The sequence below is a fragment of the Corynebacterium sp. HMSC073D01 genome (assembly GCF_001815555.1).
Taxonomy (GTDB): domain Bacteria; phylum Actinomycetota; class Actinomycetes; order Mycobacteriales; family Mycobacteriaceae; genus Corynebacterium; species Corynebacterium glucuronolyticum.
In genome coordinates this window covers 1-49012 of sequence record NZ_KV821010.1, presented here as the reverse complement: position 1 = coordinate 49012, position 49012 = coordinate 1, and the positions used below count along the sequence as shown (strand labels likewise).

Annotated in this window: 51 protein-coding genes, 2 tRNA genes, 2 pseudogenes and 1 riboswitch; of the genes and pseudogenes, 20 read left to right on the top strand and 35 right to left on the bottom strand. The window is 61.2% G+C overall.

Annotated features, from left to right (window positions below; all coding sequences use genetic code 11):
- Positions 1-111: 111 nt before the first annotated feature.
- Positions 112-196 (bottom strand) — tRNA-Leu (locus HMPREF3044_RS00285).
- 81 nt (positions 197-277) lie between these two features.
- Between HMPREF3044_RS00285 and HMPREF3044_RS00280 the strand changes: the two genes are divergently transcribed.
- Complete coding sequence (locus HMPREF3044_RS00280; protein WP_070738900.1) at positions 278-682, top strand: hypothetical protein; 405 nt, start codon at positions 278-280, stop codon at positions 680-682.
- Positions 666-1025 (top strand): DUF3817 domain-containing protein, encoded by a 360-nt coding sequence (locus tag HMPREF3044_RS00275; RefSeq protein ID WP_070738899.1) that lies wholly within the window; start codon positions 666-668, stop codon positions 1023-1025. Before HMPREF3044_RS00280 ends, HMPREF3044_RS00275 begins: the two co-directional genes overlap by 17 nt.
- Here the strand turns inward: HMPREF3044_RS00275 and rdgB are convergent.
- The 10 genes from rdgB to clpS form a co-directional block, all read right to left on the bottom strand.
- A complete protein-coding gene (gene rdgB, locus HMPREF3044_RS00270; protein ID WP_070738898.1) occupies positions 997-1560 on the bottom strand; it encodes an RdgB/HAM1 family non-canonical purine NTP pyrophosphatase in 564 nt (187 codons plus the stop codon). The genes HMPREF3044_RS00275 and rdgB overlap by 29 nt on opposite strands.
- Positions 1557-2270, bottom strand: coding sequence for a ribonuclease PH (gene rph / locus HMPREF3044_RS00265; protein WP_005388982.1), 714 nt, complete (start codon positions 2268-2270; stop codon positions 1557-1559). Before rph ends, rdgB begins: the two co-directional genes overlap by 4 nt.
- Positions 2267-3034 (bottom strand): MBL fold metallo-hydrolase, encoded by a 768-nt coding sequence (locus HMPREF3044_RS00260; protein ID WP_070738897.1) that lies wholly within the window; start codon positions 3032-3034, stop codon positions 2267-2269. The genes rph and HMPREF3044_RS00260 overlap by 4 nt, the downstream gene beginning before the upstream one ends.
- Positions 3035-3051: 17 nt before the next feature.
- Positions 3052-3837: a glutamate racemase gene (gene murI, locus HMPREF3044_RS00255; RefSeq protein ID WP_005388980.1), complete on the bottom strand. Its 786-nt coding sequence runs from the start codon at positions 3835-3837 to the stop codon at positions 3052-3054.
- Positions 3837-4757, bottom strand: a complete 921-nt coding sequence (locus HMPREF3044_RS00250; RefSeq protein ID WP_070738896.1) for a serine hydrolase — start codon at positions 4755-4757, stop codon at positions 3837-3839. Before HMPREF3044_RS00250 ends, murI begins: the two co-directional genes overlap by 1 nt.
- 26 nt (positions 4758-4783) lie before the next feature.
- Complete coding sequence (locus HMPREF3044_RS00245; protein WP_070738895.1) at positions 4784-5647, bottom strand: hypothetical protein; 864 nt, start codon at positions 5645-5647, stop codon at positions 4784-4786.
- A complete protein-coding gene (locus HMPREF3044_RS00240; RefSeq protein WP_034989124.1) occupies positions 5644-6363 on the bottom strand; it encodes a rhomboid family intramembrane serine protease in 720 nt (239 codons plus the stop codon). The genes HMPREF3044_RS00245 and HMPREF3044_RS00240 overlap by 4 nt, the downstream gene beginning before the upstream one ends.
- 270 nt (positions 6364-6633) lie before the next feature.
- Positions 6634-7572, bottom strand: a complete 939-nt coding sequence (locus tag HMPREF3044_RS00235; protein WP_070738894.1) for a P1 family peptidase — start codon at positions 7570-7572, stop codon at positions 6634-6636.
- Positions 7569-8102 (bottom strand): DUF2017 domain-containing protein, encoded by a 534-nt coding sequence (locus HMPREF3044_RS00230; RefSeq protein WP_070738893.1) that lies wholly within the window; start codon positions 8100-8102, stop codon positions 7569-7571. The genes HMPREF3044_RS00235 and HMPREF3044_RS00230 overlap by 4 nt, the downstream gene beginning before the upstream one ends.
- Entirely contained in the window at positions 8103-8405 is a 303-nt protein-coding gene (gene clpS / locus HMPREF3044_RS00225; RefSeq protein ID WP_005394293.1) for an ATP-dependent Clp protease adapter ClpS, read from the bottom strand.
- Between the two features lie 580 nt (positions 8406-8985).
- On the opposite strand from clpS, the gene HMPREF3044_RS00220 reads away from it, so the two are divergent.
- From HMPREF3044_RS00220 to HMPREF3044_RS00210, 3 genes are all read left to right on the top strand, one after another.
- Positions 8986-10290, top strand: coding sequence for a nicotinate phosphoribosyltransferase (locus tag HMPREF3044_RS00220; RefSeq protein WP_005388965.1), 1305 nt, complete (start codon positions 8986-8988; stop codon positions 10288-10290).
- Positions 10291-10294: 4 nt separating this feature from the next.
- Positions 10295-12214: an ATP-dependent DNA helicase gene (locus HMPREF3044_RS00215; RefSeq protein ID WP_070738892.1), complete on the top strand. Its 1920-nt coding sequence runs from the start codon at positions 10295-10297 to the stop codon at positions 12212-12214.
- A gap of 164 nt (positions 12215-12378) precedes the next feature.
- Positions 12379-13788, top strand: a complete 1410-nt coding sequence (locus HMPREF3044_RS00210; protein ID WP_070738891.1) for a class I adenylate-forming enzyme family protein — start codon at positions 12379-12381, stop codon at positions 13786-13788.
- Positions 13789-13957: 169 nt separating this feature from the next.
- Here the strand turns inward: HMPREF3044_RS00210 and HMPREF3044_RS00205 are convergent, their stop codons facing one another.
- From HMPREF3044_RS00205 to nrdF, 5 genes are all read right to left on the bottom strand, one after another.
- Complete coding sequence (locus HMPREF3044_RS00205) at positions 13958-14581, bottom strand: hypothetical protein (RefSeq protein ID WP_005394281.1); 624 nt, start codon at positions 14579-14581, stop codon at positions 13958-13960.
- A gap of 60 nt (positions 14582-14641) precedes the next feature.
- On the bottom strand, positions 14642-15343 hold the full coding sequence (locus HMPREF3044_RS00200; protein ID WP_070738890.1) for an aminoacyl-tRNA hydrolase: 702 nt from the start codon (positions 15341-15343) through the stop codon (positions 14642-14644).
- Complete coding sequence (gene serB / locus HMPREF3044_RS00195) at positions 15344-16456, bottom strand: phosphoserine phosphatase SerB (RefSeq protein WP_070738889.1); 1113 nt, start codon at positions 16454-16456, stop codon at positions 15344-15346.
- Between the two features lie 82 nt (positions 16457-16538).
- Positions 16539-18233 (bottom strand): aa3-type cytochrome oxidase subunit I, encoded by a 1695-nt coding sequence (locus HMPREF3044_RS00190; protein WP_005388955.1) that lies wholly within the window; start codon positions 18231-18233, stop codon positions 16539-16541.
- Positions 18234-18898: 665 nt separating this feature from the next.
- Positions 18899-19906: a class 1b ribonucleoside-diphosphate reductase subunit beta gene (gene nrdF / locus HMPREF3044_RS00185; RefSeq protein ID WP_005394278.1), complete on the bottom strand. Its 1008-nt coding sequence runs from the start codon at positions 19904-19906 to the stop codon at positions 18899-18901.
- 490 nt (positions 19907-20396) lie between these two features.
- Between nrdF and HMPREF3044_RS00180 the strand changes: the two genes are divergently transcribed.
- Positions 20397-21122, top strand: a complete 726-nt coding sequence (locus tag HMPREF3044_RS00180) for a FadR/GntR family transcriptional regulator (RefSeq protein ID WP_005388951.1) — start codon at positions 20397-20399, stop codon at positions 21120-21122.
- A gap of 325 nt (positions 21123-21447) precedes the next feature.
- Here HMPREF3044_RS00180 and nrdE read toward each other — a convergent pair whose 3' ends face one another.
- The 5 genes from nrdE to HMPREF3044_RS00155 form a co-directional block, all read right to left on the bottom strand.
- Positions 21448-23604, bottom strand: a complete 2157-nt coding sequence (gene nrdE, locus HMPREF3044_RS00175; protein WP_005388949.1) for a class 1b ribonucleoside-diphosphate reductase subunit alpha — start codon at positions 23602-23604, stop codon at positions 21448-21450.
- Positions 23601-24026 (bottom strand): class Ib ribonucleoside-diphosphate reductase assembly flavoprotein NrdI, encoded by a 426-nt coding sequence (gene nrdI / locus HMPREF3044_RS00170; RefSeq protein WP_201841023.1) that lies wholly within the window; start codon positions 24024-24026, stop codon positions 23601-23603. The genes nrdE and nrdI overlap by 4 nt, the downstream gene beginning before the upstream one ends.
- A gap of 180 nt (positions 24027-24206) precedes the next feature.
- A complete protein-coding gene (gene nrdH, locus HMPREF3044_RS00165) occupies positions 24207-24440 on the bottom strand; it encodes a glutaredoxin-like protein NrdH (RefSeq protein WP_005388942.1) in 234 nt (77 codons plus the stop codon).
- Between the two features lie 916 nt (positions 24441-25356).
- The gene (ykgO, locus tag HMPREF3044_RS00160; RefSeq protein ID WP_005388940.1) at positions 25357-25479 is read right to left on the bottom strand and encodes a type B 50S ribosomal protein L36; all 123 of its coding nucleotides are present in this window, start codon (positions 25477-25479) and stop codon (positions 25357-25359) included.
- 108 nt (positions 25480-25587) lie between these two features.
- On the bottom strand, positions 25588-26943 hold the full coding sequence (locus HMPREF3044_RS00155) for a sugar porter family MFS transporter (protein ID WP_070738888.1): 1356 nt from the start codon (positions 26941-26943) through the stop codon (positions 25588-25590).
- Positions 26944-26954: 11 nt separating this feature from the next.
- Here HMPREF3044_RS00155 and nadE point away from each other — a divergent pair, with 11 nt between their 5' ends.
- Complete coding sequence (gene nadE, locus HMPREF3044_RS00150) at positions 26955-27815, top strand: ammonia-dependent NAD(+) synthetase (protein WP_070738887.1); 861 nt, start codon at positions 26955-26957, stop codon at positions 27813-27815.
- Between the two features lie 45 nt (positions 27816-27860).
- Here nadE and HMPREF3044_RS00145 read toward each other — a convergent pair whose 3' ends face one another.
- The 3 genes from HMPREF3044_RS00145 to HMPREF3044_RS00135 are packed head-to-tail and all read right to left on the bottom strand — an operon-like array spanning position 27861 to position 30091.
- Complete coding sequence (locus tag HMPREF3044_RS00145) at positions 27861-28631, bottom strand: fructosamine kinase family protein (RefSeq protein WP_070738886.1); 771 nt, start codon at positions 28629-28631, stop codon at positions 27861-27863.
- A complete protein-coding gene (locus tag HMPREF3044_RS00140; protein ID WP_070738885.1) occupies positions 28631-29047 on the bottom strand; it encodes a pyridoxamine 5'-phosphate oxidase family protein in 417 nt (138 codons plus the stop codon). The genes HMPREF3044_RS00145 and HMPREF3044_RS00140 overlap by 1 nt, the downstream gene beginning before the upstream one ends.
- Positions 29048-29092: 45 nt before the next feature.
- Positions 29093-30091: an MDR family oxidoreductase gene (locus HMPREF3044_RS00135; protein WP_070738884.1), complete on the bottom strand. Its 999-nt coding sequence runs from the start codon at positions 30089-30091 to the stop codon at positions 29093-29095.
- A gap of 313 nt (positions 30092-30404) precedes the next feature.
- Here HMPREF3044_RS00135 and HMPREF3044_RS00130 point away from each other — a divergent pair, with 313 nt between their 5' ends.
- From HMPREF3044_RS00130 to HMPREF3044_RS00110, 5 genes are read left to right on the top strand one after another with little or no spacing between them, the layout of a single operon-like run.
- Positions 30405-30911 carry a hypothetical protein gene (locus tag HMPREF3044_RS00130; protein ID WP_141759609.1) on the top strand — a complete coding sequence of 169 codons (507 nt, stop codon included), beginning with the start codon at positions 30405-30407 and terminating at the stop codon, positions 30909-30911.
- A gap of 39 nt (positions 30912-30950) precedes the next feature.
- Positions 30951-31436 carry a hypothetical protein gene (locus tag HMPREF3044_RS00125; protein WP_005394256.1) on the top strand — a complete coding sequence of 162 codons (486 nt, stop codon included), beginning with the start codon at positions 30951-30953 and terminating at the stop codon, positions 31434-31436.
- A gap of 12 nt (positions 31437-31448) precedes the next feature.
- Positions 31449-32102 carry a hypothetical protein gene (locus HMPREF3044_RS00120; RefSeq protein ID WP_005394254.1) on the top strand — a complete coding sequence of 218 codons (654 nt, stop codon included), beginning with the start codon at positions 31449-31451 and terminating at the stop codon, positions 32100-32102.
- A complete protein-coding gene (locus HMPREF3044_RS00115; protein ID WP_070738883.1) occupies positions 32102-32884 on the top strand; it encodes a hypothetical protein in 783 nt (260 codons plus the stop codon). Before HMPREF3044_RS00120 ends, HMPREF3044_RS00115 begins: the two co-directional genes overlap by 1 nt.
- A gap of 15 nt (positions 32885-32899) precedes the next feature.
- Positions 32900-33520 (top strand): LppP/LprE family lipoprotein, encoded by a 621-nt coding sequence (locus tag HMPREF3044_RS00110; RefSeq protein WP_005394250.1) that lies wholly within the window; start codon positions 32900-32902, stop codon positions 33518-33520.
- 220 nt (positions 33521-33740) lie between these two features.
- On the opposite strand, the gene HMPREF3044_RS00105 is transcribed toward HMPREF3044_RS00110, so the two are convergent.
- From HMPREF3044_RS00105 to pgm, 4 genes are all read right to left on the bottom strand, one after another.
- Positions 33741-33813 (bottom strand) — tRNA-Ala (locus HMPREF3044_RS00105).
- 129 nt (positions 33814-33942) lie between these two features.
- The gene (locus HMPREF3044_RS00100; RefSeq protein ID WP_231286012.1) at positions 33943-34671 is read right to left on the bottom strand and encodes a DsbA family protein; all 729 of its coding nucleotides are present in this window, start codon (positions 34669-34671) and stop codon (positions 33943-33945) included.
- 90 nt (positions 34672-34761) lie between these two features.
- Entirely contained in the window at positions 34762-35217 is a 456-nt protein-coding gene (locus HMPREF3044_RS00095; protein ID WP_005388926.1) for a MauE/DoxX family redox-associated membrane protein, read from the bottom strand.
- Between the two features lie 76 nt (positions 35218-35293).
- Complete coding sequence (gene pgm, locus HMPREF3044_RS00090; RefSeq protein ID WP_070738882.1) at positions 35294-36955, bottom strand: phosphoglucomutase (alpha-D-glucose-1,6-bisphosphate-dependent); 1662 nt, start codon at positions 36953-36955, stop codon at positions 35294-35296.
- A 469-nt stretch (positions 36956-37424) separates the two neighbouring features.
- Between pgm and HMPREF3044_RS00085 the strand changes: the two genes are divergently transcribed.
- The 6 genes and pseudogenes from HMPREF3044_RS00085 to HMPREF3044_RS00060 all read left to right on the top strand — a co-directional run bounded on the left by HMPREF3044_RS00085 (position 37425) and on the right by HMPREF3044_RS00060 (position 41707).
- The gene (locus HMPREF3044_RS00085) at positions 37425-38843 is read left to right on the top strand and encodes an alanine/glycine:cation symporter family protein (protein WP_005394240.1); all 1419 of its coding nucleotides are present in this window, start codon (positions 37425-37427) and stop codon (positions 38841-38843) included.
- Positions 38844-38856: 13 nt separating this feature from the next.
- Complete coding sequence (locus HMPREF3044_RS00080; protein WP_005388921.1) at positions 38857-39192, top strand: CrcB family protein; 336 nt, start codon at positions 38857-38859, stop codon at positions 39190-39192.
- Positions 39193-39194: 2 nt separating this feature from the next.
- On the top strand, positions 39195-39533 hold the full coding sequence (locus HMPREF3044_RS00075) for a FluC/FEX family fluoride channel (RefSeq protein ID WP_231286011.1): 339 nt from the start codon (positions 39195-39197) through the stop codon (positions 39531-39533).
- Positions 39534-39543: 10 nt separating this feature from the next.
- Positions 39544-39846: a CrcB family protein gene (locus HMPREF3044_RS00070; RefSeq protein ID WP_005388919.1), complete on the top strand. Its 303-nt coding sequence runs from the start codon at positions 39544-39546 to the stop codon at positions 39844-39846.
- Positions 39840-40172, top strand: a complete 333-nt coding sequence (locus HMPREF3044_RS00065) for a fluoride efflux transporter FluC (RefSeq protein WP_005394239.1) — start codon at positions 39840-39842, stop codon at positions 40170-40172. The genes HMPREF3044_RS00070 and HMPREF3044_RS00065 overlap by 7 nt, the downstream gene beginning before the upstream one ends.
- Positions 40173-40360: 188 nt before the next feature.
- Positions 40361-41707: pseudogene (locus HMPREF3044_RS00060) on the top strand (MFS transporter).
- 115 nt (positions 41708-41822) lie between these two features.
- Here HMPREF3044_RS00060 and HMPREF3044_RS00055 read toward each other — a convergent pair.
- Genes HMPREF3044_RS00055 through HMPREF3044_RS00040 form a run of 4 tightly spaced genes read right to left on the bottom strand, consistent with a single transcriptional unit; the run spans position 41823 to position 44308 of the window.
- Positions 41823-42557 (bottom strand): energy-coupling factor ABC transporter ATP-binding protein, encoded by a 735-nt coding sequence (locus HMPREF3044_RS00055; RefSeq protein ID WP_005388914.1) that lies wholly within the window; start codon positions 42555-42557, stop codon positions 41823-41825.
- Entirely contained in the window at positions 42554-43267 is a 714-nt protein-coding gene (locus tag HMPREF3044_RS00050; protein WP_005388913.1) for an energy-coupling factor transporter transmembrane component T family protein, read from the bottom strand. The genes HMPREF3044_RS00055 and HMPREF3044_RS00050 overlap by 4 nt, the downstream gene beginning before the upstream one ends.
- Positions 43268-43271: 4 nt before the next feature.
- Positions 43272-43622, bottom strand: coding sequence for an energy-coupling factor ABC transporter substrate-binding protein (locus HMPREF3044_RS00045; protein ID WP_005388912.1), 351 nt, complete (start codon positions 43620-43622; stop codon positions 43272-43274).
- Positions 43619-44308, bottom strand: a complete 690-nt coding sequence (locus tag HMPREF3044_RS00040; RefSeq protein ID WP_005388911.1) for an energy-coupling factor ABC transporter permease — start codon at positions 44306-44308, stop codon at positions 43619-43621. The genes HMPREF3044_RS00045 and HMPREF3044_RS00040 overlap by 4 nt, the downstream gene beginning before the upstream one ends.
- Positions 44309-44377: 69 nt before the next feature.
- A riboswitch (cobalamin riboswitch) is annotated at positions 44378-44645 on the bottom strand.
- A gap of 210 nt (positions 44646-44855) precedes the next feature.
- Between HMPREF3044_RS00040 and HMPREF3044_RS00035 the strand changes: the two genes are divergently transcribed.
- Positions 44856-45437: a lipoprotein LpqH gene (locus tag HMPREF3044_RS00035; protein ID WP_005394233.1), complete on the top strand. Its 582-nt coding sequence runs from the start codon at positions 44856-44858 to the stop codon at positions 45435-45437.
- A gap of 314 nt (positions 45438-45751) precedes the next feature.
- A pseudogene (locus HMPREF3044_RS00030) lies at positions 45752-46156 on the top strand (ATP-binding cassette domain-containing protein); the annotation flags it as partial.
- 104 nt (positions 46157-46260) lie between these two features.
- Here HMPREF3044_RS00030 and HMPREF3044_RS13030 read toward each other — a convergent pair.
- From HMPREF3044_RS13030 to HMPREF3044_RS00020, 3 genes are read right to left on the bottom strand one after another with little or no spacing between them, the layout of a single operon-like run.
- The gene (locus tag HMPREF3044_RS13030) at positions 46261-46416 is read right to left on the bottom strand and encodes a hypothetical protein (RefSeq protein WP_005388902.1); all 156 of its coding nucleotides are present in this window, start codon (positions 46414-46416) and stop codon (positions 46261-46263) included.
- A 54-nt stretch (positions 46417-46470) separates the two neighbouring features.
- Positions 46471-48243, bottom strand: a complete 1773-nt coding sequence (locus HMPREF3044_RS00025) for a hypothetical protein (protein ID WP_005394232.1) — start codon at positions 48241-48243, stop codon at positions 46471-46473.
- Positions 48224-48796 carry a DUF3558 domain-containing protein gene (locus tag HMPREF3044_RS00020; RefSeq protein WP_005388898.1) on the bottom strand — a complete coding sequence of 191 codons (573 nt, stop codon included), beginning with the start codon at positions 48794-48796 and terminating at the stop codon, positions 48224-48226. Before HMPREF3044_RS00020 ends, HMPREF3044_RS00025 begins: the two co-directional genes overlap by 20 nt.
- Positions 48797-49012 lie beyond the last annotated feature (216 nt).

The following is a 49012-nucleotide window of genomic DNA, read 5'->3' as shown; positions in this document are numbered from 1 at the left end:
AACGGTACCTTTTGTCTGTCGTGCTAACCCCCCAGGAATCGCTACCCCTTAAAGCGCGAGTCTGTGCGGTAACGAATGCTCCGCAGATCTTTTGACGAAAAGTGTGCAGTTTGGTGCGCCCGGGGAGACTTGAACTCCCACGCCCTAAGGCACTAGAACCTAAATCTAGCGCGTCTGCCAATTCCGCCACGGGCGCCTGCCGTCTCACACGTACGACGGCGAAAGATATAGTAACGCGAATAGGGGATAAAAACCTAATCGGATATAATCCGAAAGTATGACTGGGAAAAAGAAGTTCAAGGTGCGCTTCTCCCACATCCTTCTTCTCACGCTCGGCGTCGCGTTCACGCTGGTCGCGGCGTATTGGCAGTGGCAGAGGTACATCTCCCCCGACGGCAGCGTGCAGAACTTGGGCTATGCCATTCAGTGGCCCATCTTCGGCGGCTTCCTCGTTTTCTTCTACCTCAAGGTGCGGGACTACGAAAACGACCGCCTCAACGAGGACGAGTTCGGCCAGGAACTCGAGCAGCTGGAGGAGGAGCACTCCGAGAAGAAGGGGAAAAAGAAGGTGACGACGGTGTCCTCCGAGTGGATGCCGTCACCAGTCAACACAGACATCGAGGCGTACAACGAGAAGTTTGCGCCTCGCCGACGAAAGGATCGACATGACGGAGACGACTAAGAAGATTCACCCCGAGAGGAAGAAACGTGTGGCCAAGGCGCTGCGCTTCTATTCCATCGCCGCGTGGGTGACGGGTGTGTGGCTCCTCGTCCTTGTTACGCGCATGATCTGCGATTACGGCTTCGGCGTGGAGATTCCGGCCTGGGCCTCGGCGATCGGCCCGCTCCACGGCCTGTTCTACATCATTTACCTCGTGGCTACGGTGAACCTCACCACGCAGGCACGGTGGGATTTGACCAAGGCCTTCCTCACCGCGCTTGCGGGCACGATTCCGTTCCTGTCCTTCGTGGCGGAGCATTACCGCCGCAAGGAAGTTACTGACAAATTTGAGCTAAACGCGTAGCGATCTTTCGCATCGCTTGGCCCCTGTGGGACAGTCGGTCTTTTTCCTCCGCCGTTAATTCGGCGGAGGTTTTTCCGTTTCCGTCGTGGGGCACAAAGATCGGGTCATAGCCGAAGCCGTTCTCACCACGGGGTTCGGCAGCGATCGTGCCGGGCCAGCGACATTCCTCCACGTATTCCTCGCCATCGGGGGTGACAAGTGCCACGCAGCAGACGAACGCCGCCTCACGGGGGAGGTCGGTGAGCTGGGCGAGGAGGAGCTTGTTGTTGGCTTCGTCGTCGCCGTGGGTGCCTGACCAGCGGGCGGAGAGGATTCCCGGCATGCCGTTTAGGGCCTCGACGGTGAGGCCGGAGTCGTCGGCAAGCGTGACAAGGCCGGTGGCCTTGGCACCGGCGCGGGCTTTGATGAGGGCGTTTTCTTTAAAGCTCAGGCCGTCCTCGACGGGCTCGGGGTAATCGGGGGTGACGACCTCGAGGCCGGTGAGTCTCTTCAATTCTGCGACTTTAGCCGCGTTGTGGCTGGCAAGGAGGATCACGCGAGGGCCTCTTTTTGCTTTTCGACGAGCTCCCGGCAGCCCTTTTCACCAAGATCCAGGAGGGTTCCCAGCTGCTCTCGGGAGAAGTCACCGTGCTCGCCGGTGCCCTGAATCTCCACGAACGTGCCGTTTTCCTTCATGATGATATTCATGTCCACCTCGGCGCGGGAGTCCTCCTCGTACGGGAGGTCGAGGCACGGGTGGCCGTCGATAAGCCCCACGGAGATAGCGGCGACGGGTGGGAGCAGCGCATCGGTCTTGTCGATGGAGGCCAGCGCATCAGCGAGCGCAACGTACGCACCCGTGATGGAGGCCGTGCGCGTGCCACCGTCGGCCTGCAGGACATCGCAGTCCAGCGCGATGGTGTACTCCCCCAGTTTGGTGAGGTCGATCGCTGCCCGCAGGGACCGGCCGACGAGGCGGGAGATCTCCTGCGTCCGCCCCTTAACTTTGCCCTTGACAGACTCACGCGGATTGCGCTCGTTGGTGGCGGCCGGGAGCATGGCGTACTCGGCCGTCAGCCACCCCTCGCCCGAATCCTTCTTGAACCGGGGCACGCCCTCCTGCACGCTCGCCGTACACATGACCCGGGTACGACCGAACTCCACCAGTACGGACCCAGCCGGGTTCGTGGTGAAGTTGCGGGTGATTTTTACTTCTCGAAGCTCGTCAGTTGCGCGGCCATCCGCGCGGGTAAAGGTTTCACTCATAGCTCCAAGCTTAACCCGGGACGCGCGACGAGCACCTCCCCGGGGAACTCCGCCTTCGCAGCACTGACCGCACCCTCGCGGTCACCCCACGGCGGAATATGGGTGATAAGCAGACGCTTCGCACGGGCCCGGCGCGCAATATCGCCCGCCTCACCGCCGGACATGTGCATGTCCGCGGGCTTTCCGGCGCTCGACGCGCCCCATGTTGCCTCGCAGATAAACAGGTCCGCATCGCGTGCGCACTCGACGAGATCATCGGTGGCGGAGGAGTCACCCGAGTAGGCAAGAACCGTACCCGAATGGCGGTGCGTGAGACGCAGTGCGTAGGCGTCAATCGGGTGGATGGCATGGAACGGTTCGACGGTGAAGCCCTCGACGATCTCCTTCGTTCCCACGTGCCACGGCCCGAACGCGAACGTATCCGTGATGTCATCGATGCCCTCGGGGTCATCGCTAATCAGCCTACCCATGCGCTCCGGGGTTTCCGGCGGGCCGAACAGGAGATGCCGCCCCTCCGCCTTGTGCGTGGGGTGGAAACGCCGCCATACCAGGAGGCTGGGGAAATCGGCGCAGTGATCCGAGTGCAGGTGACTGAAGAGGACGTGGGCATCGGCCGGGTTTATGCGGCGCTCAAGCTCCGCCATGACACCGGAGCCGATATCCATGACGATGGCCGGGCGCTCCCCGTCCTGGAGAAGATAGCCGGAAGACGGACCCACCGCGCTTCCCACGGAACCAGTACACCCAAGGATCGTCAGCTTCATGGCGCTAAGTCTACCCGCTACATCTCAAACCAGTTGATGCCGGTGTCCACGAACCGACTGGCTAACTGTGCAAAAAGACGCGGGTCCCCTGTGGTTTCGTACCTGCGCTCAGGTTCCGCATCCTCCGGCGCGAGCAGGTCCTCCTCCATGAGCAGGCGAACCACCGCCTTCGCTGTTTCTTCCGAGGAACTGACGAGTGTGACGTGATCGCCGATCGCCAGCTGGATCACTCCGGACAGGAGGGGGTAATGCGTGCAGCCGAGGACACATGTATCCACCCCCGCCTCCTGCAGGGGCGACACATACGCCTGCGCCACACCGAGGATCTGGCGGCCCGTTGTGATACCCCGTTCCACAAAGTCCACAAAACGGGGCGCGGGCGCGGCGTAGCACGTGACGCCCTCGTAGCTTTCCATCTGCCGCTGGTACTCACCGGAACGGATGGTGCCCACCGTCCCCAGAACAGCAACCTTGCCGTTCTTGGTCACCTGTACCGCCCTGCGCACCGCCGGTTCGATGACGCCGAGGACGGGAACATCGTAGAGTGCGCGCGCCTCATCGAGGAACACGCTTGTTGCCGTGTTGCAGGCGATGACCAACAGTTTGATGTCCCGGGCGACGAGCTGATCAGCAACGGATGTGCTCAGTGCGCGCACCTCATCTGCTGTCCTCGGCCCGTAGGGCGCGTGCGCCGTATCCCCCAGGTAGTGGATGGACTCGTGGGGCAGCTGATCCGCGATCGCGCGGGCAACCGTCAGCCCGCCGACCCCGGAATCGAAGATTCCAATTGGCCGTGCATCCATCAGATGAACCTCCGCAGCTGGACGTTGAGTTGATCGATGAGCCCGTTCGCCCAGGCAACGAGCGGCTCCGCGCCGGGGATAGGGATGGCGATGTGTCCGATGGGCCCGGTCGGCACGGCGGGTGCTGTGGGTGCCGTAGGCGCTCCGGGGGCCGCCTGCGTCTGCACGGGACCTGCGCACGTGAGTGGCTCGGAGCTATCCAGGAGTGGGCGCAGCTTGTTGGCTGCACGGGTGGCGGCGTCGGAGGCGCGGGTGAAGTTGTTATCCGGGGTGCGGACGGCGACGGAGGCACCCACCCATCCCCCACCCACGGGGAGGATTGCGCCCTGGCGCAGGGAATATCCGTGCTCTGGTAGCCAGCCACCCTTGATTTTCGCGCCGGGGAAGCCGCCGAAAGCCCACCGCTGGTAGTCCACGACGTTGCCCATCATGGCTTCCACCTCTGGGCCTTTGTCCACGCATGGGATGGCTGCGAAGAAAGCTGCCTGGTCAGCAACAGTCCACGAAGGCATCGCCCACCAGCCGGGGTTTACGGTGGTGGACCCGCCATCGCGGAGCACGGCGTTGACTTTGGCCGTGGCCTGCCAGCCGCCGAGTGCCGACCAGAGCCTGTCGGCAGCCGCGTTATCGGAGACGGTGATCGCGGCGGTGGCATCGCCTGTAAGGGCTGGGTTGTGGCGCAGGGCGGCGATGGCCAGGGGAACCTTGCCTGTGGAGTAGGCGGGGAAATCGGTGATGGTTCCCGCTGACCGGGTGCCCGAGGCGTCGTGAAGCGCGATACCCACGGGAACCCCCGTTTCAGCGGTGACTTCTGCGGCGACCCGATCCAGATCGGCTTGGGCGACGGCTGCGGACGCGACGGACGGAACCGCTGTGGCTGCTGTTGCCACGCATGCCAGCGCTACGAGAATTTTTTTCACAACTACCACCTTAAAATGTGTACCTCTTAGGATCTGAACGTGACGGCGCAGTCGCGCCCCACCGCCTGTTTCAGATACGGGCGGAGAGCCTTCACTGCACGCGACAACGCATCCTCCGCATCCTCGCGATACTCCTCGGATTCCACGTTCGTGGCAAGGACGATTGTCACGTCCCTTCCGTCGGCAACAGGCACAATCCCCATCTGCCGGGCCTGGTACGTGCCGTCATCGTCAGGACCCCAGCCACCCTTGAACTCCGCGTTCTTTAGCTCACCGAGACCCCAGCGCTGCTCGTCGATAACGTCGCCCATGTAATTGAGGGCGGCATCGGCATTGTCCAAACAGCGCAGGTTGGACATAAACCTCGCCTGGTGGCGCAGGCTCCACTGGGTTGCGCCGTAGGGTTCATTGGGGGCAATCTTTACCTTCGTCGCCGTGTCACCCGACGCAACGAGCACATCCTCGACGGCTGCGGCGCGCTCTTCCGGCGTGCTCCCCAGCGTCTTCCACAGCGTCCACGCCGTGTCATTATCGGACCAGCGCAGCGTCGCCTCAACAAGGTCGCTATCGGCCAGGTCTGCATCGGCATCGACAGCGGCGAGGACGATCGGAACCTTGATGGTGGACCAGGCGTTGGTTGTGGCCAGATCACCTGCCTCGTACGTTCCTGAGCCGTCAATGACAACGACTCCGAACTCCCCGTCAAAGCCGTCATCCATCGCCGCGTCCACAGCGATCTCCGCCGGGGTGGGGCTCGTGTCAGCCACCTGTGCTGGCACGGTGGTGACGCGAGCCTGGGTGGTTGCGTTCTGACACGCAGTCAGCGCACCGGCTGCCATGGTGGCAGCGAATAAGCAGGCGACAACACGTCCGGTTGCCTTTTGGCTCATCCCTGCTGTACCCCCGTCTTTTCGGGGCGAATCGGGTCATCGGAGGTGAGGAAAATGCCACAGAGAATCCCTCCGATTGCGCCGAACAGGTGGCCCTGCCAGCTCACCGACGGATCTGCGGGGAGGACTCCCCAGATGAGACCGGAATAGGTGAATGCGAGAACGACACCGAGGAGGATTTCTCGCAGGGACTTGTTGAAGATACCTCGGACGATGAGGTAGGCGAGCCATCCGTAGATGACTCCGGAGGCACCGATATGGTTGGTGCCGATTCCGCCAAATACCCACGTTCCGAATCCACCGATCACGGTGCAGATGAGTGTAACTTCCCAGAACACCCGCTTGCCGGAGCAGCCGACGAGGAATGCGAACACAGCCCCTGCCATCGTGTTGGAGATGATGTGTGACAGATTGGCGTGCAGCAGCGGGGAGGTGAGGATGAACGGCAGTGAGGAGGGATCCAGCGGGTGAATGCCGAAATTGGACAGGAACCCACCAGTGAGATAGGTGGCGATGAATACTGCCCAGATGACGATGACGAACCCTACCGCGATGCGCAGCCCAACCTTGATGCCACCCCGTTGACGGGGCTGTTGGGGTGCGGGCGCGGGCGTGCCCGGCACGAGTGGTGACTGTCCGTACTGATTAAACTGGCTGGTGTACCCGGGTGTGCGGTACCCGCCACGGGGGTTATCAGAGGAAGAAAAACTATTCATCTGCACCGCTGTCCTTTTACACGAGATATCCATGAAAACTTTCGCCGTAAACGATAGCGCATGATGACCGCATCCACGTACTACAGCAACCCGCGTCGGTACCCCTGCCCCGCGTCCGCCTGTCCCCACTGCTAAGGGCGCAAGGGGCACAAGGGGCGCACGGAGGAGCCATGTCCGGCCCCCGGCAGCCGGTTAGGAAGCGGTTACAAGGCCGTTACAACGCGATGTCCACAACGCGATGTCCACAACGCGATGTCTACAGCGCGGTGTCTACAACGCGATGTCCCGAAACGCCAGCCGCCCGTGTGTGCCCGCAGCATGGGTGATCGCGCACTGGATGGCCTTTTGAGTCGCATCGGCACTAGCCGCGCACAGCGTCACCATATCGATGTCTGGGCCATTGCCTGCGCCAATTCCTGTGGATGCGCCGGGGTCTACGGGATCAGCTAGCGCGAAGATCGTGTCACCGTCGAGGGGCGAGTGACTCGGGCGGACGGCGCGGGCGAGCCCGTCGTGGGCGACCATCGCCAGGCGCTTCAGCTGCCCCGGCGCGACCGGCGCGTTCGTTGTCACGCAGCCGATGGTGGTGTTGAGCTTCGGGCGAGGCGGGGTGAGGGCAGAGAACTTTTCGTAATCGACCTTTAGATCTGTGTCCCACAGGCAGTGCGTTGCAGGGTCGACAACATCCCCCATGGGGTTGGCGACGATATACGCCGTGACCTCGTATTCTCCTGCAGAAACGGTGGCTGTGCCGAAGCCGCCGGAGATCCTACCTGCGGTCGCTGCTGTGCCGGCACCCACGGAGCCGACGTCTACCTTCGCCGGGTCACCGTCGGCGGCTAGGGCTGCGGAAAGGGCGGTTTGACCGTCGACAAGCGTGGGGCGGTGCGCAGACGAGCCGACGAAGAGGTCGAAGATGACGGCTGCGGGAACGATCGGAACCACCGGCCCGCCGTCGATGACGGGAAAGCCGATGCCGCGTTCCTCCAGCCCGAGCATGACACCGTCGGCGGCGGCAAGACCGAAGGCGGAACCGCCGGAGAGGACGATGGCGTGCACCTTTTCTACTGTGTTGTGGGCTTCCAGGAGGTCCGTTTCGCGGGTGCCGGGGCCACCACCACGAACATCCACGGCCGCCAAGGCCCCCTCCGGGCACGCGATGACCGTGCAGCCTGTGTCCCCCAGTGTGGCGTGTCCTACGTGGATCACAGCATGGCCTCCAAAAGTGAGTCCTGGTGGTAGGCCAGCCACTCCACGAGCCGCTGGCGATCCTCTTCGCCCGTCCCGTTCATTGGGGCGGAGGAGGCGATGTAGAGACGGATATCGTTGACGGCTGCCACCCACTGGTTGGCTTCTTCCGGGGTCAGCTGCACAGCAACGTTGCCGTCGGGACCGAGCTTCTGCGCAATCACCTGCAGGTTTTCCAGCTTCGCCCGGCAGATGTCGTTCTCCGTCAGGCTGCGCATGAGGGCATTGTCGCCGTCGAATTCTTCGTCCTCGGCGCGCTGAAAATCGGGCAGGAGGCGGGCTAGCCCCGGATCGGTCGGCGGCTCCTTGTGTCCGGAGCTCATGCCCGTGATTTCCTCGAGCGGATCCTTGGGTGCGCTTTGTGTGCGTTCGATGAGTTTCTCGGCGACGACGGAGGCGAGGTTGCCGAGCACTTCCCGCTCCATGGGGCCGAGCACTGTCTCAAAGTGCGCGGGCCGCATGAACGGTTTTTTCTTCTTCCACGTTTCCATTTATCCCCCCTGCTGCATTGTTGCCCACAGCCCGGCTGTGTGCATTTTCTTGACGTCAGCTTCTACCTTGTCGCGTTCGCCGGAGGAGACAACAGCTTTCCCCTCCGTGTGTACCTGCATCATGAGCTCCGTGGCTCGCTTGCGCGAGTAGCCCAGCATGGTCATGAACACGTGCGTGACGTAGCTCATCAGGTTGACGGGGTCATCCCAGACGATGCACATCCACGGCAGGTTCTCCGAGGTCGCAACCTCCACGTCCACATCAACGTCGGGTGTTGCCAGTGGCGAAGCGGGCATGCTCATGCGCGGTCACCTCCTAAACGGTAAGTCATGCCCCCCAGTGTAGTGAGCTTTGCGGAATCGGGGCGCGTAGGCGTACACACGGCGCAGCCATTCGCGGGCGTGTACGACAGCCACCCTTCAGGCCGCTCATCCCACCGCGTGACACAGCCGGGGTGCGCCTCCACCGTGTGACACGGCCGGGCCGCGCCTCCACCGTGTGACACAGCCGGGCTGCGCCTCCACCGTGTGACACGGCCGGGCCACGCCTCCACTGCGGGCAACGACAACGGGTGGGACGGTCGCCGCTGTTTCGGTCCGAGCTCCAGCGAAGCGACAGAGGCACGCCTGGATCCGGGGCGCTTGTTGGGGATTCCATCGCAGGTCGCACACGGGGAAGCTTGTCGACGTCCCGGGGTCACCCTCGCCTCTCACCATGCGCAGGCCGACAGAACCCCACTGCGGGCGGTGCCCACAACCGCCGCCGTGAAACCCCGCCGAAGCCCACCACGAGGGAGTACCACGGCACCCGTTTAGTGGGGGATTTTACGCAGAAGACCACGCCCCTGCCCCGTGAAGGTGGGGGCCGGTCTACCATGACATTATGGAAAACAAGTCCAGTGCGCTTTTCACTGACATGTACGAGTTGACGATGCTCCAGGCCTCACTGAGGGATGGCACCGCCGACCGTCAGTGCGCCTTCGAAGTCTTCACCCGTCGCCTCACCAACCAGCGCCGCTACGGCGTTGTTGCCGGGACAGCGCGCGTTCTTGAAGCAGTTAAGAATTTCGTCTTTAGCGAGGAACAGCTCGCAAGCCTCGACTTCCTGGATAAGAAAACGATCGAGTTCTTGCGCAATTACCGCTTCTCCGGGGATATCGACGGATACCCCGAGGGGGAACTGTACTTCCCCAACTCCCCGCTGCTCACCGTGCGTGGCACCTTCGCCGAGTGCGTTGTGCTCGAAACCGTCATCCTCTCCATCATGAACGCGGATTCCGCCGTCGCCACGGCCGCCGCCCGCATGGTGGTAGCAGCCGACGGCCGACCGATCATCGAGATGGGTTCCCGCCGCACGCACGAGCACAACGCCGTGACCGCAGCCCGCGCAGCCTACCTCGCTGGTTTCACCGCCACGAGCAACCTCGAGGCGGCCTACCGTTACGGCATCCCGGCATCCGGCACCGCCGCCCACGCGTGGACGCTTGTGCACGTCAATCCCGACGGCACCCCGAACGAGGAGGCGGCGTTCCGCTCCCAGATTGAGACGATGGGTCTCGACACTGTCCTGCTCGTGGACACGTACGACATCGACAAGGGCGTCCGCACGGCAATCGACGTTGCCGGCCCGAAGCTCGGCGGCATCCGCATTGACTCCGGCGACCTCGGACCGATGACCCGTCGCGTGCGCAAGCTCCTCGACGAGCTCGGCGCGGTGGATACGAAGATCGTCGTATCCAGCGACCTCGATGAGTTCTCCATCGCCGGCCTCCGCGGCGACCCGGTCGATTCCTTCGGTGTTGGCACCTCTGTCGTCACCGGCTCCGGGGCGCCGACGGCGGAGATGGTGTACAAGCTCGTGGAGGTCGACGGTATTCCCGTGGCCAAGCGCAGCTCCGCCAAGAAGATGGTGCCGGGTGCCAAGCGCGCCATCCGTACCAGCCGTGCCTCCGGCACGTGCGTGGAGGAGATCGTCTTCCCGTTCCACAACGAGATTCCGGACGTGGGCAACTTCCACTACAAGGAACTCACTCGCCCGCTCATCCGCAGTGGTGAGGTTGTCGACGGCCAGCCGACGATCGAAGAGTCCCGCAAGCTGCTCGCGGAAAACCTCGTCTCCCTGCCGTGGGAGGGCCTCGCGCTGAGCAAGGACGAGCCGGCCATCGGCACCCGATTCGTGGGTTTCTAAGGCCTTGGAGGAAATCCAGGAGCTTCTGACTCAGGCGGTCGAAGCCATTGGTGGATCGCCACGACCCGGCCAACAAAAGATGGCCGATGCCGTGGCGCACGCCTTTGACTCCGGCCGCCACCTCGCTGTACAAGCGGGGACAGGAACCGGCAAGTCGCTGGCGTACCTCGTGCCGTCGCTGCACTATGCCCACGAGGAGGATGCCTGCGTCATCGTCGCCACGGCGACCCTGGCCTTGCAGCGGCAGCTCGTCGAACGCGACCTGCCGCGGCTGGTAGAAGCCCTGGATGGGGGCTACACCTACGCCATCTTGAAGGGCCGCTCCAACTACGTGTGCCTGAACAAGCTCGCTGGCGAGACGGCGCTCATTGGTGCCGAGGATTACCAGTGGATGAAACCCCACCTCGACCGCGTGTATGAGTGGGCTGACGAGACCGACACCGGCGACCGCGATCACCTCGACCCCGGGGTTCCGCAGCAGGTGTGGGCAAAGGTGTCCACCACCGCGCAGGAGTGCCCGGGGGCATCCGTTTGCCCGCACGGCGACGAGTGCTTCGCTGAGAAAGCGAAGGCGCAAGCCCGTGGCGTGGACGTGGTGGTGACCAACCACGCGCTGCTCGCCATCGACGCGACCAGCCCCATCGATATCCTTCCCGCCCACGATGCCGTCGTCATCGACGAGGCGCACGAGCTCGTGGACAAGATCACCGACGTCTCCACAGCCACCATCAGTGTGATGGCGCTGAAGATGGCGGCAACGCGGGCGGAGAAGATCGTCGGCAAGCACTCGGACGGTGTAGACAAGCTGCGTGAGGTGACAGGAGACCTGGAGGAGATCCTCCCCGCGCTGCCACTCGGCCGGTGGGAGGAGTCCACCCCCGACGAAGCGAAGGCCCCGCTGGCGGGCGTGGGGGATGCCCTGGATGCTGTGTACACCGAACTCTCCCTCACCGAAGACGATGCCGAGGGCGACCCGGAGGGCTACGCCGAAAAACGCAGCCTCATGAGCCACGTCCAAACGCTGATCGACGGCCTCGAGCGGATGCTTGAAGGCTCCGACGCTGATGTCGTGTGGTTGGAAAAGGACCTCCGCGACGAACGCCGCCTCATGGTGGCGCCCCTATCCGTTGCCAGCGTCCTCGCCGACAACCTCTTTGGCACCAACACGACCGTCCTCACAAGCGCCACCCTCGCACTCGGCGGCAAATTCGATGCCATGGCACGCGCCTGGGGGCTCACTGACCTGCCGTGGGACTCCCTCGACGTGGGCACCCCCTTCGACACCCAGGGCTCCGCCATCATGTACCTGTCCAAGCATCTGCCCCCGCCCGGGCGCGACGGGCTCACCGACGAGCTTCTCGACGAACTGGAGCACCTCATCCTCGCCGCCGGCGGCCGCACACTCGGCTTGTTCTCCTCAAAGCGCGCCGCCGTCGAGGCCACCGAGGCGCTGCGCCCCCGTCTCCCCTTCGACATCTACTGCCAGGGCGACGACGCCATCGGCGCGCTCATCGAACAGTTCGCCGCCAACGAGAACTCCTGCCTCTTCGGCACCCTCAGCCTCTGGCAGGGTGTCGACGTGCCGGGACCGTCCCTCTCGCTGGTGACCATCGACCGCATCCCCTTCCCCCGCCCCGACGACCCCCTCAGCCAGGCCCGCAAGGAGGCCGCCGATGCCCGCGGAGGAAACGGTTTCATGCAGGTGGCAGCATCGCACGCCGCCCTGCTCATGGCGCAGGGTGCGGGCCGTTTGCTGCGTGCAACCACCGACCGGGGTGTTGTCGCGATCCTCGATTCCCGCATCGCCACGAAGCGCTACGGATCCTTCATCCTGCGCTCCATCCCGCCCATGTGGACCACAACCGACCTCGACACCGTCACCGGTGCCCTCAAGCGGCTCATCGCCGCACGGCACAAAGGGTAGGAGCCACACGACGCAACAACCATGCTCAACAACCACTGTTTGACAACCGTTCTCGACAACAGCTGTCCGACAGCTATTCGGCTGCTGTTCGGCTGCTGTTCGGCAGCAGCTGCTCGACAACGACCAGAAACAAAGTCCTTAGATAGAAAGGTAACCGTATTCCCATGACCGCCCTCTCCTACCCTGAGGAAACACTGCCCGAGCTCGTTTTTTCCCACCAGAATGAGCTCACGGCAACGGCGATGATCGACACCAACCGGTCCATCACCTTCGGCGACCTCGCCCTCGAAATCGAGCACGTCGCCGCTGGGCTGCGCGCAGTCGGCATCGAGCCCGGGGATGTCGTCGGCGTGCGATTGGTCAATTCCATCGACTTCGCCGCTGCCTTCCACGCCTGCATCGTCGCCGGTGCGATCGTCATGCCCATCGGCGGGGAAGTACCGGATGACCCCCGGCCGGCCTACATCATCGACACCTCCACCTACCCGTCGCTCGCCGCATGCGAGGAGCGGATCGAAATCGGCTCCGTGCCTGTGAACCTCGACGGGCCATGCTGCTACCCCATTTCCTCCGGCACGACCGGGGCACCGAAGGTCGTGGTGCTGACCCACCACAACCTCGTGGCCAACACAGTCCAATTTGGCGCGAAGGTACCGGTGCCGTACGGCAGCGTGTGCCAGTCTGTCCTGCCATTTAGCCACATTTATGGGCTCACCGCCCTCTTGAATGTGCCGTTGTATCTCGGTGCCACCGTCGTGGCGATGCCGTTTGAGGCGGAGCGGTTCATTACCGCCCACGAGAAATATCACGTGCATACCACGTTTATCGCCCCGCCCCTGGCCACGCTCCTTGCCCGCCACCCGCTCGTCGATTCGACCGACTTCTCCTCTCTGAAATACATGATCGTGGGCGCGGCTGCCCTCAACGTGGCCGACGGCACAAAGGCGGCGGAGCGGACCGGCTCACGCATGCTGCAGGGCTACGGCATGACGGAGGCTTCCCCCGTCACCCACCTGACCACCGCCTCGACCACTCCGCTGAGTTCCATCGGGCACCCGCTGCCGGACACGGAGCAGCGCATCGTCGATCCCGGCACGATTACGGACGTGCCCCAGGGTGAGGTCGGTGAGTTGTGGGTCGCAGGTCCCCAGGTCATGGCGGGCTACTACCACAACCCCACAGCAACCGATGCGACGCTTGTGGGCAGGTGGCTGCGCACGGGCGATTTCGCGCGCGTGTTGCCCGGGGGCGAGGTGGAGATCGTCGACAGGCTGAAAGACGTGATCAAGTACCACGGCTACCAGGTCTCACCCGTCAAGCTCGAGGCACTCATCACCGCCTGCCCTGGGGTCACCGATGCAGCTGTCGTCCGGGAGCTCCACGACGGCGAGGAAATCCCCGCCGCCTACGTCGTGGGAACCGCAACGGCGGAGCAGATCATGGCCTTCGTCGCCGAGCGCGTCCCCGGCTATGAGAAGATCCGCGCCGTCCACCATGTGGAGGCCATCCCCCGTTCGGCAGCGGGCAAAATCCTCCGCCGGGAGCTGCGTGCTCGGGACACCCAGGTTTCCTAAACCGCCCAGGCTGCCCGCCTCATCTGAGATACCACGGTGCAGGCAGAGGCAAAACACTAGAGAGCACGTCAGATAACACATCGTCCGCAGCAACAAGCTGCGGACGTTTCCTTTTTCGCGTATGCCACAGCCCTCTCCGTGTTGGTGGTTTTATCGATCAGGACACTTCTTACACGTCGCGGTCTTTTTCCCCACGGGACATAAAGAACCCTGCGGAAAGCAACATGATTGCCAGCGGATACGTGATTGCAGAGCCGATGAAAAGCGCGAACACGCCGATGATGGCTAGCGCGCTGGCAAGCAGGATAAGGAAGAAAGTGCGAACAGGCACAGCCCTAAACATTTTCAATGGCTCCACCACAAAGGACCGCAGGGAACGATCCGCGGCTGCCGCTGTGACACCAATTGTGAAGAAGAATGGCAGCACCAGCCCCGCGAACGGGATAAATAGGGAGCTCAGCGAGGACACGGTCCACAGAATGATTCCGGCCGCCGCCGGTTGCCAGTGGCAGGGAAAATAAAAACACGCATTTTTCTCACCGCGCCAGACGTGCGTGGATGCATCGGCGACGATGCCGTGCCAGAGGCCCATGAGGACGGCAACGACGGTAGTCAACAGGATCCGATCGCCAAACTGAAGCTTGGCCCCCACCACGATTGATAGCCCGCTATAGAGGAGGAAAGGGAGCGACCAGCACCAAAGATCGCAGGCGAAGCGGTCCCACGCCACCTTTAAGGCAGTGATCGGGCTGAAGCGGGAATAGGTTACCCGCTCCTTCGTGGCTAAAGACATGCGTCTCCTCTCACAGATAGCGTCGAGGTGCCGGCGGGCCACGAAAATGGGCGTTATGGCCTAGGTGTCTGCACCTCGCGGTACGGCAACAACCGTAGCGGAGCCTGGAGCTACCTCCGTAAAACCGGCATCGTGGACAACCACGGCATCGGCGCGGGAGGCCTCTGCGATAAACTCCTCATGGCTGACTTCCCTCACTGTGAGTGGGAACCCTGCCGTGGCCCACGCCTCGACCTCTGAGTATGGCCGTGACGCAGCGAAGAGCATTGTCGCGTGCCCAACTTGGGCTGTTGCTTTTCCAAGGGACATTTTAAGGGACGTATCAATGAATACCCCACAAATTCCCTGGGAACTCCCTTGGTATTCATCAAACGGAAGATCGGTGCCACCAATCTGCAATTTATCTACACGGGGGTCGGTTGCATGAACGGGCGCTGGGACGAAGGCACGGACGGAGGCGGTGCCGTGGGTAACCGTCACTCCGGGGACATCCTGTACGCGCTCCCAGGCGATGTTGCGCGCCCGCCGCGTGATCTTCCTAATCCGCTTTCCGTACCAGCACGCAAACTCCGGGTTGTCCGCTGCCCGCGGGTCGAGCACCGTCGCCACAACGGCCTGCCCAGCCGCAACGAGTACATCGTTGCGGTGTGGCTTGTCCTGCTTGGGTAGGTTGACAACGAGGGCCATGGCGTATTCCTCGTCGCCGTCACTGTGCGTACTGTCGTGCAGGCCGGTGACGAGAGCGTCGTAGGAACGCCGCATCTACAGCACCCCCGCGATCGGCAGCACAGCATCGAGGCGGGAGTGGTTGAGGGACGTGTCGGCTACCGCTTTCAAGGCCGGCTTCGCCATGTAGGCCACCCCGAGGCCCGCTGCCCCCACCATTTCCATGTCGTTGGCTCCATCGCCGATGGCGATAACGCGCTCGAGGGGAATCCCCTCCCGCTCAGCGCACGCACGGGCAAAGCGCGCCTTTTCATGCTTATCGACGATCGTCCCCACGACCTTTCCTGTCAGCTTCCCGTCGCGCACCTCGAGGGTATTCGCGTGCGCATAGGTAATCCCCGCGCGGGCCACGAGACGATCCAAGACGGGGGTAAACCCGCCGGAGACGACGGCTGTCGACCACCCCAGCTCATTGCAGGCGGCCACGAGGTCGAGGGCGCCCGGGTTGAAGCTGATCGCATCGGCGACCTCCGCGAACACACTGTTAGGGATCCCCTCCAGGCAGGCGACCCTCTCCCGCAGGGACTCCGAAAAGTCGAGTTCGCCGTGCATGGCGCGGTCGGTGATCGCAGCCACTTCGGCTTTCTTTCCAGCGAAGTTCGCAAGCTCGTCGATAACTTCCGCATCGATGAGGGTGGAATCGCAGTCCATGACGATGAGCTTGCGGGCGAACGGATAGCGACCGCCCGGCACAAGCGCGATGTCCACCCCGGTGCGTGCGGAGAGGTCACGGATCGCCTGTGTGGTGTTCTCCCCTGGCTCGGCAGGAAGGGCGACGTGTGCAACAACGACGCTCAGGGGTTCGGTGCTCACCAGATCGATGCGAGAGGGAATCTCGGTGAGGTCTGTGAGGGCGTCGAGAAGCTCAAAGAGACCGGGCCCCGTGAAGTGCGGAGCCTGAAGAACAAGCCGGTGCGTCGGCCGCTCGTGGGGCGTAGCGAGCGTTGTCTCGGGGCGCTGTCCGACGTTGAAGAGGTTGTCCTCGATGCCGTCCGTGTTCTCGAAGGAGCCTTCCGTGCTCATGAGGAGCTGGTCGCCGATGCGACGGATGGTGAGGCTCGCGAGTGGGTGTGAACCCAGGCCTGTGAGGAGTGTTTCCGTTGCCGAGTAGATGTTCGGGCCGACGGAGAGGATGTGGGAAGCGGTCATAAACCACTACTTTAACAAGCGAATCCCCGTAGGTATGTACCTACGGGGATAGTGCTAGTTGTTAACAGGAGTTCCTAAGCTCCTAGTGCCTTCCGACATGCATCTCAGCGCGGGCCTGCTCAACGAGGTGCGGGTAGTGCAGCTCGAAGGCCGGACGCTCGGAGCGGATGCGCGGCAGGGAGGTGAAGTTGTGGCTCGGCGGCGGGCAGGAGGTTGCCCACTCGAGGGAGTTTCCGTAGCCCCACGGATCGTCGACGGTGACGACCTCGCCGTAGCGCCAGCTCTTGAACACGTTCCAGAAGAACGGGAGAACCGAGATGCCGAGGATGAGGGAGCCAACCGTGGAAACCTGGTTGAGGAGGGTGAAGCCGTCGGTGTCGAGGTAGTCGGCGTAACGACGAGCCATGCCCATGTTACCCAGCCAGTGCTGAACCATGAACGTTGCGTGGAAGCCGATGAAGGTGAGCCAGAAGTGGATCTTACCCAGCGTCTCGTCCAGCATACGGCCAGTCATCTTGGGGAACCAGAAGTACACGCCAGCGGTAGCGGAAAGGAAGATGGTACCGAACAGGGTGTAGTGGAAGTGTGCCACCAGGAAGTAGGAATCAGCGATGTGGAAGTCCAGCGGCGGGGAAGCCAGCATGATGCCGGTCATGCCACCGAAGAGGAACGTTGCCAGGAAGCCGACGGTCCAGAGCATCGGGGTCTCCATCGTGATGTGACCCTTCCACATGGTGCCCACCCAGTTGAAGAACTTCATGCCGGTAGGAACGGCGATGAGGAACGTCATGAAGGAGAAGAACGGAAGGAGCACAGCGCCCGTCGGGTATAGGTGGTGAGCCCACACAGCCATGGACAGGCCACCGATGGACAGCGTTGCGAAGATCAGGCCAACGTAGCCGAACATCGGCTTGCGGCTGAAGACCGGGACAATCTCGGAAACGATGCCGAAGAACGGCAGTGCCAGGACGTACACCTCAGGGTGTCCGAAGAACCAGAACAGGTGCTGCCACAGGAGCGCGCCACCGTTGCCGGCCGAGAAGATGTGGCCACCCAGCTTGCGGTCGTACAGCACGCCCAGAGCGGCGGCGGTCAGAACCGGGAAGATGAGGAGCGCGATAACAGAAGCAACGAAAATGTTCCAGACGAAGATCGGCATACGGAACATCGTCATACCTGGTGCGCGGAGGCACAGGATGGTGGTGACCATGTTGATGGCGGAGGCAAGAGTACCGACACCGGTAGCACCCACACCGACGATCCAGAAGTCAGTGCCAACACCAGGAGAGTGGATAGCATCGCTCAGCGGAGCGTAGATCGTCCAGCCGAAGTCACCGGCGCCACCAGGGGTGACGAAGCCAGCACAGAACGCAACGATACCGACCTGGGTGATCCAGAAGCCGAAGGCGTTCAAACGCGGGAAGGCAACATCGGGGGCACCGATCTGAAGAGGAACAATGTAGTTAGCAAAGCCCCACACGATTGGCGTGCCGTATGCCAGCAGCATGATCGTGCCGTGCATGGTGAACAGCTGGTTGTACTGCTCGTTAGACAAGAACTGCATTCCGGGGTGGAACAGCTCAGCACGAATAAGAAGGGCCATGATGCCACCGATCACGTACCATACGTAGCACATGACGATGTACATAATGCCCAGCATTTTGTGGTCCGTCGTGGTGAGCAATTCCCAGAAGATATTGCCCCTACGACCGGTACCGTGCGGAAGTGGCCGTTCGGGTGCGACCGGACGGTCAACCCTTGGCGCAACAGCGGTCATTAGTTCCTCCTGACTTAGCGCCGTGGTGTGCAACTAGCTACACACCGCGACAGCTTTCGTTTCATACTTCTTTGAACTTTAATCCAATGCCCCCCACATTTTCCAGTGCCCAGAGAGCCCCAAAAATTCACTTCAACCCCGTGTTTTTCACCCCGGTGTGACTAATGTGACACGAACCTGCAGGTAGGTGCGTCCCACTTTTTTCCCAACCGCGACGGATCGCTTTTCCCTTCCGAAAAACCTGGCCAAAAAGGTTGCCCCAATAAGGCTTTAGTTGTCCCCCGCTCTAAGTAAATCAAATGGTTGATACGGCCAGATTGTTCAACGGACTCCATGGTAGTGTCGCGCCCCTCACATTCGTCTACGGCTATGTTTACGGCAACGCTCACAGCCACATACCGTTATATATAGAAGCCTCAAACAACACAACCGCCGACGGAGCAAAGCACTCCGTCGGCGGTTGATTCTGTTTTCACTTCGTGCCACCCGCTCGCCCTCGGGACGCGCCCCGGACGATAGCGGGCGACACACCAGACAAGCACACGGCTCGGGATGGAAAGCCCGAGTCCCTTCCCCGAGTTCCATTCCCTTCAGGATCTACCGGCCTCCGATACTCCCGGTTTTTTATAGAGGTGCCGGTTCCCGATAGCGGTGCCGAGTTCCTTTTAGAAATCCCAGTCCGCGTCTTCCGTGTTCTCCACCGCGCCAATGACGTAGGAGGAGCCGGAGCCAGAGAAGAAGTCGTGGTTCTCGTCGGCATTCGGGCTGAGTGCCGAGAGGATGGCCGGGGATACTCGGGTCTCATCCGACGGGTACAGAGCCTCGTAGCCAAGGTTATTGAGCGCCTTGTTCGCGTTGTAGCGGAGGAAACGCTTCACGTCTTCTGTCCAGCCGAGCTCGTCGTACATGTCCTCGGTGTACTGTTCCTCGTTATCGTAGAGGTCCAGGGTGAGATCGTAGGTGTAGTCCTTCAGCTCATCCTTTTCCGCCTGGCTGAGGTTATCCTGCATCCGCTGGTACTTGTAGCCGATGTAGTAACCATGAACCGCCTCATCACGGATAATGAGACGAATAATGTCGGCGGTATTTGTCAGCTTTGCGTGGCTCGACCAGTACATGGGGAGGTAGAAGCCAGAGTAGAAGAGGAAGCTTTCCAGCAACGTGGACGCAATCTTGCGCTTGTACGGGTTCTTTCCGTCGTAGTCGCGCAGGATGATTTCACCCTTACGCTGCAGGTTCACGTTCTCCTCCGACCAACGGAACGCGTCGTTGATCATCGGCGTGGATGCCAGCGTCATGAAGATATTGGAGTAGCTCTTCGCGTGTACGGACTCCATGAACGCAATATTGGTGTAGACGGCCTCTTCGTGGTGCGTGACGGCATCAGGGATGAGGGAGACAGCACCCACCGTGCCCTGGATCGTATCCAGGAGCGTCAGCCCAGTAAACACCCGCATGGTTGCGATCTGCTCGGTTTCATTGAGCGTGTTCCAAGACGGAATGTCGTTAGACACCGGAATTTTCTCCGGAAGCCAGAAGTTACCGGTCAGACGATCCCAGACCTCCTGATCCTTTTCGTCCTCAATCTCGTTCCAGTTAATTCCGGACAACGGCGCGCTAAAATCCCGCTTTGCAATGTGCTGCGCCGGCGATGGTGAGTGCTGGTATGCCACTGACAAATTCCTTTCAGACAACCGAACTTTCTTCTCTATAGTACCCGGATTCAACCAACCCTTTGCCTCGCCTGTTTCCCCCTCCCCCTGCTCGACGCATCACCCCCTCATCCCCGGTGTCTCTCATCCCTTGCGGCTCCCATCGCCTGTTCCTCTCACCTCTGCGCCACACATGCCCACCTACGTCACGTACGCCAGGCACACACACCCCACCTGCGTGCGCCGAAAATCAATGATGGTTGATGAAAGTGCAGGAGCGAGCAACCCGAGGTTACGGCCCCACCTTCAGCCTTCGCGACGGAGTATTCACCCCTGGTTCTTACACGTAGCAGCCGTTTAGGGGGTAATCCAAGGAATGAAACATCAGAAAAATACGAGGACAATCGTAGGATCTTTAAAATTTTCGGACACTAAAGCAATAGGATGATCATTAGTTATCCAGTTACCTATTCGACTTTCTATTTGACTCCCGCCAATAAAGGAGACCCCCATGGCCCTGTCACGTCGCACAAATCAGGCCACGCCGAAATTGGAGTCGGTTCTGGACACGCTCGGCTCAGACATTGTCTCCGGCGTGATTGCCCCAGGTACCGTCTTCACACTTCAGGATCTTTCAGACAAATACTCGATATCACGCACAGTCGCACGCGAGGCGATGCGTGCGCTTGAGCAGCTTGGCCTGGCAAAGTCCTCCCGGCGGGTGGGTATCACCGTTCTACCCAAGGATAATTGGGCAGTTTTCGATGATGACATTATTTCTTGGCGCCTCGCCTCCGAAACGGAACGGGATGATCAGTTGTTGTCCCTCACAGAACTCCGCGTAGGCATTGAGCCCATCGCTGCCCGGCTTATGGCCTGCAGGGCGACGGAGGAACAGCGTAAGGAACTCCGCGTCCTCGGTGAGAAGATCCACCAGCTCGGGTCCCGCGGCATGGGCAACAGTGACCAATTCCTCGACGCGGATATCCGCTACCACACGCTGCTCCTCGAGGGCAGTGGCAACGAGATGTTCATTAATCTTGCCCCGACGATCGCAGCCGTCCTCGTTGGCCGCACCCGTTCAGGGCGGATGCCACATGTACCGCATCCGACGGCCATGCATATGCATAGGGAACTAGCCAACGCGATCACAATGCACGACCCCGACCGGGCGGAGCGTTCCGCGCAAGCAATCCTTGCCGAGGTACGCGACGCACTGACTGCGGGGAGCAAGTAGGCAGGCAAACAACGATCTGCCGACGCGCAAGACGGCAGGCGAGTTTATGTGTGCAAATAGCCATACACCGGATGACCGTGGGTGTGATAACCGCGTGGTGAATGGATCAGTAACAGCTCAGTAATGGCTCGTAACGGCTCACGCCGTGTGGTGTTTGTGCCTCGCCTGCTGCGAGAAAGGGAACGCGGACGGGCGCGCCCCGGCCACTTACCCCCGCAGTAAGCGCAAATTCTAGACCACACGTCATCTGCAAAACGGAAAAACAACCCCCGCCTGGCAGCACAATCCAACACGGATATGCCCGGCGGGGGTGTTTTGGTTCGCCCTACAGCATGCAGGACACGCAGCCTTCAACCTCGGTTCCCTCGAGGGCAACCTGGCGGAGTCGGATGTAGTACAGCGTCTTAATGCCGTGAGTCCAGGCGTAGATCTGAGCCCTGTTGATATCGCGCGTCGATGCCGTGTCCTTAAAGAACAGGGTGAGCGACAGGCCCTGGTCGACGTACTTGGTTGCTACCGCATACGTGTCGATGATGGCCTTGTAGCCGATCTCGTAGGCATCTTGGAAGTACTCCAAGTTGTCATTGTCCATGTGCGGTGCTGGGTAGTAGACACGGCCGATCTTGCCCTCCTTGCGGATTTCGATGCGGGAGGCAATCGGGTGGATCGAGGACGTGGAGTTGTTGATGTAAGAGATCGACCCCGTCGGTGGGACAGCCTGCAGATAGCGGTTGTACAGGCCGTTCTCCATCACATCACGCTTCAACTCTGCCCAATCCTCAGCCGTGGGAACGTGCACTGTCGACGCGTCAAAGATCGCCTTGATCTTGTCCGTCTTGGGAGCGAACTCCGCCGGATCGTAGCGGTCGAAGAACGCACCGGAGGCGTAGTCGCTCGTGTCAAACTTGGTGAACGTCTCGCCGCGCTCCTTGGCAATCTTGTTGGACGCGCGCAGGCACTGGTACATAACGGCTGCGAAGTACGCGTTGGTGAAGTCCAGCGCTTCCTCGCTGCCGTAATGGATGTGCTCGCGACCGAGGTAGCCGTGCAGGTTCATCTGGCCGAGACCGATGGCGTGCGCGTTGTCGTTTCCCTTCTTGATGGAGGGAACGGAATCAATGGAGGTCTGCTCACTGACGGCGGTGAGGCCACGGATGGCGGTCTCAATCGTCGTCGCGAAATCCGTCGAATCCATTGCCATCGCAATGTTGAGGGAGCCGAGGTTACACGAGATGTCCTCGCCCACCGTGGCGTAACTGAGGTCCGCGTTGTACTCGGAAGGGGTTGCCACCTGGAGAATCTCGGAGCACAGGTTCGACTGTGTGACGCGCCCCTCGATCGGGTTCGCGCGGTTCACGGTGTCCTCGTACATGATGTAGGGGTAGCCGGACTCGAACTGGATCTCTGCCAGGGTCTGGAAGAAGTGCCGGGCGTTGATCTTCGTCTTGTGGATCCGCGGATCTTCCACCATCTCGTAGTAGTGCTCGGAGATCGAAACATCGGCGAATGCCTTGCCGTACACACGCTCAACGTCGTACGGGGAGAACAGGTACATGTCATCGTTCTTCTTGGCCAGCTCGAACGTGATGTCTGGGATAACGACACCGAGGGAGAGAGTCTTGATCCGGATCTTCTCGTCGGCGTTTTCGCGCTTGGTATCCAGGAACTTCATGATGTCCGGGTGGTGTGCATGCAGGTACACAGCGCCTGCGCCCTGGCGGGCTCCGAGCTGGTTGGCGTAGGAGAAGGAATCCTCAAGAAGCTTCATCACGGGGATGACGCCGGAGGACTGGTTCTCGATCTTCTTGATCGGGGCACCCTCTTCGCGCAGGTTACTGAGAAGCAGAGCGACGCCACCGCCGCGCTTGGACAGCTGCAGTGCCGAGTTGATAGCACGACCGATGGACTCCATGTTGTCCTCGATACGCAGGAGGAAGCAGCTCACCGGCTCACCGCGCTGCTTCTTTCCGGAGTTCAGGAACGTCGGCGTCGCCGGCTGGAAACGGCCGAGGATGATCTCGTCCACGAGGTTGCGTGCGAGGTTTTCGTCGCCGGCTGCGAGGGTGAGCGCGACCATGCATACACGATCCTCGAAGCGCTCCAGGTAGCGCTGTCCGTCGAAGGTTTTCAGCGTGTAGGAGGTGTAGTACTTGTACGCGCCGAGGAAGGTCTTAAACCGGAATTTGTGCCCGTAGGCCTGGTCATAGAGGCTCTTGATAAATTCGAAGTTGTACTTCTCCAGAACCTCCTTTTCGTAGTAGTCGTTATCTACCAGGTAATCGAGCTTTTCCTGCAAGTTGTGGAAAAAGACCGTGTTCTGGTTGACATGCTGGAGGAAGAACTGACGAGCGGCAGCCCGGTCCTTATCAAATTGGATCTTGCCATCGGCATCGTACAGGTTCAGGAGAGCGTTAAGGGCGTGGTAATCCAGCTGTTCACCGGACATCACCGGTTCCGCTACTGTTTTCCCCAGGTCACTCATGGTTTCAGTCCTAGCCTTTCAGCATTGTCTACTATTCCCCGGCGGACGTGCTCGACATCCTCGGGGGTTCCTAACAGTTCAAATCGATAAAGGTACGGCACCTTGCACTTCTGACTGATCACGGTTCCCGATGTTCCGTAGTCCGGTCCGAAGTTCAGGTTCCCCGACGAGATTACGCCACGTATGAGGTCGCGGTTGTGCTTATTGTTGAGGAAGTGGATAACCTGCACGGGAACGGGCTTCGGTGGCTCGCCGCGCATGCTCACCCCTCCCCCGTACGTCGGACAAATGAGCACGTACGGCTCGTCGACGATGAGGTCCGGGTCCTTCCTCTTGAGCGGTATTCTCGCGCTCGGTAGTCCCAGCTTGTCGACGAACTTGCGGGTGTTCTCCGTCGTCGATGAGAAGTACACCACGAGCATGACTCGTTTCCACCTCTTCTTCGCTTGCATTACACACTGAAAAGCCCGCCCGATAAGGACGAATTGGGTCGAAGTTATCAAGCGGGCTCACATTATCCGTGCCACTACAGTGGCACCGCGTCAGCCCCACGCGCGGGAGCTGGCCTCATGGTTTTAAGTTTTACGTCGCGCTGATGCGGCTTAAGCAGCCTTGGCAGCGATCTCACGAATACGGTCGGGGCGGAAGCCAGACCAGTGATCGTCGTCGACGGTGACAACAGGTGCCTGAAGGTAGCCGAGAGCCATAACGTAGTCGCGTGCCTCGTCATCCATGGAGATATCCACAACGGTGTAGTCCAGGCCGGCCTTATCCAGTGCCCTCTTGGTTGCTCGGCACTGCATGCACGCGGGCTTGGTGTACAGGGTGATAGACATCGCGCTTTACCTTCTACTCAAATCCAGGTTTATCTTCTTCAGAACTACAAACACGGTGTACACCGGTGGTTGAGCACCGGAACCAGGCTGTAGCTCGTAACAGGTACTAACACTATCCGTTGGGGTGAGTTTTCGCAATATCTACTACATATAGTAGTTACAAAAGTGAAATTCGCAGGTTGTTTTCCGCCGAGCCACTACATCTTGACGCGAGTTACACGAGTGAAATTACAGAGAGTCGATTCCGCCTCACGTAACCGCTGGTCAACGAGAGCACCGTTATCAAATCGTTATAAACGAGGATTGTGAGGTCCCTCACCCCTTCACGGAAGTTCACTCTCTTCTCAGAAGATTACAGAAGTAAACAGGATGCGAAAACACGCCGAAACATTCTTGTCACAAAACGGTCACACCCCACACGGCGGCAAACGAAGGCACCAAACCACCATCATCTCCCGAGCCGTCTACCCCCGCAGAATCGTCGGTGGCTAGCGAGCCCTTGCCGAGACAATTCCGAGCCAATGCCGAGCCAGCAACCACCCTAGTGGCACGGCAAGCGACCGGCCATAGCAACACCCACGCCAGCGACAAGGCCTGTGACAGGGCCAGCAACAAAGCTACGCGCGAACAACAGCCGGAGCCACCCAAAGTTCAGCCACGACGCTTTTCGCAACATCTGCCCTCCGCTACGTACACCCACCTTTCCGGTATGTACGTTCACCTTCCGGCACGCACGCCTACTTTCCGCTACGTACGCCCGCCTTTGGCTTCCAATAGCCCACCCTCCTGCCCAAACCTCATGCGGTGCGTAGCCCCAAGCTCCGCGTCAGCCGCTCGAAGACCACGGAGACACCGAGACGACAAAAAGCGCCGTCCCACATTCCGTGTGGGACGGCGCTTTACAGGCCGCTAGCTTCTAGCCCTGGCGAGCCTTGAATCGCGGGTCACGCTTGTTAATCACGTAAACCTTACCGCGACGGCGCACAACCTGGGCGCCCGGCTTTTTCTTCAGCGACCGAAGGGAGTTACGGACCTTCATTGGGCGCTCCTTTCTCGTCTGCGCATCATCATTTACTGAGCCACGGTGGCCCAGTACGAACACGAGGAACCATGATAGCGAGGTTTGGTCAAATCTCCAAACCCGGCTCTAACCGCGGTACCTCCGGCGGAACTCTGACCCTACCTCATCCAGCGTTTTGCCGGTAGTTTCGGGAACAAATCCGCGCACGAAAATAAACGCGAGAGCGCCTAGTACAGCAAAGGCTCCAAAGGTGAGTGACCCGCCGATCGCATCGACGAGCGGGAGGAAAAACTGCGCGACCGCCCAGTTAGCAGCCCACAGGCCGAGCCCGGCGATACCCATGCCAAAGCCACGCACCTGCAACGGCACGATTTCCGAGATCAGCAGCCATGTGGCAAGCGAGACGGAGGCCTGTTGGAAGGCAATGAACACAGCCATGAGGAACAAGGCCAGCATCGCCACGGCGAAGCTGCCGTGCGCGAATCGGAAAGTTACTGCGAGAAGAACGAGAGACGTGACGTTGCCGGCAAGCCCCACGAGGAGGAGCCGACGGCGCCCGACCTTGTCCACGATTTTCAGACCCACGTAACACGACACCGCCGAAACAACACCGATAATGATGGAGGTATACACGGCGTTTTCAGTAGGCAACCCGACCTGATTCATGAGTGTCGGCGCGAAGTAGACAATGGCGTTGACCCCAGAAATCTGCTGTGTCACGCCGATGAGCACGGCAATGATGACGGCGGCCCTAATCCACGGAACGCGCAGTGCCTGCAATTGTTCACTCACGGATGCCGAGGTTGCTTCCGAGGAGTTGTACTCCCCTTCCTTCATCCCCATCGCCGTGGCTACGGCGCGTGCCTTGTCTGGGTTCCCCTTGGCAGCAAGCCACTCCGGGGTATCTGTGACAAAGAGCATGCCAATGGCGAGCATCGCGCCAGGGACGAATGCGAGGAGCAACATGAGCCGCCAGTTTCCCGTGTGTGCGAGCGCGGAGTTGACGGTGAAGGCCACGAGCTGGCCAATGACGATCGCCAGCGAGTTCATGGAGACGAGTCGCCCGCGAACCGAGGGCGGTGCCATCTCAGAAATAAACATCGGCGACACGATGGAGACGGCACCGACCGCCACCCCCAACAGTGTGCGGGCAGCACCCAACTGCATGACTCCTGGGGCCATGGCGCACCACACGGAGCCGACAATGAAGATGATGCCACCGACGATGAGAGTCATCCGGCGCCCAATCCAATCGGCGATGCGCCCGCCGAACAGGGCACCAGCAGCTGCACCGACGAGCAGCATGGAGGTAACCCAGCCCTCCTGCACGGGCGTCATATCGAATTCGGGTGTGATGAACAGCAACGCGCCGCTCATCACCCCGGTATCGTATCCAAACAGGAGCCCACCAAGCGCGGCGATAAGCGCCACCACGTGCGGACGCGTAAACAGCCCGGACTGCGGGCGATTAATCTCATTCATGAACCGTTATTGTGCCAAAGACGAAAGGCATTGTCGTGACCGAAAACACACCCAACCTGCAGAAAAACATCGTAAAAGCGCTGGGCACCCGCCCCTTAATCGATTCAGTAAAAGAGGTTGAATCCCGGGTCACTTTCCTCGCCGATTACCTCTCCTCCACGGGTCTAGGCAGCTATGTGTTGGGGATCTCGGGTGGCCAGGACTCCACTCTGGCAGGCAAGCTGGCCCAAATGGCCGTCGAAAAGCTGCGGGAGAGCGGAACTGACACCGAGTTCTTCGCCGTGCGCCTCCCCTACGGCATCCAGTCCGATGCCAACGACGTGGACGTGGCCCTCGAATTCATTTCCCCGGATCACACCCTCGAGATCAACATCAAGGAGGGCGTCGATGCGCTCTCCGATGCCACGGCTGCAGCCCTCGGGATGGCGCACCTCGGGGACTTTAACAAGGGCAATGTGAAGGCACGCGCGCGAATGATCGCGCAGTATGCCGTCGCGGGGGAGCACCGTGGTCTCGTCATCGGCACCGACCACGCCGCCGAGAACATCACAGGGTTCTTCACCAAGTTCGGCGACGGTGCCTCCGATATCCTTCCATTGTGGGGACTGAACAAGTCCCAGGGCGCTGAGCTCCTCCGTCACATGGGCGCGCCGGAGAGTACGTGGAAGAAGGTCCCCACCGCAGACCTGGAGGAGGATCGTCCGGCGCTTCCCGACGAGGAAGCACTCGGTGTCACCTACCCTGAGATCGATGCCTACCTTCGTGGCGAGGAGATCTCCCCCGAAGCCAGTGCTGTCATCGAACGCCACTGGCGCATCAACGAGCACAAGCGCCACCTCCCCGTCACGCCCCTCGACACCTGGTGGCGCTAGTCGCCCCCGAAACGGGGCGGGCGTGCGCCAACGCCCCGTGCCCACCTATCCAAACAGGGCGATGACCTCTCGCGCTGCCCGCACGAGCGCGACCCCATAGCTCGGGCCGTGAGTGGTTGCGTGGACGGCGAGCGGGTGCAGCTGGTGCAGCGGAATTCTTTCAGTCCAGCCCTGGTCAAGACCCGAAACCTCTGCGTAGGTGGAGAAGATGCGGTCAATGTACGGCGCCCCAAAAAGCGCGAGCATCCCCAAATCCGTCTCGGGATGACCGCCGTGGGCAGCCGGATCGATAAACCGTGGCCCCACCGTGGTGAACAGGAGGTTGCCTGCCCACAGGTCTCCGTGGATGCGCGCGGGTCCATCCGCAGGCTCCACGTCGTCGGCCGGGGCCGCACCAGCGGCCTCCAAGGCACGCTCAACGTCCCGGGCGCCGCCGGCCTCCAGGTTGCCGTTGTCCACCGCAGACCGGACGAAGGGCAACACCCGCTGCTCTGCGTAGAAGGGCAGCCACGTGTCGCGCGGCGTGCATTCTTGGCGCTGGGTGCCGATGTAGTTCGGACCGTCCCACCCTTCCGGCGGGCAGCCGAATGACGGCGCCCCTGCGCGGTGGATGGCGTACAGCTGTCGCCCCGCCTCCTCTGCCGCTGCTGCGGTAGCAGGGGTAGGGCTGTAACGACGCGTGACGAGCGTGGTGTCCGTCACGGAGATGACGTCCGCCACGCAGTCAGAACCCTCGGCGAGCCAGCGCAAGCCCGCAGCCTCGGCACCAGCGGCACCGGGTTCGCGGGGTGTTTTGGAAAACGTGTCTGCTGCCACTAGTACCGCGCGGGCTCCGGGCCGAGGTCGAAGGCACGCCCTTCAATGGACTCGATATCGATGCGGACCCAGTTGTACTTGAGTGTGGGAACCCACGGCTCCAGCCCAAGTCCCTCGGCGTGGTTCTCTTCCTCTGTCGAGGTGACCCGTGTGGCGGATCCCTTGACCAGCACAGACCATGCGCTATCCACGCCGACCTCGTCTGTCTGGAACGCCACTCGGGGATTCGCGGCGATGAGGGACAGCTTGGTCCCCTCCGCAGTGCGGAAGTAGATTTTCCGATCCTCGATGACGTAGTTAAGTGGCAGCACCTCAACGTCATCGTTGTGGCGGACGCCGATCCGTCCAAAACTATTACCTTGCAGTTTTTCTAATGCTTGGTCCTCAGTGAGGGCCACAATGGGAGTATCGCTCATACTCCCATTCTTACATTAAACCAGCCTACCTGCATAGAAGAGCGCTTAAAGTTGAACAATCGTGCGCCCGTGAATGCCACCGGCGAACAGATTCTTGCCTGCCTCAGCGACTTCCTCGAGGGTGACCGTCGTTGTGGCCTCGTGCAACACAGCCAGGTCAAGGTGCTCCGCCAGAAGGTCGTAGGCGCGCTGGCGTAGCTCCTTCGGGGCATCCACGGAGTTAATTCCCACGAGCTTCACGCCACGGAGGATGAAGGGAAGAACGGTCGTTTTCAGGTCAGCACCGTGCGCGAGGCCACACGCCGTCACGGTTCCGCCCCAGGAAACCTGCGCAAGAACGTTGGCCAGCGTGGTCGATCCGACGCAGTCAATCGCGCCGGCGTAGGTGGCCTTCTGCAGAGGCTTCCCCTTCTCCGCGAGCTCAGCACGGTCAATCACACGTGCCGCACCGAGGCCGGTGAGGTAGTCACCCAACTCATCCTTGCGCCCGGTGGAGGCCACCGTTGTGTACCCGAGCTTCTTCAGCAGCATGAGCGCCACCGAACCCACGCCACCGGTTGCGCCTGTGACGAGGATCTCCCCGTCCTCCGGACGCACTCCCTGATCGGTGAGCCCAAGCACAGACAGCGCCGCCGTGTAACCTGCGGTTCCCACCGCCGCGAGATCCTTCGCCGTCCATCCTTCTGGCGCCGCAATGAGTGAAGCAGAATCGACGCGAACGCGATCCTGATACCCACCGTGACGGAACTCGCCGAGCCCTGCACCGTTAAGAACGACGAGGTCACCTTCTGCGAACCCCTCTGCGGTGGTGGACTCGACCGTGCCGATCGCGTCGATCCCCGGAACGAGCGGGAAGATGCGGGCCACGCCACGATCGCCCTCGAGCGCCATCGCGTCCTTGTAGTTGAGGGCCGAGTGGCTGACGGCGATGACCGTGTCGCCCTCGCCCAAAAACTCCTCCCCCACGGAGCGGATTTCTACCGTGACCTTTCCGTTCTTGTCATTTTCATCTGTCGCTTTGTCCACAATGAGTGCTCTAGTCATGCAGCCAAGTCTACTGAAATAGCACCTACGCTGTCGCCTCTCCTTGTGGCTTGTCGACGCCCCTCCCCCGGCGTTGTTTCAACAGCTCACCGTCCCCTCTAGCCAGCGCGGGACGGGAGCTCACCGCGGACGAGCGGGGACCTGCAGCTTACTCCTTCGCCTGCACCCCTATATTTTCACGATTGGCAGGCGTATCATTTCTTTTTGTCAGCTCGAACACAGGCTTTACACGGTTATAGCCAAGACCGGACTGCCGTAGTGCCAGGACCAGAGGCATACGGCCACCACCCGTTCACCGACTGTAAGGACACGCATGAGTAACCGTTGGGGTGCCAAACCTCCAGATAGCCAGTGGGGCACGCCTCCACCACCACCCAGTAACCCGCAGCGGGGCCCAGAAGGCCCACAGACGAGAGCCATGCCGCAGCAGAGCCAAAGCCAGCCCCACACCAGCACGGCGCGTCGCATCCCCGTCAAGCTCATCGCCATTGTCGTGGCAGTTGTGGTTCTTATCGCCGTGGGGGTGTTCGCCGCGATTCGGCTCACCACACCGCCCAACTGTTCCCATCCTGGTCTCGGAAACATAGAGGAGCAGGGTTACACCGTCTCGTACTGCAATGGGACGTGGGCCCTCATGTCGCCTCGCGACCCCGAAATACAGGGAGACAGGGAGTTTCTTTTCGCGTGGGACGGCGAGAAATGGATCGGCTACGACAGAAACATTTCCCAGAACGGATCAGCCACCTGCTTCCAGGAGCCAGGTTTGAGGGAAGACGGCGCTCCAGAAAGGCTCATTAAAAAGGTAAAGCTCTGCCCGTAATGCTTTTTGTGACGTCCACGTAATCGAGGAGACCTTTTCATGACGTACCCAAACCAGTGGGGTGCCGAACAAGCCGCATCCGGCAGGCGAAACCTGTGGCGCGGGGTGGCCGTAGGCGCTGCCCTGCTCCTTCTCGCTGTGGGTATCGGCTGGTGGGCCGTGGCACGAAGCGACGCGGGCGACGAAGCTGCACCCGCTGCCCCCTCTGTCACAAGCGTCGTAGTGGTCACGGAGACGGTTGTCCAGGAAAACCCGCTCGACCGGTGCGACATGCCCACCTCGGCCCCCAAGGGAACGGACATCTCCCATTTCTGCGACGGCGAATGGAACGTCTTTGGGCTTTCCGGCGTCCCCGGATACGAAGGCTTGCAGTACTGGGACGGTAACTCGTGGCAGGGCATAGGCGGCGATAAGAACCCACTGCCGGGCTACGTCTGCTACTCCACGGACCTCATCGAAAGCCTCGGGCTCAGCGACGGAGCCCGCGACACCTTTTACAGATACGGCACGTTGTGCATCGAATAGAAGGAAGAAAACATGAGTTCCTACAACATTTACACCGACCTCGGCATCGACCGCGCACGCAGCACCTCGGATATCGCAGCCGAACTAGACATGCGCCTCGCGGAGACGCCAGCCGATAACGCTGCCGAAGTCGATCGCCTAACCACGGCGCGCTCGCTCTTCGGCGACGATGCCCGACGACAGCGCTACGACGCGGCCCTCGACTGCGGTGACGCCATCGATATCTCCACGTTCCGCCGGTTTGCCGCAGGAGAAAACACGGCCTCGGCCTGGCAAACCCCCGCCCCGCAACAGCAGCAACCCGCACAGTCGCAATCGGGCTTCACGGTGCAGCTAGGGAACTCCGAGCAGCCCTCGAATTCCAAGACCATCCGGATTGACAAGGCGTTCTTCGCAGCGGCCCCCGGGCGGGAACGCTCCAGCTCGGTCATGTGGGCGATCGGCTGGGTCATCATCTCCCTCGCCTGGCTGTACGTGGTGATTTCGTTGTTCACGGCAGACACCAGCTCCTCCTCCGCCATCGAGGAATACGTCGATGGCGCAGACTTTTTGATGACGATCATTGCAAACCTCGCCTTCGCGTTCTTCCACACGTGCGCCATGCTCTCCATCCTGGAAACGGTGTGGACGATCCGCAAGATTGCCGGAAAGAGAATGGGGCTGTAATGCGCCGCCTCCTGTCAGTGGCAACGATTCTCCTCGCCGGGCTGGGGCTCGCATCGTGCAACTCCTCCCCGGAGCCCGCCCCCTACCTCACCGAAAGCACGGCTGCGACCGCAACCACCGAAGCGTCGGAAAGCGTCAGCGAGACGACAACGACGGTGACCGCCACGGCAGAGCCTTCCATGAAGGAGCGCTGCGCCCCCGGCGTCGGCGTAAAGGTCGCGCCGGGCGAGGAAGCGGTGAACTATTGCGACGGCGAGTGGAAGTACTCGGGCACCTACGGCTCCGACCATCTGTGGGCCTCGCACTGGGAAAATGGCCAGTGGAAGGCGATTGACAAGGACGGGCAGTACCCGGAATCCCTGCTTCCCTGCTACAGCGATTCTCTCCTCTCCGGGCTGGGCGCGCCTGGGGGCCTCATTGACGAAGCCTTTACGTGCCCACCACCGAAGCCGACGCCGACGACCACGTCTCCGGCCCCGGACCGTGCGGGCATGTCCTGCGCCGGGGGCCGCTACATCCTCATCGTGGAATCGGTGCTCGTCTACCCCGGCCAAGACGCAGGATCCGAGGTGCAGGCGGGGCTGTCGCGGCACCCCGGAGCCCAGGCGACAAGCCCCGGCGCGTGCCCCTCGCTACGCGCACACTACGACGGCGCGGACGTGTACCCGATCTTTATCAACTACGGGTCCGACCGCGCAGGTGTATGCGCGGCGCAGGCGCGCGGGGAAGGCAACGCCCGTGAGCTCAAGATGAGCGTGGACAACTACGCCAGCCCCTGCTAACGGAAAGGAAAAACCATGAGCGTGCTGACACGCGCGACACTCGGCGTAGCAACCTGCGTCCTCGCCCTCGCAGCCACAGGGTGCAGCAATTCGCCAGAGACTGCACCTTACCTCACCGAATCGGCGACTCCCGCGACGGTGGCTACCACGAGCACAGACGCGCCCACGCCGCAAAGCACTGCGGTTAAAACAGTGGTGGTCACCGAGACCCAGGCCTCCCCTGCGCGCCCGGAATCGTGCGGATACGCCGACGCGTACGCTGCCGTGCGAGCCCACATCGACGAGGTGCGACCAGCTACCTGGAACTGGGACGTGAGCAGCGCGATCGTGTCCGGCTACGACCCGTGCGCTGATTTGTCCTGGGCGATAGTGACAATCCCCGGTGCGACAGGCGCGTCGCCGAACCAGATCATGCTCTTCCACCGGGGCGAGTACCTGGGCACGGCGACACTCGACGCCTACGCCTTCGTCCCTACGGTGACGCGCACGAGCGATAGCAGCATCGCCGTCATCTACCACTATCTGCTACCCGGCGAAAGCACGGCCACCCGCTCAGGAAAAGCGTACGCAACATTCACTTGGTCGGACGCGGAAGGCCGCGTGATTATGGAAGGCGAGGTACCACCCACCACTTAACCGCCTTGACCTCTAGGTATACGTCAGCGCTCGACCACCCCGGTCGAGCGCTTTCTCCGTGGTGTCACCCCGCAACAGCCCCGCTTCCCCCTCCCGGTATCCGGCGTAACGCTGTAACACAATGTGTGCCACAACTGCCCTGAATCCGCCCCACATATCAGGCTTACCGCCGCCACAAATAGCAAAATCCCCAGGCCATAAGGCCTGGGGATTTACTCAGTGGAGCTAACGGGATTCGAACCCGTGACCCCCACACTGCCAGTGTGGTGCGCTACCAGCTGCGCCATAGCCCCTAAGCTGCGATTTTCGCAACGAGAATTAATATACAGGCGCGCGGGGGGATAGGACAAATCGCCAGGTAGTTACCAAAAAAGGAGGCGTACAATGGCGCCCCCTTTGTCAGATCCGGTTCGGACGTTTACCTATTTGGCAGAAACCTCGTCCACCCAGTTTTCATCCAGCTCGACGTCGACGCCGTCCTTCAGCACGCGCGGCGTGGAAACCTGCCCCTTAGGATCGGCCGCCTTGAGCTTCTCAGCGTTCTCGGTAGCCACCTGCTTGTAATGCTCAATGTTGGAGCGGTCGCGGATAGCCTTCACCGCGTCAGCGGGGGCCCCGAGAGCCTCAGAGACATCGGCCATGTTATCGGCCTGCCACTTACCGTAAATCTCCTCCTGCTTTTCCAGCAGGGTTGTCCGCAGAGTCCAGTACGCCTTGGCATCACCGGCCTGAGCGAGCGCATCGGCAGAAGCGCCGGCGAGCGTGGAGTGCCCATCCTGGCCACGGTCGAGGAAGTTAAGCGAGCGGATATTCACCACGAGCTTGCCGTCCTCCACAGCCTTCTTCATGTCCCCATCGGAGCGTGCAGCGAGCTTGGCGCAGTAGCTACAGGAATAGTCCTCATACAGGTCAATCTGGGGAGTGTCCTCGGTGGCGTCTTTGCCCACCAGCTTGATGGCGTTGTCTTGGTACTGAACATCAAAGGCAACGTCTTGTACGTCTACTCCATCGAGGACCTTTTCCGTCTGAGCTGTCCTTCCCGTGAAGAGTATGTACCCGATAACGACTGCGATAACCAAGCCAAGGATGACCAGGGCCCAAATAAAGCCGTTGCCCCTCTCGTTTGGGTTCTTTACCCTCGTAGTGCTCACGATAGTCTCCTTCATCGAATGTTTTACTAACTTTTGCGGTCTATTATTGCATTACAGATGCTGTAGTCAGCACAAGGTGCCTGGTTACGGTCAAGCATAGACGGCCCATCGCGCAAACGGACGTTTCACGGTCCACGCCGCCATGATAAGGAAGAGGATGTCTTTTCCTATGCCTAACATGTACGTTCCTGCGCCTGCATCGGGATTTTCCCCACCCACGCCAAAGCAACCACAGTCAATGGTTAAGCCCCGTGCCCACGCCGAGGCGATGCCGATAGCAAATCCCACAAACATGAGTGCGGAAACGGCTGCCACAGGCCTGAGAAATACCCCCAGCAGCAAGAGGACCCCGAGGGCAAGTTCCGCCAGAGGCAAAACCGTGCCTATCATCTGGGCAACATCTACGGGGAATAGCTCGTAGGCCTCGACTGATTTCTTGGTTTCCACGGGATCAATGAACTTGAGGTAGCCACTGATAAGCCACACCGCAGCGAGCCCAAATCGGCACACTGCGGAGATGACGGCGAGAATTTTGGACGTGGTCACGTCAACTAATATATAACAGGGGCTATCAAATGCAATTCACCCCGGGAGAATCCGGGGTGAATTCACAGGATGCTAGTTACTTATTGCCAAGAACTCGTGAGATAAGCTCCTGAGCCTCGGACTGCACCTTCTTCAGGTGCTCTTCACCTTTGAAGCTTTCGGCGTAAATCTTGTACTTGTCCTCAGTGCCGGACGGGCGGGCGGCGAACCAGGCGTTCTCGGTTACGACCTTGAGACCACCGATGGCTGCACCGTTGCCTTTGGCTTCCGTCAGCTTTTCGACGATCTCCTCGCCAGCCAGCGTCGTTGCCGTCACTTGGTCGGGGCTCAGCTTCTTCAGGATTGCCTTCTGCTCACGGTTGGCTTCGGCATCTGTGCGGGCGTAGACCGGCGCGCCGAACTTCTCGGCGAAGGCGGCGTAGCGCTTCGACGGGGTTTCGTCGGTGACGGCGAGGATCTCCGAGGCGAGCAGGTCAAGGATGATGCCGTCCTTATCCGTCGACCACACGGTGCCATCCGTGCGGAGGAAGGATGCACCGGCGGATTCCTCGCCACCGAAACCGATGGAACCGTCGATAAGCCCGGGGACGAACCACTTGAAGCCGACGGGGACCTCGACGAGCGTGCGCCCCAGCGAGGCGACGACGCGGTCGATCATCGAAGAAGAGACGAGCGTCTTGCCCACGGCGGTCGACTCGGACCAGCCGGGGCGGTGGCTGAACAGGTACTCGATGGCGACGGCGAGGTAGTGGTTGGGGTTCATCAGTCCCGCGTCGGGGGTGACGATGCCGTGGCGGTCACTGTCCGCGTCGTTGCCCGTGGCGATGTCGTACTTGTCACGGTTGTGGATGAGGGAGGCCATGGCATTGGGGCTCGAGCAGTCCATTCGGATCTTGCCGTCGGTGTCGAGCGTCATGAAGCGCCAGGTGGGATCGACCTCGGGGTTCACCACCGTGAGGTGGAGGCCGTAGCGCTCGCCGATCGCACCCCAGTAGTCAACGGAGGCACCGCCCATGGGGTCTGCGCCGATGGAAATCTGCGAATCCGCGATGGCCTTCAGGTCCACCACATGGGGCAGATCCTCCACGTAGTGGCCGAGGAAGTCGAAGGCCTGCGCGCGCTGATCGGTGACCGATTCCACCGAGACGCGTTTGACATCCGCAAGGCCACTGAGGAGCAGTTCGTTGGCGCGGTCGGCGATCCAGTCCGTCGCATCCGTGCCTGCCGGGCCACCCGTCGGCGGGTTGTATTTGAAACCACCGTCGCGGGGCGGGTTGTGCGAGGGGGTGATGACGATGCCGTCGGAGCGCTTCGCGTCGGTGCCGGTCACACCGCCGGGAAGCTCCTTGTTGTACTGCAGGATCGCGTGGCTGACCGCAGGGGTCGGGGTGTAGGCACCCTTGTCGTCGACAAGCACCTCCACATCGTTGGCCAGCAGAACCTCCATCGCGGTGAGCATCGCCGGTTCACTCAGGGCGTGGGTGTCGCGGCCGATGAAAACGGGGCCCTCGATGTGCTCCTTCGCGCGATATTCCACGATCGCCTGCGTGGTGGCGAGGATGTGATCCTCGTTGAAGGCGGTATCCAGGCTGGAACCGCGGTGCCCGGAGGTACCGAAGCTGACCTGCTGGTCGGGGTTTTCGGGGTCCGGCTTGTTGCTGTAGTAGGCCTTGGTCACGGCCTCAACATCGATGAGGTCTTCCTCACGTGCGGGCTGGCCTGCTCTTTCGTGCGCCATGTGATCGTTTCTCCTTCACTTTCCGGCCGCTTTCCGGTGCCGCCGTCTCGGGGCGTGCCGTCTGGCATACCGTCGTTTTGGTCTCACCTTCCATCTTGGCCTGTTTCTTTACTTTTTGCAGCAATACCGCGCCGCTCCACCCCGGCCGGAACGTGCACCCTGCCTTCCCGGCCTTACCCTCCAATAGTTGGCTTCCCCGTGGCGCTGTCGGCAGCGTGGCGACGCCGGAGCGGAGGCGACGCAGACGAGGCGGCAGAGTGGCGACACTGCGGTGGAGGCGACGGCCCGCGATAGCATTCCCCCCGTTCGCACATCCGGACTCCCGTCACACCAGCGATTACCCCCGCATGAGGGAAAAATGTGTTCAACTAATTGGCAAAACGGGCACGCCACTGGAAAATATTCCCAATCTTTTCTCCCCTAAGAAAAGATTAACTACATAATGACTGCACAATAAAGGAGGGCTCAGATGGAATCCATCATGGACACCTTAAACTCCGTGGATTCAGTGGTGTGGGGCCCTTTACTCCTCATCCCACTGCTCTTGGGAACCGGCCTGTGGCTGACAATTCGGCTACGCGGCCTGCAATTCAGAAAGATGATCGTCGCCTTTAGGCACGGGCTCATTGACCCCGGCGATCCGACCGGCGAAGGCGACATCACCAACTACCAGGCACTCACCACCGCCCTCGCCGCAACCGTCGGAGTTGGCAACATCGTCGGTGTCGCCACCGCCCTGTCTATCGGTGGCCCCGGCGCGCTCATGTGGATGTGGGTCACCGGACTTGTCGGCATGGCAAGTAAATACACAGAGGCCTACCTCGGCGTCCGCTTCCGCGAGGAAGACTCCACCGGGCACATCCTCGGTGGCCCCATGAAGTACCTGCGCAAAGGCATCGGCGGAAGGAAGGGCGTGGTACTTTCTCTCGCCTTCGGTATCTTCGCCGTGATCGCCTCTTTCGGCATCGGCAACCTCACGCAGGCTAATGCCGTCGCCGTGGCGATGCACGATGCCTTCGGCCTCGAACCCGTGGCCACGGGTGTCATCCTGTTCTTCCTCATCGGCATGGTGCTCCTCGGCGGCATCGAAACGATTGGCAGGGTGACCAGCGCCTTCGTCCCGCTCATGATCATCATCTACATCGCCGGCGGCACCGTCGTGCTTATCGCCAACGCCTCCGGCATCCCCGGCGCGCTGGCGCTCATCTTCCATGACGCGTTCACCGGCACCGCCGCCACCGGCGGGTTTGTTGGCTCCACGATCATGGTCGCCCTGCAGATGGGTGTCGCCCGCGGCATCTTCTCCAACGAGTCCGGCATGGGCTCCGCCGCCATCGCCGCCGCCGCCGCGCAGACGAACCACCCCGTACGCCAGGGACTTGTCTCCATGACGCAGACCTTCATCGACACGCTCGTCGTGGTCACCTTCACCGGCCTCACCATCATCACCACCGGCGCGTGGACGATGGGAGCCAGCGAGGCAGGGTCCATGACGGCGGAGGCCTTCTCACGTGGACTACCGGGCCACTGGGGCGGAACCATCGTCTCCGTGTCCACCATGTTCTTCGCCTTCTCCACCATCGTGGCGTGGGCCTACTACGGCGAGCGCTGCCTCATCGCCCTCGTCGGCATGCACGGCTCACTTCCCTACCGCATGATCTTCACCTGCGTCGTGTTCGTCGGCGCGATCTCCGAGATCCAGGTGGCCTGGGTTCTCGCCGATATCGCAAACGGCCTCATGGCGATTCCGAACCTCATCGGCCTTTTGCTACTATCAGGACTTGTAGCAAGAGAAACCAAGGACTATTTGAACTTCGACCCGCTGCTGCGGAAGGATCCCGCCTCCGTGGAAGAGTTCAACGCCCGCCACATACCAGAATGGACGTGATTTCCTTCCCGCCATGAGCCTGAAAAATGCGCTAATCGTCGGATGCGGCGCAGCCCTCGGCTCCATGGCGCGGCAAGGCACCGTCCTCCTCCTCGGCCCCAGCTTCGTCACCGTCACGCTGATCAACATCTGCGGATGTTTCGCCATCGGTGCGATGAAGCCGGGGCCGTTTTGGACGATTGGGTTCCTCGGCGGGTTTTCCTCCTATTCCACCTACCTCGTCATGACCTACCAAGCAGAAAGCGCCGCCTACCTGGTAAGCGAGGTAATTTTTTGCCTCGGCGCGTGGTTTTTAGGCGACGTCGTCCATGACCATCTGCGCCGCGCCCACGAGAAAGCGGAGGCGTAGCCGTGGTGTGCTGGAGTTTCCTCATCGTCGCCGCCGGCGGGTTCGCCGGGGGCATCATCCGCTACGTGCTGACCAGCGCGCTCGGGAACCTCTGGGGCATCGCGATGGCGAATTCGCTGGCGTGTTTCCTCGTCGGGGCGGGCACCACGCACGGTGCCCTCAACCTCATCGTGACGGCCGGTGTTGCTGCGGCGTTATCCACGTGGCCGGCGCTTGCTGCGGAGCTCGGCCGCGAACTCAAATCCGGGCGCTACCTTCTGTTTGCGTTCTATTTAGGCGCGAACCTGGCGCTCGGCAACCTCGCTGCCTACCTGGGGGGGCTCGCCGCTGCCCCGTGGTAGGTTGTCACGTGTGGAAAAACTGACAATTGCGCTCGCTGCTGGGTTCGGTGCGCTCGCCCGCTACGCGCTCACCGCGCTGCCCGCAGGTGATGCGCTCACCCTCGTGGCGATTAACGCCGTGGGGTGCCTCCTCATCGGCGCCAAGCCCTCGCCCGCGTGGTGGTCGACGGGGTTCCTCGGCGGGTTCACCTCGTTTTCCACGTACATGCTCATCAGCTTCACCGACCGCTCGGCGCTGTACCTCTTTGCTTCCGCTGTTATCTGTGTTGCCGCTTGGTTTGCGGGGGACGCTATTCGGAGGCGCACATGCTGACCGCGCTCGGAGTATTCGTCGGGGGAGCCATCGGTGGTCTCCTGCGTTACGGTTGCACGCGGTGGCTCGGCAGCCGCGGCGGTGTGCTCGTCGCCAACCTTGTCGCCTGCTATGTTCTCGGCTTGTCGACGCTCCTTTCCTTCCACCCTGCGCTTGTGGCCACCGGGCTCGCTGGGGCGCTGTCTACGTGGTCGACGCTTGCCAAGGAGACAGGACTCCTCATCCAAAAACATCAGTGGCGCGCTCTTTTTTGGTTCGCGGGTGCGCACATCGGGGGCGGGCTGCTCGCCATGTCTTTCGCCCACCGAACGGTTTTAGGGCTCTAGCGAGGGGTTAATCTAAATTTAACCTCAATGACATTTCCTCGTAATGTACTGGCGTTTTCCGGTTTATAATGCAATCAACAATCGGAACGACCACCCCCATTACTTTTTATTGCCGTCGCCTGCAAATACACTACGGATAAGTAACCTACTTTCCGGTAGGTAAGTGTATTTTCGGTGATAGGGGCCCTATGTCATTCCGCTCCGCGCCCCCGGCTGCACCCCGCATCCCCGAGGAGCGCCTCGACAAAACATACAAGACATGGCGTTTCAACGTCTTCATGGGAATCTTCCTTGGATACGCGGCGTTCTACCTCATCAGGAACAACGTCTCGCTCGTTTCCGCCATCCTGAAGGAACACGGCCTCATGAATGCCGTCGGCATCGGCATCGTTGCCAACGCCGTACTGTTCGCCTACGGGTTGAGCAAATTCTTCATGGCCATGCTCTCGGACCGTTCCAACGCGCGCTACTTCATGCCACTGGGGCTCGCCCTGTCTGCGGTGATGAACCTGTTCATTGCCTCCGTCCCCGGGATCACCGGGATCCATTACCCTGTTCGCCACCCTCATGTTCATCAACGGGTGGTTCCAAGGCATGGGCTGGCCTCCGTCTGGCCGCGTGCTTGTGCACTGGTTCTCCACCAGTGAACGCGGCTGGAAGACATCCATCTGGAACTGCGCCCACAACGTCGGCGGTGGCGGACTCGGGTTCCTCTCCGCGTGGGCACTCACGACGTTCGCCACAGACGAGGCCGACTGGCGCCCGGCCTTCTACGTGCCGGCCATCGTCGCCCTCACCATCGCCGTCATCGCCTTCCTCCTAATCCGCGTCCGCCCGGAGGCAATCGGCCTGCCCCCGATCGAGGAATACCACGACGATCCCGCCAAGGTCGAGAGCGTCGACACCGCCGAGGGCACGTGGCTGCAGGTGGTCACCCACCACGTGCTGACCAACCCGATCATTGTCATGCTCGCGCTGGCCAATGTGTTCATCTACACGGTGCGCTACGGCGTGCTCAACTGGATCCCGATCTACCTCAGCGAGCGCACCGATACCGCCAATATTTCCGACGGCATCATCGGCTTCGCTGTTTACGAGCTTGCCGGCATCCTCGGCACGCTGCTCATCGGGTGGCTCTCAGACACGGTGTTCCACGGCTGGCGCTCCGGCGCAGGCATCCTCGCCCTCGTCGTCGTCGGAATCGCCCTGTTTGCCTACTGGCAGCTCCCGCCGACCGCCCTGCTGTGGCTGTTCTATCTCCTCATCGCCATCATCGGCGGGTTCATCTACGGCCCGGTCATGCTCATCGGTCTGCAGGCCATCGACCTGTCGCCCGCCAACGTTGCGGGCACTGCTGCCGGGTTCACCGGCCTGTTCGGCTACCTGTTGGGTACCACCTTGGCATCCTCCGGCGTGGGACTGCTCATCCACAACTTCGGGTGGAACGTCACCTACCTGTTCCTCCTCGGCGTTGTCGTGGTCCCGTCATTCTCATGGTGATCGTCGGCAAGCGCGAACGCGCGCTTATGCACTAACGCCTCCACGAGCCCGCAAAGAAAGACCGAGCGAGAAAGATATCGGCAGAGCATAAGCAGCACAAGGCCGCAGGTGTCAGTACTCACACTGACACCTGCGGCCGATGTCTATTTTTTATACGTCTTCGGGACGACGCACAGCTCGCCCAAGTGCATCGCTCACCACCGGCGCCCACGGCAACCGCAGGTGGGCTGCGGGAAGCAGCTCCAGGCCCCACGGATGCAGGGTGCCTTTGTGAAGGATGCGTATCTCATCGGCAAACTCGTAGGCGAAATCGATCTCGTGGGTGGTGAAGATAATCCCCACGTTTTCAATGCGACTCAGTGCCTGCGTGAGCAGATCTGCCGCGTAGTAGTCGAGGCCTGCCGTCGGCTCGTCGAGGAGAATATAGCGCGGCTGCATAGCAAGCGCCCCGGCGAGCGCAACGAGCTTCTTCTGTCCAAAGGAGAGCTGGTGCGGGACGCGGTGAGCGAGATCCGCGATTCCGAGCTGCTCCATTGCCGATTGCGCCCGCGCCTGCACCTCATCCTGAGGCAGGCCCAGATTCATGGGACCGAAGCAGACATCCGATTCCACCGACGTGGAAATCAGGTGCGCGTCCGGTTCCTGCAAAACAAGCTGTACCTTCTCGCGGTGGGCCGTGCGACCCTTGCGGGAGTAGTCGAGCGCTGTGCCGTCAACAAGCACGCTGCCGGAGGAAGGTTTGAGGGCACCGGCGAGAACACGGAAGAGGGTGGTTTTCCCGGATCCGTTTGCCCCCACAATGCCCAGCCGGGAGCCCACCGTAACGGAGACGTCGAGACCGTCCAGGACGGCGTCGACAAGAATGTTGGTACCTTGAAGGCTCATACCGTAACGCCTAGCACACTAACCGCAACCAGCACCAGCCCGATGAGGACCAACCGCAGGGGCCGTGCCGGCGCGTAGGAATGAAAAGTTTTAATATCCAGCGGATCCGCCCGCAGCTCCAGAGCCTCCTGCATCGAGCGCGCACGCATAAAGGCGACGACGAAAAGGGAGGCCCCGATGAGCCCCGTGGAGTGAATCCGCGTGGAGAACGTGCGTTCTGCCAGGCGCTGCGCGGCCGCATCCCGCATACTCACCGATGTTTGCCACAGGGCGCCGACCATCCGGTAAATGATCTGCACCACGTAGGTGAGGCTGACGGGGACGTGGACGCGTCGCGCCCAGGAGATGATGTCCGACAGTGGCGTTGTGCAGGCGAACAGCAGAGTTCCAGAGGCTGCCACCACACAGCGCCACCACACGGACGCGGCGTGAGATGCTCCGCCGGGGACGTAGACAATGCCGTGGCTGGTGAGGTTCCACACCAGCGCCAACATTCCCACACCCACGAAGACTGCGTTGAAACCGAGGATCGGGAGATAGAGCTTCAGTGGGGGCCTAGCCCAGAAGAAGCTGATGATCAACGGCACGGCCACCACGGTGGGATTAACCGCGACGGCGCAGACCGTGAGCCCGACGAACAGGAGCATTTTCTCCGCCGTTGGTACACGGGAGATAGGCGAGCTCGCAGCCGCCGCTTCGAGCTCAAACATCGGGCTACTCGACGCTCGTCAGCGGCGCGTCTCCCGATCCGGTGACGCTGTTGGAGGTGGAAACTGCACCCGACTCCGTCACGTTCTTGCGACGTGCCTTGTAGAAGCCCAGCACGTAGCCTACGAAGCCAGCGCCTAGCGCAGCCTGCAGGGCGAACAGTCCGGACTCGACTTCGCCGGGAAGCTCCGGCTGCCACTCAAACCACGGCTCGTAGCCGGGGTTCTCCTGCTCAATGAGGTCGCCGCCCTTGTCGTCGGCACCACCAAAGTCAGCATCGTTGCCCGCCACGAAGAACGGCAGAACGACGAGGAAGACGATGGCGATAATGGAAAGAATTAGATTCCTGGTTTTCACGCCGTGACCTCCTGTGCGCGCTGAGCGGACGTATGAGCAGGGCGCAGGAAGCCCAGGGATGTCAGCTCCGGGATGGCGACCTTCTCCAGCGTCTTAATGATGATGACGGTGATGATCGCTTCCACCAGGGCCAGCGGCACCTGGGTCGGGGCGAACAGTGCGAGGAAGGTGCCGGCGGATTGCAGGAGGCCACCCTCGTGGTGTGCGAGTGCGAGCTGCAGCGCCGTCGTGGCGTACGTGCCCACGTTGGCAAGGAACACGCCGAGGAACACCGCCGCAGTCTGGTTCCACTTACGCAGCCCCACGAATACGCCGTAGGCCACCCACGGGCCGACGATCGCCATGGAGAAGATGTTTGCGCCCAATGTTGTGATTCCGCCGTGGGCGAGAAGCAGCGCTTGGAAGAGCAACACGATGGCACCAAGCACCGCCATGACCGGCGGTTTGAAGAGGATCGCCCCCAGAGGCGTACCCGTCGGGTGGGATGAGGATCCCGTCACCGACGGCATTTTAATGGCGCTCAGCACGAAGCTGAATGCGCCCGCTGCGCCGAGCAGCATTGCCGTTTCCGGCTTTTCCTTAATTTGTTTTTGCACTTTGTAAGCGCCGTAGACCACAAACGGCGTCGCCGCTACGGCCCACCCAACGCAGTGCTCAACAGGCAAAAAGCCCTCTGCAATATGCATAGGATTGGTGTCCTTTATGAATTCCGGTAACCGGTACCTCGCCAGTCACAAACTGAATTGTTTCTTACCAAAGCGCCCTCCGCCGGTAGCCGGTCTCCTGGCTTAGCCCCTCCCCGCGCGCAGTCGCGCGGACCCGATAACCTTTCAGCCTTCCCACGCGTCGCAAGCGACCGCAGTGACCAACGATGCCCCACGCAGGACGTGCACACCGTTTCCAAAGTCTCAGGCGCGGGCCGAAGCCCACGTTGAAGCCACACAGTGACGAGGATCGCTCCCGGGTCGCACCGGGATTCCCGTTCACTACCGTGAAATGAACACTTCGGTGGTTAGGATACTCCCCCTCACAGACAATTCCAATAGTTCCCCCGCAGCCACGACCGGAATCAGCCACAGGACAGACACACTCCCTCCCGCGTTCACCCCAGGAACGGCACCCCAGAAACAAACACCCACCCAAAGGTTTTTTCGCGGACAATACTTTGCACTTGCTAGGTATCTTCTATAGATTGGTGTTGAACACATTTTCACAAATTGGAAGGTTGACATTATGAACGTGACGAAGAAGATGGCCGCCGTTCTCGCCACTGCCACCCTGGCACTCGGACTGACCGCGTGTGGCGACGGATCCGAGACGGAGACTGTGACCGAGACCGCCCCGGCCACCACGGTCACCACGGACAAGGATGCCAACACCACGGCGCGCGACAACGACAAGGATGACGACAAGGACGACGCATCCGAGTCCTCGGCAGCGGCCGCATCCAGCGAGAAAGCCCCGTCCATCACCATCGACGGCAAGCAGGTTTCGGGCACGTTCACGCCCGTCCACTGCACCCTCGACACCGACGGTGGCCAGCAGGAGCTGAACATCGACGCGGGCGACAAGTCCGATAACGCCGAGCGCGATGAGCTCGAGGTTGAGATCACCGATCCCGAGGGCACGCCACGCCTGACCGGCCTGTCGGTGGAGCGCGCAAACGACAAGGAGTTTGAACTCACCGACGCGCAGGAAAACGCCGCCACGGTAACCAAGGACGGCTCCACCTGGACGATCACCGGTGAGGGTCACTACGACGACGATGAGTCCACCGCTATCCCCTTCGACGTGAAGGTGAGCTGCCCGGCATAACTCGCCACAACGGGCGCACTGCCCCGCAGACACATCACCCCCGATCCCAGCCGACGGAAAGGCTGTGACCGGGGGTTCATTCGTTTGTAGAACCCCCGACTATCCCGCTGTCCACCCCCACGCGGCACTTTTGCTCACAAAAATCCGACTATTAGGGTGAGAGGGGCCGCCCCACCGGCGGCCCCTACCCAAACCGTAACGGCAGCACGCCAACCCGACGCGCACCGCCGAAAACTAGCAGCTAGGAGTATCCGTGGACCTCGTGGAGCTCGCACGGTGGCAATTCGCCATCACTACCGTGTACCGGCCCCAACGGTTCCGGGAAATCGACGCTCATAGGGGCACTCATCGGCGCGCTACCCATCGAAGGCGGCACCATCGAATACAAGGGCACGCCGCCTCATTCCATGACGCGGCACGACATCGCTATGACCGTCGCGGTCGTCGCACAAGCAGACGAGGCGGGGCTTCCCCTCCCCGTGCGCAACTCCGTTGCGCTGGGCAGGCTCCCGTTTCGGCGCGGGTACGCGGCTATCGAAAGCGCCGAGGATGCGCGGCGGGTGGAGGAGGCGCTGCAGACCACCAATCTCACCCATAAGAAAGCATGCCTGACCACGGAGTTATCAGACGGTGAGCGGCAGCCAGTGGCGATTACCCGGGCGCTTGCCCAGGACACGGATTTTTTGCTCCTCGACGAGCCGGGAAACACCTCGATCTGAAGATTCAACTCGATCTTCTGGAGCTGATCAAAAACGCCGGCTAGACGACGGTCCTCGTTCTCCACGATCTCAACCTCGCCGCCCGATACTGTGACAATGTTCTCCTACTTGACCAGGGTAAATCCGTTTGTTTTGGGGCGCCGAGCGACGTATTGACACCGCAATGCATCCAAGAGGTGTTCGGTGTGCGGGCCACGCCCGTCGACGTCGAGGGCATCCGCCGGTTCGTGTTCATGCCCGTGCTGTAAGCGCGCGAACATGCGTCACGCTCCTCCCTTACCGGGTAGGAGCGTGATTTTTTGTTGTGTAGGTGATTAGTTCCTCGCCCATGCGCCGATGGTGCCGGGGACCATGGGTGGCGTCTCTCCGAGGATTGCTTTGGTATTGGCGTCTTGCTCCAACTCGGAGAGGACGGTTTTCACTGCCCGGGACTTCTTCCGATCCTTGTGTGCTCCCATGCCCACGGGCATCATGCCGCGGCCGAAGCCACCTGCAGAACGGCCACCGGCACCACTACTGGCGCTGCCTGTTCCCAGGCTTCCGCGTGGCACGCCAGCCGAACCACCACCTTTTCCTCCGACCTCTGACAGGTTCGGGAGCTTACCGGTACCTGTTCCCGCAGCACCTACACCGCCACTGGAAACACCTGCACCAAAGCCGTTTGCTACACGCCCGCCTTTCTTCGGACGCTCGGTTGTGGGCCGGGATGGCCCAGCTATGGATGAGCCTCGCCCGGCTACAGCTGCCGGGCGCGTGACGGCGCGCCTCGGATTGGTGGCGGTCTTCTTGGTACCTCCGCGGCCTGCTCCTGCACCCTGACCTGCCCGACGGGCAACGGGGACGGCGCCACCTCCCCTCTGGGTAGTACCTATGACTGAGGCGTGCGGAACTCCGCCGATCCCCGGTGCACCAATAGAAGAAGCAAGACTCGCACCTGGTACAGGCCCTACACCAGACGATAGCGCGCTGTTTCCAGGCGCTGGTGCTACGGCCTGGGTGACGGTGGGCGCGGCACTGCCGGCGACTGTGGCCTGCCCACCGCTGGTGTCGCCGTGGGTGGCACCACTTAATTGTTGTGCTGCGTGTACGAGAGCTGAGTCCGGGTTGCCGATGCGGATTTTTTCCAGCTGCCCGTCAAAGTCCCGCTTCGATTGGGTGGCTAGATCCTCCAGTTCTGCCTCCAGTGCCCCGCCAGAAGACGGTGGGACAACGGCGTCGAGAAGCGAACCAACGCGAGGCTCAGCCAGCGACAACAGTGGGGGCATGGCGACCTTGGCGTAGGCCAGAAGTGCCAGCCGCTCTTGTAGCTCACGGGCACCGGGGATGGGGTTTGTCATCACCGATCCGTTGATTGCACCGGCGGCTGCACTGCCAAGCTTGTGTGTCAGGCCCATCCGCCCGGACCACCTGGCCATCGCCTCCGCGTTCAAGCCGAAGGACTCGGTCGCCTCGCTTGTCACCCGCAGCTTATCGACGATGGCGTCGATCACCTCGCCGCGGTTGGCACTGGCAATGTCGTTGGCGATGATGCGCAAGCGATCGGTCGCATCGACCATCGACGCGTGCAATCCCTTCCACGCCGTGGTTGCTTCCCCGATGGCGGACGTGTGGGTGGTGAAGTAGTCCCGCAGAAGCGCGATGACACTCCGTGGTGGAATGACGACTTTAGCGCCCACGGCGACGGGCACCGGTGTCATATGTTCCGGAAGGGCTATAACACCCAGTTTTTCAGCCGGCACAGAGCCTGAACCCGTCCCTTCCCCGCAAGCCCCGTGCAGCCGATCCAGCGACCGGGTGAACACATCCTCCTGCGCCTCAAATCCTTGCACAGTCGCTTCCAGGCCTCGGGCAAGCCCGCCGATGACCTCCCCCAATCCCTGAACGACGGCACGCGCGGATCCCGGCCCCGAGTCCAGGACACCCGCGTGCTCCCTCCCCAACTGATCCAGGCCGGAGACGCGGGTGAAGCCGAGAAGGCGGGAATTTCCTAATCCTAGCCTGACGAGGTTTTTCACGGATACCGATACAGCTTGAACATCTCGAATTCCCTGGGTCAATTGGTCACGGTCAATTTGCACGGTACTCATTTAGCTTCTCCCCGATTAATAGATCAAAATACATTTCTGCTTGAAGACATTCCTCGAAAACTGGCAAATCGTCCAGGGGCGGTGAGCTGAAACCCACTTCTACTGTCCCCCGTGGTGTTTCCGCGGCTATCCTGCAAAAGTCGTCAATCTCGTCATCTTTAAAAGCGAGTGCTGGTTGCTTTTTGGAATCCACTTCATAATCCAGTGGAGAAGCTTCCGCTTCCAGGGTCGCAAGTTTGTACGCGGCTCCAGAAAGATGGATAACGCCCTGGTTAGAGGTCATGAATGAACAACTGTCGAGTCCCTCTGCATCTGGAACTCTATACGGGTTCTCCCATCTTTCAATACCGTGATCGGCTAATGTTTGGTCGCTGACTTCTTGGCAAGGTTGAGCGAGCTCAAAGTCTGGATCCCAGCGGTCAAAAAGGTAGGGCTCGTCTTCTGGTGCAAGGCCCTCCTCCACGCCCAAAAGTTTGGCGCAGCCGGTGATGGTGAGCAGTGGTAAGAGCAGAAGTAGTACGGTGTTCGTCACTTTGGTGGGGGTTCGGACCATGGGGCCTCCTTTGCCGATGAGAAGATGCCTTCACCACTTAGACGCGGTATGAGACCGCTTTGGTTCCGTTAATTTTGAAAAATCTGGTCCGAGCGAAACACAGTGAATGTAAACGAAGTAAACCACTCTTAGAAGAACACCGCAGGACAAGTGTGCCTAATGAAATTGGAGTGTGGGTATGCGAAAAAAAGGGAGGAGCAGAGATTGTTTCTCTGC

Coding starts and splice junctions, on each gene's coding strand:
- HMPREF3044_RS00120 (WP_005394254.1), top strand. CDS start 31,449: ATGAGTTCCTACAACATTTACACCGACCTCGGCATCGACCGCGCACGC.
- HMPREF3044_RS00155 (WP_070738888.1), bottom strand. CDS start 26,943: ATGAATGAGATTAATCGCCCGCAGTCCGGGCTGTTTACGCGTCCGCAC.
- murI (WP_005388980.1), bottom strand. CDS start 3,837: ATGGATGCACGGCCAATTGGAATCTTCGATTCCGGGGTCGGCGGGCTG.
- nrdE (WP_005388949.1), bottom strand. CDS start 23,604: ATGAGTGACCTGGGGAAAACAGTAGCGGAACCGGTGATGTCCGGTGAA.
- HMPREF3044_RS00180 (WP_005388951.1), top strand. CDS start 20,397: ATGGCCCTGTCACGTCGCACAAATCAGGCCACGCCGAAATTGGAGTCG.
- HMPREF3044_RS00220 (WP_005388965.1), top strand. CDS start 8,986: ATGGAAAACAAGTCCAGTGCGCTTTTCACTGACATGTACGAGTTGACG.
- serB (WP_070738889.1), bottom strand. CDS start 16,456: ATGACCGCTTCCCACATCCTCTCCGTCGGCCCGAACATCTACTCGGCA.
- HMPREF3044_RS00125 (WP_005394256.1), top strand. CDS start 30,951: ATGACGTACCCAAACCAGTGGGGTGCCGAACAAGCCGCATCCGGCAGG.
- HMPREF3044_RS00230 (WP_070738893.1), bottom strand. CDS start 8,102: ATGGAAACGTGGAAGAAGAAAAAACCGTTCATGCGGCCCGCGCACTTT.
- ykgO (WP_005388940.1), bottom strand. CDS start 25,479: ATGAAGGTCCGTAACTCCCTTCGGTCGCTGAAGAAAAAGCCGGGCGCC.
- HMPREF3044_RS00245 (WP_070738895.1), bottom strand. CDS start 5,647: ATGAGCCAAAAGGCAACCGGACGTGTTGTCGCCTGCTTATTCGCTGCC.
- pgm (WP_070738882.1), bottom strand. CDS start 36,955: ATGGCGCACGAAAGAGCAGGCCAGCCCGCACGTGAGGAAGACCTCATC.
- HMPREF3044_RS00025 (WP_005394232.1), bottom strand. CDS start 48,243: ATGAGTACCGTGCAAATTGACCGTGACCAATTGACCCAGGGAATTCGA.
- HMPREF3044_RS00240 (WP_034989124.1), bottom strand. CDS start 6,363: ATGAATAGTTTTTCTTCCTCTGATAACCCCCGTGGCGGGTACCGCACA.
- HMPREF3044_RS00050 (WP_005388913.1), bottom strand. CDS start 43,267: ATGTTTGAGCTCGAAGCGGCGGCTGCGAGCTCGCCTATCTCCCGTGTA.
- clpS (WP_005394293.1), bottom strand. CDS start 8,405: ATGAGCATGCCCGCTTCGCCACTGGCAACACCCGACGTTGATGTGGAC.
- HMPREF3044_RS00065 (WP_005394239.1), top strand. CDS start 39,840: ATGCTGACCGCGCTCGGAGTATTCGTCGGGGGAGCCATCGGTGGTCTC.
- nrdI (WP_201841023.1), bottom strand. CDS start 24,026: ATGCTCGTGGTGTACTTCTCATCGACGACGGAGAACACCCGCAAGTTC.
- HMPREF3044_RS00135 (WP_070738884.1), bottom strand. CDS start 30,091: ATGACTAGAGCACTCATTGTGGACAAAGCGACAGATGAAAATGACAAG.
- nrdH (WP_005388942.1), bottom strand. CDS start 24,440: ATGTCTATCACCCTGTACACCAAGCCCGCGTGCATGCAGTGCCGAGCA.
- HMPREF3044_RS00205 (WP_005394281.1), bottom strand. CDS start 14,581: ATGTCTTTAGCCACGAAGGAGCGGGTAACCTATTCCCGCTTCAGCCCG.
- HMPREF3044_RS00035 (WP_005394233.1), top strand. CDS start 44,856: ATGAACGTGACGAAGAAGATGGCCGCCGTTCTCGCCACTGCCACCCTG.
- HMPREF3044_RS00055 (WP_005388914.1), bottom strand. CDS start 42,557: ATGAGCCTTCAAGGTACCAACATTCTTGTCGACGCCGTCCTGGACGGT.
- HMPREF3044_RS00115 (WP_070738883.1), top strand. CDS start 32,102: ATGCGCCGCCTCCTGTCAGTGGCAACGATTCTCCTCGCCGGGCTGGGG.
- HMPREF3044_RS00200 (WP_070738890.1), bottom strand. CDS start 15,343: ATGCGGCGTTCCTACGACGCTCTCGTCACCGGCCTGCACGACAGTACG.
- HMPREF3044_RS00260 (WP_070738897.1), bottom strand. CDS start 3,034: ATGAAGCTGACGATCCTTGGGTGTACTGGTTCCGTGGGAAGCGCGGTG.
- HMPREF3044_RS00275 (WP_070738899.1), top strand. CDS start 666: ATGACGGAGACGACTAAGAAGATTCACCCCGAGAGGAAGAAACGTGTG.
- HMPREF3044_RS00110 (WP_005394250.1), top strand. CDS start 32,900: ATGAGCGTGCTGACACGCGCGACACTCGGCGTAGCAACCTGCGTCCTC.
- HMPREF3044_RS00020 (WP_005388898.1), bottom strand. CDS start 48,796: ATGGTCCGAACCCCCACCAAAGTGACGAACACCGTACTACTTCTGCTC.
- HMPREF3044_RS13030 (WP_005388902.1), bottom strand. CDS start 46,416: ATGTTCGCGCGCTTACAGCACGGGCATGAACACGAACCGGCGGATGCC.
- HMPREF3044_RS00085 (WP_005394240.1), top strand. CDS start 37,425: ATGGAATCCATCATGGACACCTTAAACTCCGTGGATTCAGTGGTGTGG.
- rph (WP_005388982.1), bottom strand. CDS start 2,270: ATGAGTGAAACCTTTACCCGCGCGGATGGCCGCGCAACTGACGAGCTT.
- HMPREF3044_RS00080 (WP_005388921.1), top strand. CDS start 38,857: ATGAGCCTGAAAAATGCGCTAATCGTCGGATGCGGCGCAGCCCTCGGC.
- HMPREF3044_RS00130 (WP_141759609.1), top strand. CDS start 30,405: ATGAGTAACCGTTGGGGTGCCAAACCTCCAGATAGCCAGTGGGGCACG.
- HMPREF3044_RS00040 (WP_005388911.1), bottom strand. CDS start 44,308: ATGCATATTGCAGAGGGCTTTTTGCCTGTTGAGCACTGCGTTGGGTGG.
- HMPREF3044_RS00140 (WP_070738885.1), bottom strand. CDS start 29,047: ATGAGCGATACTCCCATTGTGGCCCTCACTGAGGACCAAGCATTAGAA.
- HMPREF3044_RS00280 (WP_070738900.1), top strand. CDS start 278: ATGACTGGGAAAAAGAAGTTCAAGGTGCGCTTCTCCCACATCCTTCTT.
- HMPREF3044_RS00190 (WP_005388955.1), bottom strand. CDS start 18,233: ATGACCGCTGTTGCGCCAAGGGTTGACCGTCCGGTCGCACCCGAACGG.
- HMPREF3044_RS00210 (WP_070738891.1), top strand. CDS start 12,379: ATGACCGCCCTCTCCTACCCTGAGGAAACACTGCCCGAGCTCGTTTTT.